The sequence below is a fragment of the Methylotenera mobilis JLW8 genome (assembly GCF_000023705.1).
Taxonomy (GTDB): Bacteria; Pseudomonadota; Gammaproteobacteria; order Burkholderiales; family Methylophilaceae; genus Methylotenera; species Methylotenera mobilis.
Genome location: NC_012968.1, coordinates 403,701 through 461,371, shown reverse-complemented (window position 1 = coordinate 461,371; position 57,671 = coordinate 403,701). Strand labels below are relative to the sequence as shown.

Here is a 57,671-nt window from a genome sequence, read left to right as displayed (position 1 = left end):
AGTGCACGTGTATCGTTGTAAACACTTTTGGAATTTCATCCGCACGTGCCGCATCGATTTCGGCAACGCAATCAATAATAGGCTGGCGCGCTTTTTTTAGAATAGCCACCACATCAAATGAGGTGCAAGCACCCATACCGATGAGCAACATTTCCATCGGGCGCATGCCGATGTTACGACCACCATTCTCCGGTGCGCCGTCCAACACTACCGCGTGACCAGTTTCTGATTCGCCGACAAAACTGACGCCGTCTATCCACTTAATTGTAACCTTCACTTAACTTCTCCCAAAAATGTAATTTTCTAGCCACAAAGGCCATCAACATCAATCTAATTAGCTAAAGCTAAAAGATTGATGCGATAACGTCAGACGAGGCGAGCGCAAAACATAAAGCCAAAGTATGCATATAGTATGCAAGGTATTATTTTTTTATAAGCAACGCCGTATGCTGACGAAGAATACATTTTTATTTAACGCCTAATAACTCCACGTCAAAAATCAAATCTGCATTAGGTGGAATCACGCCACCTGCACCACGCGCACCGTAGCCCATTTCTGATGGGATAATCAACGTACGTTTACCACCAATTTTCATGCCAGCAAAGCCTTCGTCCCACCCCTGAATCACTTGGCCACCACCTAAGAAAAATACAAAAGGTTGCTTGCGATCTACGCTGCTATCAAACTTTTTACCTTTGCCATCTTTAGCAGCTGCGTCGTACAGCCAACCAGTGTAATGCACGGTAACATTAAAACCAGGCTCGGCCTCACGACCCTCTCCTACTAAAGTATCAATCTTTTGTAACTCTTTAACTTGCTCTGACATCGCTTTTGCTTCCTTTACTGTTGACTTATCTGATGTTGATTTATTCGACTCGGCTTGACATGCACCTAAGCTTAACAAGCAGACGATTGCGAGTAATGATCCTAATAATTTCATTGTGTGTCCTGTGGCATTGTATTTAAATGTTGTATCTAAATAATGAAGAAACTTAATCCGTCATCATACTTTAAAATCTGCATAGCCGTTAGCTCACGGTAGGCGATGTACCCACTCCACCAAGGCATCCTGCGCATCGCGGCTGGCACCCGCATTAGGGTGATTCACCAGCATCACCATCACATAGCGGTGCCCGCTAGCGCTCAGCACATAGCCGGCAATACTGCTTACCCCGTTGATAGAGCCGGTTTTAAGATGAGCCCGACCATTCACTGCACTCTCTTCCAACCTATGTTTCACCGTACCATCTAATGACAATATCGGCATAGACGCCATGTATTCAGGCATCACTGGGCTTAAGTAAGCGCGTACTAACATTTTACCCAAATGCTCTGCGCTAATGCGCTCCACGCGTGATAAGCCTGAGCCGTTCTCTATCACCAGCCCTTTAAAACTTAAGCCGTTGGTGGACAACCAATCCTGAATGGCAGCAGCACCCTTTTGCATAGTAGCTGGTGCCCCCGATTTTTCTGCACCCAGCGTGAGCAGCAGTTGCCGTGCCATCAGGTTATTGCTCCACTTATTGATATCACGCACTACCGTACCTAAAGGCTCAGACGCTTGCTCAAGCAGCTTTTTGGCATTAGCTGGCACTGGCTGCAGCTTTAATTTTCCGTCAAAGCTACCCCCTAATTCGCGCCATAGTTTTTTAAAGGTAAAGAAAGCGTACTGCGTATCGTCAAACAAACTAAGCTCGATATAACGTTCGCCACAATCAGCAGCATATATTCCCTTAAAACTTACCACAGCTTTCGCTGCCTTATTTTGGGTGCCGACTGATTGGCTACCATAAGGCTGGATGTCATAGCTCATTCTGCCGCGCCAATTGCCACAGTCTCCGTCCACCCGCTTCATGTGATTAACTATCGCCACCTCAGGTAACTCAAACTCCTGATTGACGCTCACCCCAATTTCATTGGCAAGAAAACGAAAGCTGGTGCTGCGACCATTCACAGAAAACGCGCTAGGCTTTGCATTGTAAGCACGCCATTTTTCATCATCAAAGCTAACACCATTATCAACATCATCAGCAAAGTAGCTTTTATCTATCAGCAAATCGCCGTTGATTTTTTCCACCCCAGCCTGCTTTAGGCTCATCAATAGGCGCCAAAAATCCTGCACTTTAAAGCTAGGGTCGCCATAGCCTTTGATGATTAAATTGCCGTTTAATACGCCATCTTTGATAAGGCCGTCTTGATACAGCTCGGTTTTCCAGCGGTAAGCTGGTGTGAGCAAATCCAGGGCGGCATTGGTCGTGACCATTTTCATCACTGATGCAGGGTTCATGCTTTTGTCTGCATAGTGACTTAAGATTGGCACACGGCTATCTACCGCCTGCACGTAAATAGATACATCACTGGCAGGCACCCCGGACTGTGCCAATTCAGCCGCAACTGTTTTAGGCAGCTCGGCATGCGCCAGTCCGCTCAGCAGCATGAGGCTTACGATGAATGTGAATTTTTTCATAGAATTTGCTTAATCACCTGATGCGTGTTGCGCACCATAAAGGCAATTTCGTCCCGACTCATGATGTACGGCGGCATGAAATAGACGGTGTTGCCAATCGGGCGTAACAGCAGACCGTGCTGCATGGCAAGCTGGTAGCACTGCCTAGAAAACTGCTGGTTATTGGTGACCACATCAAACGCGAATATCATGCCTTGATGCCGTAAATGCTGAATCGGCAAGTCAGTGAGCACTTGCATTTCACGCACAATTGCGTCTGATCGTACCGGATTATTTTGCACCACATGGTCTGCTTTAAAGATAGCCAACGTAGCCAATGCGGCGCTGCATGCTAATGGGTTACCCGTATAACTATGGCTATGTAAAAAGCCGCGCACGGTACTTGGGTCATAAAATGCCTGATAGACATTATCGGTTGTCAGCACCGCAGACAGTGGCAAATAGCCGCCGGTAATGCCTTTAGACAGGCAGACAAAATCTGCGATATCACTTACCTTACAGCGCTCACTCGTTGCTTGCTCAGTGGCAAACATAGTGCCAGTGCGACCGAACCCAACCGCAATTTCATCGGCAATCAAATGTACTTGGTATTTACTGCAAATTTCGCGCGCTTTAGCCAAATACACTGGATGGTACATTGCCATGCCAGCGGCACACTGCACCAAAGGCTCAATAATAAAGGCCGCCAGTTCAGTGTGATGCTGCGCTACATACTGCTCTAATTGCGCTGCGCAACGTAAAGCATAATCTGCCGCACTCTCACCCACTTCTGCCAACCTAAAATCAGGGCTAGGCATTTGCGCAGATTGCATTAACAATGGTGCATAGGTATCTTTAAAAATCGCAACATCCGTCACCCCCAGCGCGCCTAGTGTCTCTCCGTGGTAACTATTTTGCAGGCTGATAAATTTGGTTTTAGTGGGCTGGCCAATATTACGCCAATAATGAAAGCTCATTTTGAGCGCAATTTCAGTAGCGCTAGCACCGTCACTCGCGTAAAACGCATGGCCTAGCCCAGTCAGCTCTGCCAACTGTTCAGACAGTGCAACTACAGGCTCATGGGTAAAGCCCGCTAACATGACGTGTTCTAAAGTATCCAATTGCTGCTTGATGGCGTCTTTGATGCGTGGGTTGTTATGCCCAAACAAATTCACCCACCAGGAACTAACGGTGTCTAAATATTTTTTGCCGTCTGCATCGTAAAGCCAGACGCCATCGCCGCGTTGTATCGGCGTTAATGGAAAGGACTCATGTTGCTGCATCTGCGTACACGGATGCCACACAGATTGCATACTGCGGTTTAATAGGTTTTGATTACTCATGGCTGAATTGTACGATAATTGTACGAAGTTTTTCACCTGCCAAGAAATCAAATATCGTCAATCAAATGTCGTCATAAGCTGTTGTTTAGTCTAAAATTCAACCTTGATCATCTCTCGCTAAGCTCCAAGTAAAAGTCCCATGCAAAAAACTCGCCGCCATTTAGAACTACTCGCCCCTGCCAGAAATGCCGATTTTGGCATTGAAGCCATTAATCATGGCGCAGACGCGGTATATATCGGCGGCCCAGCTTTTGGCGCACGCGCCAAGGCACCCAACACCATTGCTGACATTGCACGCCTAGTGAAACACGCACATCGCTACCACGCAGAAGTATTTGTAGCACTGAACACCATTTTTCATGATAACGAGCTGGAAGGTGCACGCCAATTAGTAGAACAGCTGTATGAATCTGAAGTAGACGCACTGATCGTGCAGGACATGGGGCTGTTGGAAATGGATTTACCGCCAATCCAGCTACACGCCAGCACACAAACCGATATCCGCACCGTAGAAAAAGCGGTATTTTTAGACCAAGTTGGCTTTTCACAGATTGTATTAGCGCGCGAGCTGGATTTAAAAAGAATCAAACAGATTGCTGACGCCACCACCTGTAATTTAGAGTTCTTTATTCACGGTGCGCTATGCGTCGCATTTAGCGGCCAGTGCTTTATCAGCCATGCCCATACTGGCCGCAGTGCCAACCGTGGCGAATGCTCACAAGAGTGCCGCCTGCCGTTTACGCTAGAAGACCAAAAAGGCCGCATTATTGGCAAGGATAAACACTTTTTATCCATGAAAGATAACGACCAAAGCGCAAACTTACGCGCGTTGATAGACGCTGGTGTCAGCTCCTTTAAAATTGAAGGCCGCTACAAAGACTTACCTTATGTCAAAAATGCCACCGCGCATTACCGTGAATTGATTGATGAAATCTTAAATGACAGACCTGAGCTGGCAAAATCATCATCTGGCCACGCCACCTATACTTTTACACCACAGCCGGAAAAAACCTTTAACCGCAGCGCCACTGATTATTTCGTCAACGGTCGCCAATCCGATATTGGCGCGTTTGATACGCCTAAATTCTCCGGCGAAGCACTAGGTAAAGTCACCAAGGTAGGTAACGATTACTTTGAGGTGGAAACCAATATTGAGCTACACAACGGCGACGGTGTATGCTTTTTCGATATTCATAAAGAGCTGGTCGGCTTACGTGTCAACACGGTAGAAGGCAAACGACTCTACCCGAACGAAATGCCAACTGGTCTAACGCGCAACATGACCGTTTACCGCAACCGCGACCACGCTTTTATGCGCCTGCTGGAGAAGGACTCCGCACAGCGCAAAATACCGGTTGCCATGGATTTTTACGAAACCGCCAATGGCTTTGCGTTAAGCGTTACCGACGAAAGTGGCTTTAGCGCCACTGCCACTTGCGAAGCAGAAAAGCAAAACGCACAAAATGTGGAAAAAGCAGAAAACAGCCTGCGCGATAACCTAGGCAAACTAGGCGGCACCGATTTCAGCGCGCAAAGCATAGCAATCAACACCGCACAAACATGGTTTATCCCAGCTTCTATCGTTAACAATTTACGCCGCGACGCGATTGAGCAATTGCAACAAACCCGTGACCTAGGCTACCAACGCCCACCACGCCGTGAAGCTGCGCAACCGCCTGCGATTTTCCCTGAAGACACGCTGAGCTATCTGGCCAATGTCTACAACAAGAAAGCACGTCAGTTTTACGAGAAGCACGGCGTAAAAATGATTGCAGCCGCCTATGAAGCCAACAAAGAGCTGGATGAAGTTCCGCTCATGATTACCAAGCATTGTCTGCGCTTTAGCCACGGCTTATGCCCGAAAGAAGCCAAAGGGGTGATTGGCGTGCAAGGTACCGTCACCGCAGAACCGATGACGCTGATTAACGGCAATGACCGCTACACACTGAAATTTGATTGCAAACCATGCGAGATGCATGTGATGGGTAAAATCCGTAAAAACATTTTGCAGCTACAAGAACCACAGCCGGTCAACTTTTTCCCTAAGGCGTTTCCGCGCTAATAAAACTGCTCATTCTGCGCCCGCTTATGGGCGCGCTTGTTCTCATACATACGCAGATCAGCTATATGCATCACCACGCTGCAGTTATCTAACTCCTCATAGATAAATGCGGTACCTGCACTCACGCCCACCAAGTCAAAACCGTTGGAGCGCAAATGTGCTACGGTTTCATCCAGCAACGCTTGAATCAGCGCCTCATCTGCATTATGTGCAGTAATTGCAAACTCATCACCACCTAAACGATGCAGTGTCGCAACTCCATCTAATTTAGCCTGTAGATAGCGGCTAAAATCGCACAGCAGTTTATCACCGTAGGCATGTCCGAAATTATCGTTATAGTATTTGAGTCGATCTAAATCCAGTATTGTAATACTGCCGTTCCTAGGCAACTCCTGAATGGTGGCTTCCAGTGCCATGCGATTAGGTAACCCGGTTAATTTATCGGTTTTAACTCGAGCCTCACTGAGACCCAGCGCTGTCAGCACTTGCTCTTTCTCTCTAAATAATTCACTAAACTGGTAGCTGAGAACAAACGACAGCAACAATGCCTCTACCGTTACCGCCACCAAACCCAAATGCTCAATATAAAGCGTATAACCGGTGAAGTTTTGAGCAGTAATGGTTAAAACACCTAAAACAAAAAAGGTCAGAATCGCAATCAAGTAGTAACGCGCTGTCATGTTCTTTTTACTACTTAGGTAAATACCACATGCCAATCCAAGACTCAGAAAAACGCCAACCCCATAACGCGCCATCTCCATCATCCAGTGCGGAGAATAAATACCCCACGCTGCAAACAACACTAATATCGCCACTGCATATTGAACACATCGATATAGCTTAGGGTTGTGTTGCTGACGGATGTTCAGCAAGCCTTTAACAAAGAAAACATAAGCGATATTTGAAAACAATATAGGCAGCGCACTCAAGTAAAAGTAATGGATGCCAAAGGTATCAGAGAACACTAGTAGCGATGTTCCCTGCAAAAATAGATTGCCCAAAATAAACAGCGCGTACATGCCATGCACCATTTGTACACGAATAAAACCCAGCACGATGTAATACGCCATCAATCCAGCTAGCACACCCAAACAAAGTAGCGAGATAAAATTACCAAGCTTAATCGCCTGCTGGTAATGTGTTTTTGAGTCTAAATATGGCTGAGGCTGTGCAATCAAGTAAGGGGTTTTAAGCGAAGTCACTAACGTGTATTGACCTGCTTCCAAATACAAAAGTCGCGCATGCCTTAGCGTAAAGGGGTTGCTTTCGGTGCTGCTTATTCCGCCCTCTAACTCAGCAACCACTACATTGCGGCTATCTAACACCTTATGTCTAAAGATCGCAAACGTACTGGTGTTTTTGAAATCAATCACATAATCACCAGCAGCGGGAATATGCAGAGTGCCATTAAATACAAAATCACCGCCAGTTAATGGCAGGGCTTTAATCGGTATAGTAGGCTGTTGCACAGCATACCAATTACCCTCAATCAAACTGGGCGTCAGATTAGGGCTAGCATAGACTGGCGCGATAACGAAAAGGCTGAGCAACACGCCTACACAAGAAGCTAGACAAGCAAAGCACGTACGTAATTGTTGTGGGCTAAACCATGACATCATTAACTGTCAAACTTGGTGTGATTAATGTATGTCTCACAATATACAGATTAATGCCTTTTTGTTGAAGTGCTAGTTAGAGTGAGATGAAGCACGTACTCTTAGCGCACCACCATCTCTAGCTCTAAACAAGCTTAAATAAAGGCTACGCAGTACGGCTAAAACAGCAAGCTTTATACCAAGCTTTTATTACGCTTTTTTTACAAACTCGGATTTTAGCTTCATGGCGCCTATGCCATCGATTTTGCAGTCGATGTCATGATCACCATCTACCAGGCGTATATTTTTAACCTTAGTGCCTACTTTCACTACTAGAGAAGAGCCTTTTACTTTCAAGTCCTTAATCACGGTAATGGTGTCTCCATCTTGCAGCACATTGCCATTGGCATCTCTAATCACGCGCAATTCATCCGCATGATTATCTGCGTCACCAGCAATCAACCACTCATGTGCACACTCTGGGCAAACATAGCGATCACCATCCTCATAGGTATATTCAGATTGGCATTGCGGACATGATGGAAGCTGCGACATACATTACTTTCTAAGCGATTAAATGAGGCTTGTTAAAACAATACTATGATTGTAATGCAGACAGCACCGCAAGATAAAGACATTATTTAGATTATGGTTATATTAAATACCATATCTAATCAGCTTGCACGATGGCAAGCGGGGCAAACTAGCCCCGCCACTAAGGCGCCGGATTCATCATGGTTAAATGCAGCTGTTCAATCTCTTGCAGTACCTCTGCTGAGAGCTTGGTATCCCAAGCATCAATATTCTCTGTAAGTTGCGGCATGGTGGTGGCGCCAATAATGGTGCTGCTCACAAACCAGCGGTGATACACAAAGCTCAATGCCAATTGCGTAGGGGTCAGACCATACGCCCGCGCCAATTTGGCATAGGCAGCACTGGCTGGCACCACACCTGGTTTTTTGTAACGCTGTGCGTAGCCTAAAAACATAGTGACACGCCCTTTTGCCTCTGGGTTATCAATATATTTGGCAGTTAGGTGGCCAAATGCCAGCGGCGAATACGCCAGCAAGCCGACATTCTCCCGATACAAGACCTCGCTCATACCAAACTCCATGCCGCGGTTAATCAGGTTGTAGCAGTTTTGTACGCTGGCAATATGTGGCAGATTGTAAGCTTGCGCGATACGCACAAACTCCATCACGCCCCATGGCTGCTCGTTAGATAAACCGATATAGCGCACCTTACCCTCTTGCACTAACTCAGCCAGTGTTTCCAACTGGTTCTGTATCGACACCCAAGCCTTTTCTTCGCCTTGCTGATACACCCCAGACTCAAACTCACCGGCAGGGTCAAACTGATACTGCCCAAACATAGGCACATTGCGCTCAGGCCAATGCAACTGGTACAAATCAATGTAATCAGTCTGCAAGCGCTGCAGCGAGCCCTCAATAGCCGCACGGATATTGGCACGGTCTAGCGATGGCGGTCCGCCGCGAATCCAATCCAATCCACGACGCGGCCCCGAAACTTTACCTGCCAGTATGATTTGGTCACGCGGTTGCTTTTTTAACCACGTACCCACCATAGATTCGGTACGCGTATAAGTGTCAGCTTTGGGTGGTACCGGGTACATTTCAGCCGTATCAATAAAATTGATACCTCGCGCCAACGCATAGTCCAGTTGCGCATGCGCCTCGGCCTCTGTGTTTTGGTCGCCATAAGTCATGGTGCCTAAACAAACTTTAGACACATTAAGCGCTGAGCTACCTAACTGAGTAAATTCCACCGTATAACCTCATCTATTTAAAACGAATTTATTTAAAAATTATCATCGCCAGCACTTGAAATTAATTTTTAGCACCCCAAATTAGCAATCGAGGTGCGCGAGTGCTAAAATGCCGCGTTACTTATGCAATTCCATATTTAGATTCATATTTTAAGACTTAATCAGGAGAAACCCTATGAAAATTCGTCCTTTACACGATCGCGTAATTGTTAAACGCTCAGAAGAAGAGCGCACAACCGCATCTGGCATTGTGATTCCAGATTCTGCCACAGAAAAACCAGACCAAGGCGTGATTCAAGCTGTGGGTTCAGGCAAACGTGATGAAAGCGGCAAAGTGATTGCCCTTGACGTTAAAGTAGGTGACAAAGTGTTGTTCGGCAAATACGCTGGCCAAACCGTTAAAGTTGACGGTGAAGAGCTATTGGTAATGCGTGAAGAAGACATCATGGCAATCGTAGAATAATCTGACGGCTTGCAACGGTTTATCGCGTTGTTGCTCACAATTTTTTGGCTTGTCGTACTTGATGTACTGTTTTCGCAAAAAAACTTGTTCGCGCCTAGCGCTAAGTCCGTTTCACCTCGTCATATTTCATGACGGTAAGAATTTTTCAGATTGTGATTAGTTAAATTAATCTCGCAGACATTCAAAGAATGTTTTGCTAAATTTTAGGAGTTAAAAATGGCAGCTAAAGATGTAAGATTCGGCGATGACGTTCGCCAAAAAATGGTAGCAGGTGTAAACGTACTGGCTAACGCAGTGCGCGTAACTTTAGGCCCTAAAGGCCGTAACGTAGTGTTAGAGCGTTCTTTCGGCGCACCTACTATCACTAAAGATGGTGTTTCAGTAGCTAAAGAAATCGAATTAAAAGACAAATTCGAAAACATGGGCGCACAAATGGTGAAAGAAGTTGCTTCTAAAACCAATGACATCGCTGGTGACGGTACAACAACTGCAACAGTATTAGCACAAGCCATCATCCGTGAAGGTATGAAGTCTGTTGCTGCTGGTATGAACCCAATGGATTTAAAACGTGGTATCGACAAAGCAGTTGAAGCAGCTGTTGCTGATTTAAAAGCACAATCAAAACCATGTACAACCAGCAAAGAAATCGCGCAAGTTGGCTCTATCTCAGCTAACTCAGATAACTCAGTTGGCCAAATCATTGCTGATGCAATGGACAAAGTAGGTAAAGAAGGCGTGATCACTGTTGAAGATGGTTCAGGCCTAAGCAACGAGTTAGACGTAGTGGAAGGTATGCAATTTGACCGTGGCTACCTATCACCATACTTCATCAACAACCAAGAGCGTCAAATCGCTTTAATGGACAATCCATTTGTGTTGTTGCACGACAAAAAAATCTCAAACATCCGTGACTTGTTACCAACATTGGAGCAAGTAGCTAAAGCTGGTCGTCCATTATTAATCATCGCTGAAGATGTTGATGGCGAAGCATTGGCAACATTGGTAGTGAACAACATCCGCGGCATCTTGAAAACTGTTGCTGTTAAGGCACCTGGTTTCGGTGACCGTCGTAAAGCTATGTTAGAAGATATCGCTATCTTAACTGGCGGCACAGTGATTGCTGAAGAAGTTGGCTTGAAACTTGAAAACGTAACGCTAGAAGACCTAGGTCAAGCTAAACGTATTGAAGTAGGTAAAGAAAACACCATCATCATTGACGGCGCTGGCGTTGAAGATACAATCAAAGCACGTATCACACAAATCAAAACACAAATCGAAGAAGCAACAAGCGACTACGACCGTGAAAAACTACAAGAGCGCGTAGCTAAATTAGCTGGCGGTGTTGCAGTGATCAAGGTTGGCGCGACAACTGAAATCGAGATGAAAGAGAAAAAAGCACGCGTTGAAGATGCATTGCACGCAACACGCGCAGCAGTTGAAGAAGGTATCGTAGCTGGTGGTGGCGTAGCGTTGATTCGTGCACGTGATGCTATCTCTAAAGTTAAAGGTGACAACCTTGACCAAGAAGCGGGTATCAAAATCGTATTGCGCGCTGTTGAAGAGCCATTACGCCAAATCACACAAAACGCAGGTGTTGAGCCATCAGTAGTGGTGAACAACGTTGCAGCTGGTAAAGGTAACTACGGTTACAACGCTGCTAACGAAACCTACGGCGATATGGTTGAGATGGGCGTGCTAGACCCAACTAAAGTAACCCGTTCAGCATTGCAAAATGCGGCTTCAGTAGCTGGCTTGATGCTAACAACTGACTGCATGGTTGCAGAATTACCTAAAGACGACGCACCAGCGATGGGCGGCGATATGGGTGGGATGGGCGGCATGGGCGGTATGATGTAATTCCACTCTTCACTTCTTTGGTGATGCGTTGTTGGTTTCACCGTTTGCGCCTAGTCGTACTAAACGTACTGCCTTCGTTGCAAACGGCTTACCGCCTAGCCTCACCTTCGAATTGAAGCTGGAATGCAGATGTAGCCAACTGCAAGATAAATAAAAAGCCTCGCATTGCGAGGCTTTTTTATAGTTGATAATGTTAATGTAATGATGCTCCCCAAGTTGCGAACTTGGGCACTGAGATGAGGTTGTTTTAGTTACATAATCTACTTACACATTCAGACAAAAAGTCAGAATTGGGCTATTGGATTTATATTATTTATTTAGTTAGTTTCAGAATGAAATCAGTCTATAAGCTGATGTAAACCTCAATGTTATCTTTTAAATGTTCTGTAAATGGTTTACTTTTTGCCATGTTTATTAAGTTGACATTTGGGTTGGCAGTTACATATGAATTAATGCTTGAGACTAGTAAGTCCAAAGATATTTTGAAGCTTTCTTTAGTGTAATTGTTTAGGTCGATAATAGCTAAGTCTTCAAAGTTATATTCTGTTTTATTTAGTACAATAGAAGTGGCTATTCTTGCTAGATGTAGTTTCAAGTTTGTAGTAGCTTTTTTCAAATGAGCTTCTTCAATCAAACCCCAATACTCGTTTGTTTTTTTAAGTATCAAGCAACAATTTAAATATGATTTGAATTGCTTACTAGAGTCAAAAATCCTGTTGTATGCTTTATCGTCTTTTATTAGCGATGTTGGTTTTGATCTTGCTGTGTGAGGGCCATCAAAACCTATAGTTTCTATAGCTTGAGCAGTAAATTGGATGCTAAATATTTTTGATGCTGGTTTACCTTGGTTCTTGTAGTAATTTTTACGCCTGTCATAAAAATACCCCTCGTTCAGAAAAAATATCTCGATTTTCCTTTGAGTATTTTCTGTCGCTCTTAAAGCAGTTGATGACACTGCATTTTGGCTATTTGTTGACTCGATAATTTTATCGATAGTTTCTTTATCTTTATTTATGATGACTTTAACGAGAACAGATCTTTCATCACTCGTTGATCCATCATGCGCATTGAATATTGTATAAGATGATTGCAGTCCATTAACAATCTGAACATTATCCACTGACAAAAGTTTACTTGCCTGATTTGGGTTTTCTGCAATGATTGTTATTCCGTTATTAAGCCACCAAAAGTCATTTTGGCTATTTTCAGTAATCGTTTTTGCAATTTTTTTATTTACATCAACTGCCGAACCTTGGAAGTGGCGTATATTGCTTTCAAACATATAATCTTTAATCGAACCGTCATCATCAGTTAAAAACTTTTTATAGTCACCCAATTTAACTGTACCTACATAGCCAATACCAGCTTCACCAAACGATGTTGAAAGTGGATTGTCTTTAAATGTAAGGGTAAATCTAGAGGGTTTCCTAGCTTGATAAAACTTTAAGAGCTCTTCACTGCTATAGCAGATGAATTTCACTTCAGGAGTCGAGCATTTATCACTTATCAATTTTTCTAACTGAGTTCGCTTTGATGTAAATGAACTGCTTATTTCTATTTTGGGTGCTACACAACAATAGTTTAGCTCTATTGATAAGCTTCCACCTTTAATTGAAGTTTTAATCCAAGCAGCACGTAAGATTAGTATTTTTTCTAAAAGATCGGCGTTGAATCTAGCCGTCAAATAAGCTTCATCTTTTTCAAGATCAAAAATCATTGAACACGATGATATTAATTTATCTATAGTTAACTCTTTAAAAGAGTTTTCTTTCTTACATTGACTAATATAAAACCTTGTTTTGCTTGAGCTGGATAAATTTAACTCATCTAGCTCATCTATCGACTCGACAACTTCATCATCAACAATTATTAAAATTGAATCAATTCCTCCGTCATTACCACCATCAACTATTGAGTTATAGATGTTTTCATATGTGATATTCATATGTTTAGTAATCTGAGAAATAGTGAAGAGTTCAAAAATCTCACTTTCAACTGATAGCAGTTGATTCTCATGCTGATATTGAGAAATACAGCCCTCTAAAATTATTTTGTTATTGTTGTTTGCGCTCATTTTATTCCCGTTATGGTTTAACCTCGTTTATGAAATACGAGGGAGATATAATCAAGTATTAAATCACAAAATCAGCCAACTCACCCTGAGTGATTTTGTTTTCTCCACCATTCTCCGTCATAATTACGGTTTACGCCGCTTGCGTCACTCGCATTAAAAGCACCCCCTTCAAACAACGAAAGAACACAATGACAATTGCATTAGAAACTTTAACCCAACGCTTGAGCTATATTGTTGGTGAAAACATGGCACATCAGCTTAAAAATGACGGCCTAGCCTTAGACGCAGACGTAGTTGCACTGGCAGTTAAAGATGTAATGGCGGACACGCCATCACGTTTAACTGATGCAGAAAAACGCAGCACAGTTGAGCAAGTGCAAAAAGAGAGCCAAGAAAGACAAATGGCAGCACAGGCTGAGCAATCAGCAAAAAACCAGGCTGAAGGTGCGGCTTACTTGGCTGAAAACGCGAAAAAAGAAGGCGTGATTACCACAGATAGTGGCCTGCAATATAAATCACTAGTTGCTGGCGATGGTGCAAAACCTAGCAAAAGTAACAAAGTAAGAGTGCATTACAGAGGTACTTTGATTGACGGTACAGTATTTGACAGCTCTTACGACCGTGGCGAGCCTATCGTTTTCCCAGTGACTGGCGTGATTGCGGGTTGGATTGAAGGTTTGCAGTTGATGAACGTGGGTAGCAAATTTGAGTTAACCATTCCATCAAATCTAGCTTATGGCGCAAACGGTAGCGGCGGTGCTATTGGCCCAGATGCAACGTTGATTTTTGAAGTTGAGTTATTGGCAATTGAGTAACCATTAAGCTCGTTAAGGCCTGCAATTAGTGCTTTGCAGGCCTGCTCTACACTCCCCTCCTGAAAACGTGCAGTGGTTGATATAAATCAACCATCAATCGCCCGCTTTGACTGTACTATTAAACCTAATTAATTAGGTTTAGCTAACTTGCTGATGAGTTTTCACTCATCTTAATGACCTAGTCTTAATCACCTAAATAACTAGAAAAAATAGGGATTTCAATCAATTGCACAAATGTTTCTATTATCTGGCACTGATAGGAGTTAGCCCTATTGCACTTGCTCAAAGTGACGCTGAGCCATGGTCAGATGATCTATTATCAATGCCATTTGAGCAATTAGCTAACATGGAAGTCACTAGCGCTTCTAAAATAGCTAGCCAGATGAGTGCCGCGTCGTCTGCAGTTAGTATCGTGACGTCAAAAGATATTAAAGATCAAGGTTATCGCACGCTTGCTGAAATACTGGCTAGCATGCGCGGCTTAAATATTACTGAGGACCGTGCTTATTCATTTCTGGGAGGGCGTGGCTTTGGACGGCCTGGCGACTTTACTGGGCGCATCATGTTGTTGCTTGATGGCAATCAGGTGAATAACAATATCTACAATAGTGCTGGGCTTGGCTATACAGGCATTATTGATGTATCACTGATTGAGCGTGTTGAGTATGTGTCGGGCCCAGGCTCTGCAATCTATGGCAATAATGCTTTTTTTGGCATTATTAATATCATCACTAAACAAGGTCACGATATTAACGGTGTACAAGTGATTGGTGAGGCTGCAAGCTACGGCAGTAAAGAGTTTAAAGTTAACTATGGTAAGCGGCTAGATAATGATGCAGAAGTTCTTTTATCCGCATCTGGCTTTAATAGTGTCGGTCAGAACTACTATTATGCAGATGCTGTTTCTAGCTCAAGTGATGGAGTTGCCCGCAACCTAGACGACCAAAGCAGTCATCATTTTTTGGGAAAAGTAGAATATGACGGCTGGTCTGGTGAGTTAGCCTATAGTAATCGTAAAAAAGATGTTCCCACAGCACCCTACAAGGTAGATTTCAATACTCCTTACAACTACGAAGACACTTCATTACAAGGCAGCATCCGCCACGACCGCCAGTTCAGCAAATATGTGCAGATGTCATTACGAGCTTATTACGGTAATTACAAATACGATGGCCTAAGCACATACACAACACCTTGGGTAGAGCAATCGACAGGTCAATGGTGGGGACTTAATACACAATTCATTGGCACTTGGTTCGATAATCACCGCATCCTATTGGGTGTAGAGTATCGCGATGACTTTGAGCAGGAACTATCAATCCGGTATCAGGGCATGTCAGGGCTGAATGCCAGCAATAGTGAGAAAACTCTTAGTTTGTACGCACAGGATGAGATTAAACTCAATCAGCAGTGGATGGCGAACATTGGTGCACGTTATGATATAAATAGAGACTCTAATGACCGCACCCTGGGCAACATTAGCCCAAGGCTAGCCTTGACCTACAAACCAGTAGAATCCACGGTAATGAAGCTCTCCTGGAGCAGTGCTTTCCGCCGCGCGAATCCATTTGAGAAATACTACGCTGATGAAATATATAACTCTCAAAGAGCAAACCCAAACCTAGACCCTGAAAAAATCCAGGCAACGGAATTGGTGCTAGAGCACCACCCAGATAAAAGCACACGCGTTCTCTCAACGTTCTATCATCAATCCACTGAAGATTATCTAAGAAACGAAACGTTACCTGGCTCTAGCGATAAGCAATTTCAAAACACTTCTGGTGCAAGCACGAATGGTATCGAAGTAGAGTTTGAAAAACACTGGAGTAACGATATTCGTCTACGCACCAGTGTCGCTTACCAGAACGCTAAGGCAGACAACGGCGAGCCCATGATTAACATCCCTCGCCAAATTGGTAAAATGAATCTATCCACTCCACTATTAAGCCCTAACTGGCGGTTAGCATTTGAGTTGCAGGCCTATAGCAAACGCTACACGGAAGATAAGATTGGCGGTCATTATATTGATACGGGGGGGTATAGCTTAGCCAATCTGACTATTTCAACCAATAACTTACTACCTAATACAGACCTTGCTTTTGGTATTCGCAATTTACTCAATCGCGACTACGACCATGTTGCACCTAAAAGCAATGAGCTTCAAACCACTATCAGACAAAATGACCGCAACTATTGGTTGCGCGTGATTTATAACTTCAGATGACTAACGTGTTTATAAACTTGCGTTTTATCATCGCTTTTTGTTTAGCGACGCTACCGCTTACCGCAATACCAGCGCCGATTCCTGAGTATGATATGAAAGCAGCCTATTTATATAACTTAGCAATGTTCACGGAGTGGCCAGAAAACGCAATCAACACACCGACAAACAACACTGTAAGACTATGTATTCTTGGAAATGACAGCTTTGGCTCCTCGTTAAGCACCTTATCACGCTCAAGAAATACCGGCATGAGAATTCAATTAAGCTATTTGACTGATGTTAAGCGAGCAGATTTCTGCCAAGTTTTGTTTATTGATAAATCTGAATTAAAAAATACAGAATCCGTGCTGAAGCTACTTGAGAATAAATCAATATTAACCGTGACAGATAATGAAGAGATTTTCCGTATGGGCCTAATGGTTGGCCTATTTTTAGATAAGAATAAACTTATTTTTGATATTAATTACACGCTTGCTAACAGCTCAAAAATAAATATCAGCTCCAAATTGCTTAAAATGGCGCGCTATGTGATTTGATATCTAAATTCACTACACAGTCAAAATATAACTAGATGAGCAAGCTTGAGAATGAACACATACCCAACCAATGAAATGGATACAACACCGCGGCTTCAGCCAAAAAAATCCATACGTGGCGAGATTCGCCATTTGGTGCTGATTACTGTTTTAACCTCACTGAGCCTCACTTTTATATTCGGGGCTATTTACAAAATTAATAATGAAAAACAAGCTGTACATTCCGAACTTGAAACTCTAGCTAAAATTACTGCGTTAAATAGTCAATCATCTCTTGTTTTTAATGATGCGCGTGCAGCTCAAGAAATATTGCAATCACTTTCTGCAAGAGCTGACGTATTAGACGCTCAAGTGTTAAGAGTGGATGGCACGGTACTAGCCAAGAAAAAATTTGAAAAACAGACACTTAGCAATGATTATCTGTTTGTGCCTAACGATGCTTTATTAAGCCAGCTAGGAAATTTTCTAGGTATAAGCCCTAGTACGTATGTCACCGAACACGTGACATTAAAAAATACGCCTTTAGGTAACATAAGTATTCGCTTTGACACCTCCATTGTATTACATGAGATTTTAATCACACTTGGAATCTCACTGATCATCACTGTCGTTGCATTGCTACTGAGCTTACTACTAATGCGACGACTCATTGATCATATGATGACGCCTATTAATTTGCTGATTAACAGTGCAAAAGATATCGCAAAAAAAGGGATGTATGGGCTACGCGTCAAAAAAATTGGGGATGACGAACTTGGTATATTTACTGATCAATTTAATCGCATGTTGGAGGAAATTGAGAAAAGAGACCAAGCACTTCTATCAAAAAACGAGCAATTAGAAGAAGAAGTTGCGAGACGCACGCAAGCACTCAAAGAAAATATTGAAGAGTTGAAAAATAGCGAGTTCCGTTGGAAATTTGCCATTGAAGGCGCAGGGGATGGCGTGTGGGATTGGAACATTGCTACGGATGAAGCTCAATACTCTAAACGCTGGAAAGAAATGCTAGGTTATGATGAAAATGAGCTTTTACCTACCAATCAAGAGTGGGCAGATCGCGTGCATCATGACGATGTTGCTTATGTGAAACAAACGATGCAAGATTATCTTGAAGGAAAAACAGCACTTTACGTTGTAGAGTATAGACTCAAATGCAAAGATAATCGTTACAAATGGATTTTAGGTCGGGGTATGATTGTTTCAAGAGACGATCAAGGTAATCCATTACGGATGATCGGTACACATACAGATATTACTGAGAGAAAAAAAATTGAACAGCAGTTGCGTATCGCTGCAACGGCATTTGAGTCACAGGAAGGAATTGTAGTCACTAACGAAAACTTCAATATTCTACGTGTCAATCAAGCCTTTATTGATATTACTGGATACGAAGCCGAAGAAGCCACAGGGAAAAAACCAAATATTCTGAAATCTGGCCGACAAAGTGGTGAGTTTTATCGCAATATCTATACAAGCCTAAGAGAAACAGGGAGCTGGAGTGGCGAAATCATCAATAGACGCAAAAACGGCGAGATTTACCCAGAACATCTGACGATCACCGCAGTGAAAGACGCAGACGGCCAAACCACTAATTACGTTGGGATGTTTACAGACATTTCCGTTGCTAAAGCAGCCTCGGAAAGAATTGAAAACTTAGCTTTCTTCGATCCACTAACCAATCTGCCAAATCGCAGACTGTTCTCTGACAGACTTACACAAGCATTAGTCAACAGCACACGCAGTGGTAATTATGGTGCATTGGTCTTTCTGGATTTAGATCATTTTAAATCATTAAACGACACACTTGGGCACGACTATGGAGACATGCTACTCAAGCAAGTAGCGTTGCGTTTGAGCAACTGCGTACGCGAAGGTGACAGCGTAGCAAGGCTTGGTGGCGATGAGTTTGTTTTGCTTGTTGAAAATCTGAGCGCAAACGACGTCGAAGCTGCCCATCAAATCGAAGCCATCGGTGATAAAATCCTGATGTCTCTAAACCAACCTTATCAACTGCAAAGCCATGAGTATTTGAGTACGCCAAGTATCGGCATTTCACTATTTAATGGCCATCAGGAGTCATCAGAAGATCTGTTAAAACATGCAGACATTGCAATGTATCAGGCAAAAAAAGCAGGTCGTAACACCTTAAGATTCTTCGACCCACTGATGCAAGAAACGATTAACATGCGTGTTGATCTTGAACGTGAACTTAAAAAAGCAATCGAGCAAAAACAATTTGAGTTGTACTATCAAGTTCAAATGAACAGTGCAGGACAACCATCTGGGGCTGAAGCATTGATTCGCTGGAGGCACCCAGAGCGCGGAATCATTTCACCGATTCAATTTATTCCAGTAGCTGAAGAAACAGGCCTCATCACTCAGATTGGGGAATGGGTGTTGAATCAAGCATGCCTACAATTACAAGCGTGGCAACTAGACCAAGCATCTAAAGATTTCTCTTTGGCTATTAATGTCAGTGCAAAACAATTTCTACAGCCTGATTTTGCTAATCAAGTGAAAAATAGCATTCGATCTTTCCATATAGACAATACCAAACTAAAACTAGAACTCACAGAAAGTATGTTGATTGATAATATTGAATATGTTATTCACACGATGAACACGTTAGGTGAAATAGGTATTCAATTCTCACTAGACGATTTTGGTACAGGTTACTCATCTTTGCAGTATCTTAAAATGTTACCACTGAGCCAACTAAAAATTGATCAATCTTTCGTACGAGACTTGGCTACAGACAATAGCAACAAAACGATTGTACTCACCATTATCACAATGGCTCACAGCTTGGGACTGAACGTTATTGCAGAGGGAGTAGAGACTGATGAGCAACTTCAATTACTCAACGCTCATGGGTGTGGAAACTACCAAGGATATTACTTCAGCGAACCCTTATCAATCAATGAGTTCAATCATCAATATATGCAGTTTAAAAATAACCCACACAGCACGTTTTTACACTAGGCAAAACATTTAGCAGTTTAAAAATGCAACTACATTATCGAATCTTCGGCTCACCAACCTCAGGCAATCCTCATCCGCTAGTTTTGCTACACGGTTTATTTGGCTCTGGCGATAACTGGGGCGCCGTTGCTAAGCACTTTGCGCAGCAATACCAAGTGATTAGTGTAGATTTACGTAACCATGGCAGATCCCCACATAATGAATCGCAAACCTATGCCGATATGGCGAATGATTTGCTTGAGCTATGTGATGCGCTTAACTTAGACCGCATCCATTTATTGGGGCATTCTCTAGGCGGCAAAACGGCCATGCAATTTGCCACGCACCACCCTGACAGGTTAGAAAAATTGATTGTGGTGGACATGGCAATACGCGCTTACGCCGATGCCTATACACATATGATTGATGCAATGCTGGCAGTTGACCTAAACGCCATGCAAAGCCGTGGTGATGCAGATAAAGCATTGGTTAGCGCTATCCCACACACAACAGTGCGCCAATTTTTACTGATGAATTTAATCAAGATTGAAAACAAGCTAGCTTGGCGCATTAATCTAGCCGCGCTTAGAAACAACTACCCTCACATGATAAAAGCCATATGTGAAAACACACACTATGAGAAGCCCAGTCTATTTATCCGCGGCGAACGCAGTGATTACGTGCGTGATGCAGACATTCAACACATTAAAACCCATTTCACCAACGCACAGTTTGCCAGCTTAGCAACAAACCACTGGGTACATGCAGAACAACCGCAAGCGTTTATCGCCTTGGTAGATAACTTTTTGGCAGATCAATAAACCGCATCACATTAGGCTGCCGCTACCAGATCAACATATCCAGCAGGCTCGCCTTAGCTAGGCCACTACCCTCCCAATTTAGTTGTATTGCAAAAGAATGTAACTAAAATACCCCCCGCCCCTATAGAATAAAAAAATATTGTCGTAACAGATTAAATATACACTGTACTGATTGCATAATAAAAAGCATTATAAAAACACCAGTGAAGTAATAGTCACCAGTGAAGTAATTGCAAGTACAGTGATATAAAACCAAACACTCATCGTCTTAATACAAGCAAAGAAATAACAAAAAATGAAACGCAATCACATTTTTGCAATGGCTGTTTGTGGGCTAGCCATTAGCACGTCTAGCCATGCGACCAATGGCATCAACTTAATTGGCTACGGCGCAGAATCAACCCTCATGGGCGGTGCAGATACTGCAGTGGCACGCGACACCAGCGCATTGAACACCAACCCTGCGGGTTTAGCGCAAGTTAAAGGCAAGCTGATGGATGCTTACGGCTCGATGCTGCGCACTACAGATTTATCACACCAAGACGCACGCAATGACCAGCATGCAGATAATCGTTACGTCATGCTAGCTGGCGGCGGCTATGCACAACAGCTGGAAAATTCTCCTTGCACGGCAGGTATTGGCTTTTTCTCACAAGGTGGCGCAGGCGCAGTGTTTAAACACATCAATACGCCATTTGGCACCGATGATGAAATGAGCTCACTATTCGGCATTGCTAAAATAACACCAGGGATTGGCTGCCAAGTGTCAGACAACCTTGCAATCGGTGGCTCTATTAGCATGATTTATGCAAGTATTGAGCAAAAGTTTTTTTACCACACACCGCCGACCTCTAGTTTTGCTGGCTTCAAAAATAAAGGGGTAGATACACTACGCTTCGGCTTTAAGCTAGGCGCGCAATACAAATTAAACGAGCAATGGACACTGGGCGCAAGCTACACAGAAAAAACTGAATTACCACTCACCGGCGGCACAGCTAAATTTAACTATGGCTCGGCTGGTGTTGCCAAATATGACAATCTCAGTATTAAAGGATTTGCCCTACCGCGTGAAGTAGCCATTGGCGCGGCCTTTAAACCTAACGCTGATTTATTGCTTTCCGCCAAAATCAATTGGCTTAACTGGGCCGATGCCATTAACGATGTCACTACAACATGGAGTGACACTTCAAGCTCGTTTGCGCCCGCCTCAGTCGTGAATGTCAGCCAACAGGATTGGCGCAATCAGTTAGTATATGCGTTGGGTGCCGCCTACACTTACAATGACAAAACTACTTTATACGCAGGCTACAACTATGGCAAAAATCCGGTGCCAAGAAATAACTCTAATGCGTTGCTCGCCGCAATTTTAGAAGAACACATTACACTGGGCTTTGCTCGCAAGCTGGATGAAACTTGGAAGCTCACCAGTGGTATTGAGTTTTTATTACCTAAGAAAGTGACTTACGACAGCCAATTATTTGGCAATAATACCGAAGTGCGTAATGAAGGCTTTTTCCTACATATGATGCTGAGTAAGCAGTGGTAAAACCTGCTATGCGATGAAAATATGCGCCTCTACTTATGCGAGGCGCATCTAAAACCACGTACGAGTAATCTAGTGCTATCTACAGCCAGTCCTAATGTTGATCGCTATCAATGATTTTTGTATCAAAACCGAATACATTACCTGCCCATATCCACATCACCAAAGCTAACACACCAAATGGCATGTAGCCCATATAGCCTAACAACGGCATTTCTGAAAATATGTGTATCACATTCACGTAAGGGATATCGTACACCCAGTAGTTAGGGTTAGTAATCGGCATTTGTGGATGTGCGCTGCCATAGTTCCAGCACTCCCAAACAAAGCCATTCAACATGGTTGCCAGTGCAACTAGCAGTGCAGAGGTCCAGTTGCCTTTAGCCATGTCAGCAAACGGCGTCCAAATATTCAGCTTGATAAGCAAGCCGGAAAACACCATCAATACGCCAATCCACAGCACCCAAAATAAAGGATATGGCCAAAACACCATCAGAAATAACAAGGCATAGCCTGCGTACAACAACACATTACCATTGATATTAACTTTGGGGCCTTGAGAGTACCTGCTGGTTAAACTCGGGCAAGTGTTTAGCAACATATACCATTGAAAAATAGCAGGCCAAACAGTGGTGTAAGCGAGCAAAAATATCACTACTACAGCTTCATGTGACAGTGAAGGAATACTTTCGGTTTGCGGGTAGTACCAATTGCCTAGCGCAAAGTAATTGTAATACTCAAACATACGCCAACCAACCAAAGAAACCAATGCGCTGATCACTAGTGTTTTAGCTTTGGATGAGAGCAAAGACTGGCCATTGTTATAACGATAAACCATGGCGTCCAGAGTAAAAATAAAGCTCCACCATAGCGGTGTAAAGGCGTAATAAACCAAGCCGCCAAAGATAGTCACGCGCGTCCACATCAGCCACAAAAAGAATGAAGTGGACACCAACCCCACCCAAAACCAAACAGGCAAAGGTAACGGTTTATTAGGTGCTGCGGGAGCGACTTTTTTAAACCCAAATAGCGTGGGAGAAATATACAGCGCCAGTATAACCAACTCTACAAACGCCAACGCGCTAAATACAATTAGATTAAAACCAGGAGCTGCTGCTACAAACTGTGGAGGAAACACACCAAAACCGGGCGGTAAATGTGTATCGGGGTAAGCAAACCAACTGGCAATTAAAGGGACTAGCGAAGCTAGCATGATAGGTATGATTAGTTTTTTCTTCATTTGCAATCTCGTTGTTAATAAAAAGTATCGCTACACTTATCTACAATCTGAATTTACAAATGTACTTACAAATAATTCGGGCGCGTTTATTTTTACGCCCCTGCTAATCTGTCATTTTTTAGCATGCTGAGATTAAATGTTTTATCGCCGCACAGGATAGTAAGCTCGCTTGCATGCATGCATGTAAATTCAAACCAAGCAAAACACTATCAGCCAACAATCTTAGAAACAACCACCCATACAGAACAGGTGGTTAAACACAAAAACCAACCTAATACTCAGCACTCATCCTTCCTAACCAAAGCTTTTCTGCCATATGCTGAGATCTGACTCTATCAATCCACCATTTCAAGCCGGCACCAGTATCACCGCTACGCCAAGCCATATAGATGGATTCTGGTTGGCGCGTCTCCTCAACTTGTTTTTCTACCAGCAAGCCTTTTGCAATGGCATCACGCGCTAATGGCTCAGGTAAAAAGCCAAAGCCAAGCCCAGCTAGCTGAAACTCATATTTTGTGCGCATATTAGGCACGGCTAGTGTTTCCTGACCAAACAGCAAACCCACGGTACGCGGCGGCATTTTGCGCACAGAATCGCTTACCGTAATGGCTCTATGCTGATATAACTCAGCTTTACCTAGCGGTTGGTTCAAGCTCGCTAAGGGGTGATTAGGCGCAACGGCAAACACAAACTGTATGGTATCAATCACCTCTGCGTGATAGCCGCCACCAGATGGCCCCTCACCGGCAGCACCTATCAGCAAATCCACTCGCCTATCCATTAGCGCTTCCCAGCTGCCGGACAATGCCTCTTGCGCAAAGCGCAACCTGGTCAGATTAGCCACTTTGTAAAACTCAGCGACATCCTCCACTAGCGCGGTGGGCGAAAACACGGAGTCCATGCCGATGGATAACTCTGTTTCCCAGCCAGAAGCCACACGCCGCACTCTATGCTCAAGGTCTTCTGCTGCCTTCAGCAGATAGCGACCTTCTTTTAATAGCTCTTTACCCGCGCTGGTTAAGCTCACTTTAGGGCCTTGCCGCTCAAACACCTGCACGCCTAAGTCCTGCTCCAACTTACTCACCGTATAGGAAATGGTAGACGGTACTTTATGTAGCTCATTACCCGCTGCTGCGAACGATCCGCCGCGGTCAATAGCATCAAGAATTAATAAAGAATCTAGGCTTATTCTGAACATTCGATTTTTTCGATGATAGGTTGATAATTTTTCCGTTTTTCATCATGGAAATAACGGCTCATAATGCTTCTCACATTAACCGGCAGTCATTTATTAACGAATACGATGTTTCAAATTATCGCATATAGATAAATGACAATGTTGCCAATACAGCACAAATAAGGAGATTGATTATGTTACAGGTTCTTAAAAATAGCCAACGCGGTGCAGCTGACCATGGCTGGTTGCAATCAAACCATTCATTCTCATTCGGTCACTATTACAACCCAGAGCAAATGGGCTTTGGGCCACTACTAGTGATTAACGAAGACCGCGTACAACCTGCCCGCGGGTTTGGCACACACAGCCATGAAAACATGGAGATCATTAGCTATGTGTTAAGCGGCGCACTGGAGCACAAAGACAGCATGGGCAATGGCTCTGTGATTCGTTACGGTGATGTGCAAAGAATGAGTGCCGGTACTGGTGTAAGCCATAGTGAATTTAATCACTCCAGCACTGAACGCGTGCACTTTTTACAAATTTGGATTAACCCTAACGTAACAGGCATTGCACCAAGCTACGAGGAAAAACATTTTGATAGCGCATCAAAAACAGGACAACTGCGTTTGATTGCTTCACAAGATGGAAAAGATGGCTCAGTGCTGATTCACCAAAATGCCAGCATCTATGCAGCGATATTGAATGAAGAACACAGATTAACTCATCAATTAGCATCTAATAGAACCGGTTACGTGCATTTGATTAAAGGCCAAGTGGAAATCAACGGCATTAAATTGACCACGGGTGACGCCTTAAAAATTCAGGACGAAACATCGATTGAATTTAGCAATGCTGTAGATGCAGAGCTACTGATGTTCGACCTACCTTACTAACTTTTTATTTATTTTTAATTATTAAACATATTTTAGGAGCAATACCATGACACAGGAAACCATTTTAATCGTAGGTGCAGCAGGTAATAACGGCGTAGCAGCCATTGAAGCACTGGTAAACAAAAAAGACAGCAACATCAAAGTTGTGGCTGGTGTAAGAAGCGCAAGTAAAGCCGCTCAACTTAAAGAAAAGTTTCCAACGATAGAAACCGCTATTTTTGATCTAGACCAACCTGCCACATTAACTGCTGCGTTTGCCGGCGTGACCAAGGTATACATCATTCCGGGTAATGTAGAAAACAGAGCGCAACATGCCAAACACACCGTAGATGCGGCAGTTGCGTCAGGCACTGTGAATCAAATCGTGCTGTTATCTGTAGTGGGTGCCGAATGGGAAGCGATTTTATTTGCCAAACAGTTCCGTGAGGCAGAGAAATACCTAGAAGCATCAGGCTTGCCATGGACACACCTGCGCACTATCTGGTTCCAGGATAACTTCTTTGGCTGGGCAGACGGTGTAAAAAGCGGCAAATTATACTTTAGTATCAGAGACGGCAAACTTGCACCACTCAATGTACAGGACATTGGCGAGGCAGCAGCGGTTATCCTCACCACGGAAGGCCACGCTAACAAAGCGTACAACCTAACTGGTCCAGAGTTGCTGTCAGGCAGCGACATTGCAGCAGTGTTTGCTCGCGTGACCGGACATAGCGTTGACTACGTATCACCAGACGAAGAGACGACCTATGCATCATTAACTGGTTCAGGCTGGCCAGAGTGGCAAGCCAAAGGCGTGCTGGAGCTGTTTGAGGTATTTGCCTCCAACCAAGCAGCAGTAGTCACTGCTGATGGCGAAACATTACTCGGCCGCCCACTAACCAGATTTGAAGATTTTATTACTGCCAACAAAACAGCATTTATTTAAACAACCTTACAACATGCACACCACTCTCAGGCTTAGGCTGGAGAGTGGCAATACCCAACTTGAATACTATAAATTAATACTGAAAAAGAGAACCATCATGACCTTAGCAAACATCTACTACTGGAGAAACTCAACCAGCCTGAACAATACAAAACTTAGCATTAGCGCTGAGCGTAACGCCAACAGCACAGACTTAGCGCAAGTTGATTTAGAAGCAAAACTTAGAGAAGAGGCCACATGGTTGGGGATAGGATGACGGCACAGGCTAGGCGATGAACCCATTACCTAGCCAACTTACACCTTGAGCACTATTCAGCACTACCTCCCAACTCTCTACTAGCCAAAGCGGTAAGAAGCCATTACCACCCCAAACACGGTATCCGTAAAAATACGCTCACCCACACTATCCCCTGCCGCACCCGCCACCACCATTAAAGGAATCAAGTGATCCTCACGCGGATGCACTAAACGCGCACTCGGCGCCTGCTCCCAATCCACCAGCGCCTGATTACGCTGCTGCGAGCTAGAGTTAACAATTGCTTCGTATAAATATTGCTCAAACTGCACCGATGGTTCAAATGATGTCGGCCGCCCAAAGCCGCGCATATTGTGATAAGTAAGCCCACTGCCCACAATCAGCACCCCTTCATCTCGCAGCGGGGCTAAAGCCTCACCCAGCTTGATATGCTCCAGTGGGTCATAGTTAGACTTCATTGACAGCAACACCACAGGTACATCGGCATGCGGATACATCAGCATCAAAGGCACAAAAGTACCGTGATCAAAACCGCGCTGCGCATCCTCCAACACAGGTACACCGCTTAACGCCAACAACTCACCAACACGCTTAGCCAAAGCCGGGCTGCCCGCAGCTGGGTACTGCACATGATAAGTATGCTCTGGAAAGCCGGAATAGTCATACACCATAGGCGGCTGCTGTGCGGTAGACACCGTAAACTGCGGCTCTTCCCAGTGACCGGTAATCACCAATATCGCTTTTGGCTTTGCCGGCAGGCTGGTAGGCAGCTTAGCCAACTCAGCCTCGGTAACGGCAAACAGCCGCCGCATGTCCTCTACATAAGGCCAGGGGCCGCCGCCATGGGAAATAAACAAGGTAGGGAATCTAGTATTTGATGTCATGACATTAATATTCGGGTTGATTCCAGCAGGCTACTCCCAAACACTGCTGCTTTAAACTGCTAGCGCATTAAGTTACAAATAATTTACAAGTTATTTACAATTGGCAATATTTAAGTTTATACTATCACCCATAAATAAGCCTTTGCATAAATAGCAGGCAAAAAAAGACCCCAACCAAGGGGATGAAATCGGGGTCCAAAAAATGCCTCATCGTCTAAGGCTTCCGCTCAGGGAGGATTGGAGCGGAAAGGCAACTAGCGTTACCTGTAAGCTCTGACTAAGCCTTTTCACAATAAGTTCCGAACTCTTTTATTTTTTACGCATTCGCGCCACACACCACGCTTGCATGTCCCACAAATCTCGCCGCAACTGGCATCAGCTCGCACATCCGGCACATGCTAAGTTGCCGTTATAGATGAAATATTCGCACTAAATATTCACTCTAAGTAGTCATGCTAAAATAGCAGCTATGAATACGCAAACCACCATGCAAGATCCGCTTTTAGCCGGCTTAAACAATAAACAACTGGAAGCCGTCACTCTCCCCCAACAATCTGCGCTGATTTTAGCAGGTGCTGGTAGCGGAAAAACGCGCGTGCTCACCGCACGGATTGCATGGCTAATCCAAACCGAGCAAGTTTCACCTACTGGCTTATTGGCAGTGACGTTTACCAACAAAGCGGCAAAAGAGATGCTCACCCGCATCACCGCATCATTACCCATCAACACCCGTGGCATGTGGGTTGGTACTTTCCATGGACTGTGCAACCGCTTACTACGTGCACATCACCGTGAGGCAGGCTTACCTGCCAGCTTCCAGATTCTGGATATTGCCGACCAGCTTTCCATGATTAAACGCCTGATGAAGCTGATGAACGTGGATGACGAGAAGTTTCCGCCCAAACAGGTGCAAAACTACATTAACGGTTGCAAAGACGAAGGCCTGAGAGCACATGCAGTGGATGCTTATGACCCACACTCACAAAAACTACGCGAAATCTTTGAAGAATACGATAAACAATGCCAGCGTGATGGCGTAGCCGACTTTGCTGAGCTGCTATTACGTTGTTACGAACTACTGGAGCGCGACACCAATATTCGCCAGCACTATCAAAGCCGTTTCCGCTACATATTAGTGGATGAGTTTCAAGATACCAACCGCCTGCAATATCAATGGTTAAAACTCTTAGCAGGTAAAGACAACTGCATGTTTGCCGTAGGTGATGACGACCAATCTATTTATGGCTTCCGCGGTGCGCGTGTCGGCAATATGCGCGACTTTGAAACCGACTTTAACGTACAGAGCATAGTAAAGCTAGAGGAAAACTACCGTTCGCACAGCAATATCCTAGATGCCGCCAATGCCATTATTTCGCACAACAAAAACCGCTTAGGTAAAAACCTATGGACCAGTGCTGGTGCCGGCGAACCGGTACGTGTGTACCAAGCTTACAACGACAATGACGAAGCGCAGTTTATTGTGGATGAAATTAAAATGCTGCATGCCGAAGGCACGGAGCTAGGCGAAATGGCCATGCTCTACCGCTCTAACGCACAATCACGCGTATTGGAGCATGCACTATTCTCGGCCAACCTACCGTACCGGGTATATGGCGGCCTGCGCTTCTTTGAACGTGCCGAAATTAAACACGCGCTCGCTTATATGCGCCTGATTGCTAACGCCAATGACGATACTGCATTACTGCGTGTGATTAACTTTCCAGCACGCGGCATCGGCGCACGTAGTTTAGAGCAACTGCAAGAAGCAGCACGCGCCGGAAACTGTAGCCTCTGGCAAGCTGCTATCAACAAAGTAGGCAACGGCAAAGTGGGCGGCAAAGGCATAGATGGCTTTGTTGCCCTAATTAGGCAAATGGTAGATGAAGCCTATGGCATCAGCCTAGCCGAACTGGCCGAACTGGCCACCACACTCTCTGGCCTCAAGGCGCACTACCAAAATGAAAAAGAAGGTGAAGACCGCATCGCCAACTTAGAAGAACTGGTGACCGCAGCGGTGGCGTTTACCAATCAGGATTTTGGTAACCACAGCAATGCAGATGGCGAAACCGAACAAGATTTACTCACCCAATTTTTAAGCCATGCCAGTTTAGAGGCCGGTGAACACCAGGCCGACGTAGGGCGTGAAGCACTGCAACTTATGACGGTGCACGCCTCTAAAGGCCTAGAGTTCAAAGTTGTATTTATTAGCGGCTTAGAAGAAGGTTTATGCCCGCATGAGCAAAGCACCTACGAAGCCAATGGCCTAGAAGAAGAACGCAGGCTCATGTATGTAGCGGTCACACGTGCGCGCCAACGCTTGTATTTAAGTCATGCCCAAAGCCGCATGCTACATGGGCAGGTACGTTACGGCATTCCATCGCGCTTTTTAGATGAAATTCCGGATAAACTGCTCAAACATTTAAATAGCAAACCGGTGGCTAAATCAGGCTACGGCAGAGATTACAACGAACTGCCGGCAGTGATGAGCAAGCAACAAAGTAGTACGCAAAAAAATGCCATGCCGTGGAAAGTGGGCCAACAAGTTGCACACAATAAATTTGGTAATGGCGTGGTAGTGAGTTATGAAGGCAACGCCAACGATATGCGTGTACAAGTAAATTTTGGACGAGAAGGCCTGAAGTGGCTGGCGCTGGAGTTTGCCAAACTAACGGCAATCTAGGTTCCTATTGGCGCCAGTTCACTCTAGCGCAAATTCTGATGATTTGCGCTAAACGGAGTAAGAATCCGGCAAGTCTAAAAGCCAAGCCTGAGCATAAAACCTGACAGTAAAGCCGGAACGCAAGCCCCCGCTGCCTATACCACTCAGTTAGCGCTAGCTAACCTGATCAGGTTGATCAACTTGGTTAGTGTCTTCTACCCCAAAGATGTCAGCGTAGCTGGTGTAAAGGCTAGTCATCATCACTGGGATGATGGCGACAAACACCACAGAAAATATCACGTGGACGCTGACTACCAGCCACATGGCAGCCATTAAAACCGCCATAAACATCAAGCCATACAGTAGGAACGGCAGCATATTCTTTAAGCATGCGACAAAGCTTAACTTCATTGCATCTACGGCTTTAAGTTGATTAAGCCCCGCCAATACTGGTGCAAACCAGTAACCCATCAGCACCGGCATCAACAAAAACATCGCAATAAACAATGGCAAGATCACCGTGCTTGCCTGCTCAGGGCTGAGATCTTTGCCTTGCGCAATCAACTCTACCGCATTTCGATCCAGCATCAGCACAACCAACACCGCTATCACCAGCAGGCTCATCATATAAAAACCACCCACCGCTACCAACTGTGAGGTGTTTTGCTTAAAGCCTTGAAACAGGTGATTGATTTCCAACTCTTGGTCACGCGTAAGCGCTTGGCAGCCCCACATCATGCCTGCTGCGAACACCGGAGCTAACAAAGTGCTGACCACAGAACCCAATATCGGCACCAGCGAAATAGGAATCATAATAGCCAAATAAATCAGCAGTAAAATTACCCACATCACAGGGTTAGCTCTAAACAAATTAATGCCGTTTACTATCCAAAGCCACGCGTTTGCCGCTGGCACTTGTTTAATTGCCGGAGATTGCGTATTTAGATTTTCTGCCATGATGCTTTCACCTCTAGTTTTAAATCAGCCTACTCTTAACTACCTGCTTAGGCGTGCGCAGCACGTAGCTCATGTGCGGTGCGCAATCTAAGTATATTTTTAAAATGATTGGGGTCTTTCGCATGCGTTAACTCACCCGCTTGCGGATAAATCTGGTCATACAAGCGTGACAGCCAAAAACGCAATGCCGCAATCCGCAGCAAGCCATTCCATGCCGCAAGCTCAGCCTCTGCAAACGGACGCACCGCTTGATAAGCTTGCAATAACGCCTCCACTTTAGCAGCATCCAACTGCCCGTCTGCCTGCACGCACCAGTCATTGGCCACAATAGCCAAGTCGTAGGCCAGCACATCATGGCATGCGTAGTAGAAATCGATCAAACCACCGACTTTATCGCCATCGAACAGTACGTTATCGCGGAACAAATCTGCATGGATAATGCCTTTAGGCAAGGCTGAGGTGTCTAGCTCGGCTTGGAACGCCAGTGTTTCAGTCAGCAGTTGCTGGTCTTCTGCTGACAAGTGCGCCATCACTTTTTGTGCGGTTTGGTTACGCCAATCCGCGCCACGCGGGTTTTGATGTGCCTGCTCAGAATACTGTGAAGCAAAAGACTCTCCAGCCAAATGCATTTGCGCCAGCACTCGACCCACCTCTGCGCAGTGCACGCTGGTAGGTGCCGTAATATCCTGACCACTTAGGCAACTGATTAAGACGGCAGGCTTGCCATTGAGCATATGTAAGTTGACGCCAGCTTTATTGCTGATTGGGTCTGGGCAAGGTACACCGTGCGTAGATAAATGATGCATTAAATCAATAAAGTAAGGCAGTTCATCTATCGTGTTGTGCTCAAACAAGGTCAGCACGTATCTATCTTGCGTAGTAGTCACAAAATAATTGGTATTGGTAATGCCTGAGGAAATACCTTTCAACTCAACCAGCTCACCAATGGAGTAATCCTGAAGCCAAGCTTGTAGTTGTTGGTTGCTAACTGAGGTAAAAACAGACATAGATATAATTTAAAAACTGGAAATAATTAAAGGCAGGGCATTATATCAAGCATGTAGATGAAAACGCTGCTCGCATCCACATGCCTGATTTAGTTAATTTTGGTTTGGTTAATTTTGGCTTGGTCAATGAATGATTAGAATCTAAAGATAGTCCATTTAGGAACAGATAATGGCGGATTAGGCCCTACGTTTACCCAAGCGCCATCTTGGTCTTCCCTATGTAAATAATAAGGCACACCGTGCTTAGGCGTTACCTTCATCATGTAGAGCTGGCCACCAATACGGTATTCCTCAATGGTTTCGCCATTCTTTTTGACAATAGTCACTTCAGGCTCATCCGGTGTATCTTCCGAACTAATGCTAGGTGGTGGAATGTCCTCTAGCGGCTGCAGATTGGATGGCAGCTCTCTAGCTTGCAATAGCGTTGGTACCAGCATTGCTGCGAGCAATAAAGCACTTAGATTTTTATAACTTTTATGCATCATCATTACCACCCTTTACGGCATGAACATCATCAACTAAACAAGCCCTATTCTATCAAAAACCACCCAACATAAGGCCATATGATTACAAATAAAGCTGGATGCGCTCTTCTTCTGCTGAAAGCTTGAAACCACGGGTTTCGTAATGTTTGAAAATAGCCTGCACGATCTCTTCCGGGTCATCAATCATCTGGATTAAATCCAGGTCACTGGTGGAAATCATATCTTCATTCACCAGCGTGGTTTTCACCCAATCCACCAACCCGCGCCAAAATGGCTCGCAGACCAAGATAATTGGAATCCTAAGCGTTTTACCGGTTTGCACTAAGGTAATCGCCTCCATCAATTCATCTAGAGTACCAAAGCCACCGGGCATCACCACATAAGCGCTCGCATACTTTACAAACATGACTTTACGCATAAAAAAGTGCTTAAAATTCTGGCTGATATCTTGATATGGATTAGCATTCTGCTCATGCGGCAGCTCAATATTTAGACCAATGCTGGGCGACTTGCCAGCAAATGCACCTTTATTGGCAGCCTCCATAATGCCAGGGCCGCCGCCTGAAATCACCGCAAAACCGGCATCAGAAAGACGTCTGGCAATATCCACCGTCAGCTCGTAATAAGGGCTGTCTGGCTTGGTACGCGCACTGCCAAAAATAGAAACAGCAGGCGTAATTTCTTTCAGGCGCTCAGTGGCATCCACAAACTCGGACATGATCTTAAACGCATGCCAGGACTCAAGGCCGGTGTGATGCATCCCCTGCACATCAGGGTCAGTAATTTTTGGAATTTTTTTAACTATGGTCATGACGATTAATCCTTGATGAATGAAATACTAAAATTGAAATACCAAAGCTGAACTATCAAAACTTTGGCCAACTAAATGCAGCGCACTAAATTAAAAATCTGCACACAAACAATTTTTAAGCATGTCATATATGTTTTATTATGTAGGCGATTAAAGACCGTTGGCAACAACCTATTGCAATTATTTGCCGCAAACTTGCGGCTATTTAACGTAACGGCCGCTCGCAATTTTTGGATTGATATATGAAAACTTTACTACTGGTGGATGGCTCGTCTTATTTGTATCGTGCGTTCCACGCCATGCCTGATCTGCGCAACTCTGCCAACGAGCCGGTAGGCGCGATTCAGGGCGTACTTAACATGTTGCGCCGCCTGCATAAAGACTACCCTGCCGAATACAGTGCCTGTGTGTTTGACGCTAAGGGCAAAACCTTCCGCGATGACATTTATCCAGAATACAAAGCTAACCGCGCCAGCATGCCTGATGATTTGCGCTCACAAATTGAGCCGCTATTTGAAACCATACGCGCCATGGGCTGGCCACTCATCATTGAAGATGGCGTAGAAGCGGACGACGTGATTGGCGCACTGGCAAAACAAGCGGAGCAACAAGGCATTAAAACCATTATCTCTACCGGCGATAAAGACATTTCACAGCTGGTGAACGAGCAAATTACCGTGGTCAACACCATGCGCGATGCTTTCCGTAAGACTGATGACGTGCTAGATGTCGCAGGTGTGGAAAATAAATTCGGCATCCCGCCCAGCTTGATTATTGATTATCTGGTACTGATTGGTGACACCTCGGACAACGTACCCGGCGTGGAAAAAGTGGGCCCAAAAACCGCAGTGAAATGGCTAAAAGAATACGGCACGCTAGATAATATTGTCGCCAATGCCGACAGCATTAAAGGCGTGGTTGGAGAGAATCTGCGCAAAGCATTACCGTGGCTCCCCACCGCACGCGAGCTGATTACTATCCGCTGTGACGTGGGTATCCGCGAACACTTTGACGAACTAGTACAACAGGCACCCGACAAAGCCAAACTGGCTGCATTATTTGACCACTTTGAATTTAGAAGCTGGAAGCGCGAGCTAGACAACATGCCAGATGCGGTCAGCCAACCCAGCGTCGAACTCGCACCGGCAGGTACGTCAGGTGATTTATTCGGCTCACCCGCAACAGCACCGCAAACCAATGCCGGAGCTGTATCAACACCCAAAGCCGAGCCAAAAACCACAAATCACCATTACACCCCTAACATCAGCCGCCAGTATGAAACCATACTTAGCGAGGCTGTTTTAGACACATGGCTTGCTAAACTCAATCAAGCAGAACTAATCTGCTTTGATACCGAAACCACCTCACTAGACCCGCTCACCGCTCAAATTGTCGGCATGTCGTTTAGTGTAGCCGCAGGCACTGGCGCCTACTTACCACTCACGCACGATTATTTTGATGCGCCTTCACAACTGCCTTTGGCAGAGGTTTTAGCCAAATTCAAGCCTTTGCTGGAGAACCCAACTATCAAAAAAGTAGGGCAAAACCTAAAATACGATAAACACGTATTAGCAAACCACGGCATTGCACTGAACGGCATTGCACACGACACCTTGCTGCAGTCTTACGTGCTGGAAAGCCACCGCGGCCACGGGATGGATGAACTGAGCGCACGACACTTAGGCATTGAGCCCATCAGCTTTGAGCAAGTGGCGGGCAAAGGTGCCAAGCAAGTCGGCTTTAATCAGGTAACCATAGAAGTTGCCGCCGAGTACGCCGCTGAAGATGCCGACATTACCTTGCAACTGCATGAAGCGCTATCGCCACAAGTGCTGCAAGATGACAAACTCAATTTCATTTATAGCCAGGTGGAAATGCCATCAATGGAATGCCTGTTTACCATCGAGCGCAACGGCGTGCTGATTGATGCCAACATGCTCAATCGCCAAAGTAACGAAATTGGCATGAAGCTAATGGAGCTAGAAGCAAAGGCTTTTGAGCTGGCTGGGCAACCATTTAACTTAGGCTCACCTAAGCAACTACAAGAGATTTTATTTGGCAAACTAGGCATCAAACCGATTAAGAAAACCCCTTCTGGCGCGCCATCTACAGATGAAGACGTACTACAGGAACTAGCGCTGGATTACCCACTGCCGAAAGTGCTGCTGGAATACCGTGGTTTAGCCAAATTAAAATCTACCTATACCGACAAGCTGCCGAAAATGATTAACGCGCACACTGGGCGCGTACATACCAACTACAATCAGGCAGTGGCAATCACCGGGCGTTTGGCCAGTAGCGATCCTAACTTGCAAAACATTCCGGTGCGCACCGCGGAAGGCCGCCGCATCCGCGAAGCTTTTATCGCACCGCCCGGCAGTCATATCGTTTCTGCAGATTACTCGCAAATTGAGCTGCGTATCATGGCGCATCTATCTAAAGATGCCGGCATGCTGCAAGCTTTTGCCAACAATGAAGATATTCACCGCGCCACCGCTGCCGAAATCTTTGGTGTGGAACGTAGCGCCGTGGATAACGAACAGCGCCGTTACGCCAAAGTGATTAACTTTGGCCTGATTTACGGCATGAGCGCATTTGGCTTGGCGCAAAACCTCAATATCGAGCGTAGCGCCGCACAAAACTATATAGAACGCTACTTTGCACGCTACCCGGGCGTACGCCAGTACATGCAGGACACGCGCGAACTCGCCAAAGAAAAAGGCTATGTAGAAACTTACTTCGGCCGCAGGCTGTGGGTACCGGAAATCAACAGCGCCAATGGCATGCGTAGAGCAGGTGCCGAACGTGCCGCCATCAACGCGCCTATGCAAGGCACTGCGGCAGACTTAATCAAACTCGCCATGATTGCAGTAGATAAATGGCTGAAAGATGAACAGCTAAACACCAAACTGATCATGCAAGTACACGATGAGCTGGTGCTAGAAGTAGCAGATAGCGAGCTTGAATTGGTGAAACAGAAACTGCCAGAGTTGATGCAAAGTGTAGCGAAACTAGATGTGCCGCTACTCGCCGAAGTAGGCGTGGGCAGCAACTGGGAAAGCGCGCATTAACTTAACAAACAATCAAGACACTTCGAACATGCAAAACTTTGGCATCTACATCATCGGCGATGAAATTCTATCTGGAAAGCGGCAAGACGCGCATCTGAACTTTGTCATACAGGCATTAAAGTCACGTGGGTTACAGCTGGCATGGGCGCATTATCTGGGTGATATTCCGGCGCAGATTACCAGGCTGCTGCAGGCTAGTATGCAGCATGGCGATATCGTGTTCAGTTTTGGCGGCATTGGCGCTACACCAGACGATTACACACGCCAGTGCGCGGCAGACGCAGCCGGAGTGACGCTGACACGTCACGCAGGGGCGGTTGCCGAGATTGAGGCGCAATATGGTGAAGGCGCTTATCCTAAGCGAGTATTGATGGCAGATTTGCCTTCTGGTGCAGCGCTAATTCCCAACCCAGTTAATCGCGTAGCTGGCTTTGCCATCAACCAGCATTACTTTGTGCCGGGTTTTCCACAAATGGCGCATCCTATGGTGGAGTGGGTGCTAGACACCCACTACCAGCACCTATTTCACCAACAGGATTACACTGAGCTATCGATCCTAGTGATGGAGGCCGGCGAAAGCCAACTCATTGATTTAATGAATCATATTGTAGCGAAATACCCAGAACTCAAGCTGTTTAGCCTGCCTAAACTGGATAACCGCCGCACCACAGAGGTGGGGGTCAAAGGCCCTACGGCAACGGCAAACGCAGCATTGGAAGAAATCAAGCTCGCAGTCACCGCACTGAATTTCCCGTGGACAGAATGTTAAGCGCTGCAGAGCACTAAGGCTGATCAATACTCCATGAAATGTAGAGACCATTGCGGCGCATGCTGCATCGCACCTTCCATCAACAGCCCTATTCCCGGTATGCCCAATGGCAAGCCTGCCGGGGTGCGCTGCGTTCAGCTAGATGAGCACAATATGTGTAAAATTTTTGGTCAGCCGGAGCGCCCTGCGTTTTGTGGTGGCCTGCAACCTAGTGCAGAAATGTGTGGCGATACACGCGAGCAAGCCATCACATGGCTGACGCACCTAGAGCAAGTCACTACCCCTGCGCTCCCCCAGCAATAACACCGCAATAAAACTCACGGCAGCGGCAATAGACACATAAGCCCCTACCCAGGCTAAGCCACCGGCCGTCACCAGCACTTGTGAAATATAGGGTGCCATTGAAGCACCTAAAATACCACCAAGCTGATAAGCCAAACCCGCGCCGGTATAACGTACCGCCACTGGAAACTGCTCAGGCAGGTATGCCCCCATCGGCGCAAAAGTAGCGCCCATCAGGAACAAGGCTAAAGATAAAAACAAAGTCACTTGCACTACCGAGCCACTTTCGAGCAAAGGGCTTAACGCAAAGCCTGCCAGCACCGCCAGTGCACCGCTAAATAACAGCACAGGCTTGCGCCCGTAGATGTCACTCAACTTTGCTGAAATAGGCGTAGCAAGCGTCATAAACAAAATAGCAACACACAACATGCCTAAAAAGTCGCTACGCGTAAACCCCAAATTAGCGGTACCGTAACTCAAGCAAAACACCGTGGCGGTATAAAATAAGTTGTAGCACACCACCATCGCCAGTGCGCCTAACAGCACCGGCCGTAAATGTTGGCTTAATAACGGCTTGATGGGCATCGCATGTGTTTTATGCTGCGCCAGCGCGCTAGCAAAAGCTGGCGTTTCAGCTAGTTTAAAACGCACATACAAACCCACGCCCACCAGTAGAGCGCTGGCAATAAAAGGCAGACGCCAGCCCCACGCTTTAAATTGCGCATCAGTTAGCCATAGCGACAAAGCGAGATAGCTCAAAGTGGCCATTAAAAAACCAACCGATGGCCCCAACTGCGGAAACATGCCAAACCAAGCGCGCTTGCCTGCCGGCGCATGCTCAGTAGCCAGCAATGCTGCGCCGCCCCACTCACCACCTAAGCCCAACCCCTGACCAAAGCGCAAGATACATAAGGCAATTGGCGCCCAGATACCTAACGTGTCGTAGCCCGGTAATAGCCCAATCAGCAAAGTAGAAATACCCATCAACAGCAAAGATGCCGCCAGCGTGGCCTTACGCCCGACTTTATCGCCAAAATGGCCAAACACGATGGCACCCACTGGCCGTGCAATAAACGCAATGCCAAACGTTAAAAATGCATTCAGAGACTGAGTGGCTGGGTCACTAGCAGGAAAAAATACTTGCCCGATCACCAAAGCTGCTGCCATGGCGTAAATATAAAAATCGTAAAACTCAATCGCGGTGCCAATAAAGCTGGCAAAGGCAATGTGGGTGGTAGATGGCTTCTGCATAATCAGACTCAATAAAAAACTATTGCCAATTGTATGCTGAAAATTGTTTTCTCAAACTGAGATTGCGTATAAAATAGGCAGCTTTCGCGTACGAGAAATACACTAGTGCAAATCGGTAATCACATCTTAAAAAACAACCTAGTTGTCGCACCCATGGCGGGCGTGACCGACAGGCCTTTCCGCCAGCTTTGCAAAAAGATGGGCGCGGGCTTGGCTGTATCTGAGATGGTGACCTCGAACTCACTACTGTACGGTAGCGAAAAAACCAAACGCCGTGCCAACCACGAAGGCGAAGTTAACCCGATTTCTGTGCAAATTGCTGGTGCTGACCCCAAAATGATGGCCGAGGCCGCTAAACACAATGTGGACAATGGCGCGCAAATCATTGACATCAACATGGGCTGCCCGGCTAAAAAAATCTGTAACGTGATGGCAGGCTCGGCATTGCTGAAAGACGAACCGCTAGTTGCGCAAATTCTGCGCGCAGTTGTAGGCGCAGTCGATGTACCGGTCACACTAAAAATCCGTACCGGTTGGGACAAACAAAACCGCAACGCGATTCAAATCGCGAAAATGGCTGAAGACTTAGGCGTGCAGGCGTTAGCCATGCATGGCCGCACCCGCGCCTGTGCTTATATGGGCGACGCAGAATACGATACCATCGCGGCAGTAAAGCAAGCGATTAAGATTCCGCTGATTGCTAATGGCGACATCACCACCCCAGAAAAAGCAAAGTTTGTGCTGGATTACACCGGTGCAGATGCCGTGATGATAGGCCGCGCCGCACAAGGTCGCCCTTGGATATTCCGCGAAATTGAGCATTACCTCACTACCGGCACCCATTTATTGCCACCTACCGTGGATGAAATCCACGCCGTGATGCTAGAACATCTTCATGATTTATATGAGTTCTATGGTGACCTTACCGGCATGCGTATGGCACGTAAGCACATTTCATGGTACACCAAAGGTTTAGCTGGTTCGGCACAGTTCCGCCACACCATGAACACTCTGCAAACCATAGAATTACAACTACAAGCAATTAATGACTTTTTTGTAGAACTAAAAACAAAAAATGAGCGCTTGGTTTACATTGAAAATGACGCTGACGATTCCGAAACAGATGCGTCTTCAGCATTAGCAGCCTAGGAACTTCTATGTCAGAAAATTGTAAGCTCAGCCAAGCAGTGCAAGAGTCTTTAGATGATTACTTTATGCATCTGGAGGGTGAGCCGCCACATGCCGTTTACGATATGGTGTTAGGTTGCGTAGAAAAACCACTGCTTAACTACATCATGCACAAAGTGGGTGGCAACCAGAGCAAAGCTGCCGAGATTCTGGACATCAATCGCAACACCCTGCGTAAAAAACTTCAGCAGTACAAGATCGAATAAAACAAGCACGCAATACGCATTGTTTTATTCGATCTTGCATTTTGGACAATTCATTTTGGTAGCAATTTAATAAACCAAATTTGATTGTCAGGAAACAACCGCAGCAAAAATTTAACGTGTATTGGCAAATAGCGAATACAGCTTATCATTTGTATTATGGAATCATTTTATGGCAACTACTAAACGTGCGCTAATTAGCGTTTCTGATAAAACCGGCATTATTGATTTTGCAAAAGGCTTGCAAGCTTTAGGGGTTGAGATTTTATCAACTGGCGGCACCGCTAAACTATTCCGCGACAACAACATTCCAGTGATTGAAGTAAGTGATTACACTGGCTTCCCTGAAATGTTAGACGGCCGCGTAAAAACCCTGCATCCAAAAGTGCATGGCGGTATTTTAGGTCGCCGTGATTTGCCAGAGCACGTATCAGCCATGCAAGCACAAGACATTCCAAACATTGACATGGTGGTGGTGAACTTATATCCGTTTGAAGCAACAGTTGCTAACCCAAATTGCAGCCTGGAAGATGCGATTGAAAACATCGATATCGGCGGCCCGGCCATGGTGCGTTCAGCAGCAAAAAACTGGAAAGATGTTGCGGTAGTGACTGATGCCAGCCAATATGCAGACGTATTGCGCGAGCTACAAAGCACAGGCGGCGCTACCAGCCAAGCCACAAAATTTGCGCTATCTGTTGCTGCGTTCAACCGCATCAGCAACTACGATGGTGCAATCAGCGACTACTTATCTAGCTTCAATGCAGATGGTTCACGCAACCCTTACCCTGCGCAAGTAAATAGCCGTTTTGTGAAACTGCAAGACTTACGCTATGGCGAAAACCCACATCAAAGTGCAGCGTTCTACCGCGACACAAACCCAGCACCTGGTTCTTTGGTAACGGCGGTACAACTGCAAGGTAAAGAATTAAGCTACAACAACATTGCCGATGCTGATGCAGCGTGGGAAGCAGTCAAGAGCTTTGACTCAACCGCATGCGTGATTGTTAAGCATGCTAACCCATGCGGCGTAGCACTTGGTAAAGACGCACTAGAGGCTTACAGCAAAGCGTTCCAAACTGACCCAACCTCAGCATTTGGTGGCATTATCGCTTTCAACACCACTTTAGATAAAGCGGCAGCCGAAGCGGTAAGCAAGCAGTTCGTAGAAGTGTTAATCGCACCGGACTACACCGCTGAAGCATTGGCGATATTCAGTGCCAAAGCTAACGTGCGCGTACTTAAAATTGCGCTGCCAGCAGGCGGCGATAACGCTTGGGCACAAGGTCGCAACTCACACGACACCAAACGTATTGGTTCTGGCTTGCTGATTCAAACTGCAGACAACCACGAAATCAGCGTCAATGATTTAAAAATCGTCAGCAAAAAACAACCAACCCCAGAACAGTTACAAGACATGCTATTTGCATGGCGCGTGGCTAAATACGTTAAATCAAACGCGATTGTATTCTGCGGTAACAGCATGACACTGGGCGTAGGCGCAGGCCAAATGAGCCGTGTAGACAGCACCAAGATTGCCGCGATTAAGGCACAAAACGCTGGCCTCACTCTGAAAAACTCAGTGGTCGCTTCTGATGCGTTCTTCCCGTTCCGTGATGGCATTGATGTACTGGCAGAAGCTGGTGCAGCTTGTGTGATCCATCCAGGTGGCAGCATGCGTGATGAAGAAGTGATTGCCGCAGCTGACGAGCACGGCTTGGTGATGGTGGTCACTGGTATTCGCCACTTTAGGCACTAAGTTATTAAAACCAAGTAATTATTAAAATAATAACGTTCGTTCTTCTTTTTGCCACAGCCAGCCTAAAAACTAGCTGTGGCGAAAGATTTTTAAGGGTTTCAAATACATGAAAATTTTAGTCATCGGTGGTGGTGGTCGTGAACATGCCCTCGCCTGGAAAGTTACTCACAACAAAGAGGTTAGCCGTGTTTATGTAGCGCCAGGCAACGCAGGCACCGCATTAAACCCGGACATGATGAACGTACCGCTTACCGCAGTGGATGATTTAGTAAAATTCGCGCAAGACGAGCAAATTTACCTCACGATTGTTGGTCCAGAAGCACCACTATCGCAAGGTGTGGTTGATGCGTTCCGCGTCGCAGGCTTAAAAATCTTTGGCCCAACCAAAGCAGCTGCTCAGCTAGAGTCTTCTAAAGACTACGCTAAAGCTTTCATGATGCGCCACAACATCCCAACCGCCGCTTACGGCACATTCACTGATGCAAAACTTGCACATGATTACGTGAAACAGCAAGGTGCGCCTATCGTGATTAAAGCCGATGGCTTAGCCGCGGGCAAAGGCGTAGTAGTTGCCATGAGCGAAGACGAAGCCCATGCTGCAATTGACGCCATGCTGGAAGACAACAAGCTAGGCGCTGCCGGCGCACGTGTGGTGATTGAAGAGTTTTTGGAAGGCGAAGAAGCCAGTTTCATGGTCATGGTAGATGGCAAAAACATCTTAGCATTGGCAACCAGTCAAGACCACAAACGCCTACTGGATGCAGACCAAGGCCCTAACACTGGTGGCATGGGTGCTTACTCACCGGCACCGGTAGTCACTCCGGCTATCCACGCCAAAGTAATGCGTGAAATTATCAAGCCTACCGTAGAAGGCATGGCGAAAGATGGCATCCCATACACTGGCTTTTTATACGCAGGCTTAATGATCAGTCCAAATGGTGATGTGAAAACTTTAGAGTTTAACTGCCGCATGGGCGACCCAGAAACTCAGCCTATCATGATGCGCTTGAAGAGCGATTTAGTAGGCTTGATGGAACACGCCGTGAACGGTACGTTAGACCGTGCCGAAGCTGAGTGGGACAGACGCGTAGCGCTAGGCGTGGTGATGGCATCAGCCAACTACCCAGAAACGCCACGACTAGGCGATGAAATTACTGGCCTGACAAATCAAGTGGCAGATACGCATATTTTCCATGCCGGCACTGCACAAAAAGACGGCAAAGTAGTTACCAGCGGTGGTCGCGTATTATGCGTGACAGCATTGGGCGAGACCGTAAAATTCGCGCAACAGCAAGCATACCAAGCCATGAAAGAAATCAAATTTGATGGCGCACAATTCCGTAGCGATATCGGCTACCGTGCCATTAAAAGTTAAGAAATAAGAGCTTAGATAATGAACACTCAAGACGTTTTTAGCTACTTACAAAACCTACAAGCCAAAATTGTAGAAGCCATTGAACTGGTAGATGGTAAGAACTTTCTGCAAGATAGCTGGCAACGTCCTGAAGGTGGTGGCGGCACCTCCTGCCTACTCGAAGAAGGCAACGTATTTGAACGCGCCGGCGTAGGTTTCTCTCACGTATTAGGCACTAAGCTGCCACCCGCTGCGAGCGTGGCGCACCCGGAGGCAGCTGGCCGCCCTTGGGAGGCGATGGGGGTCTCGTTGGTATTTCACCCGCGTAACCCTTACGTGCCTACCGTACATATGAACGTACGCTTTTTTGTCGCCAAAGCGCAAAATGCAAACGAGCAAGATATCTGGTGGTTTGGCGGTGGCATGGATTTAACGCCTTACTATGGCTTTGATGAAGATGCTGAACATTTCCACCGCACCAATAAAACGGTGTTAGATGCGTTTGATAGCAGCTACTACCCCAGATTTAAAAAAGAGTGTGATGAATACTTCTTCTTAAAACACCGCCAAGAGCCTCGCGGCATAGGCGGTATTTTTTACGATGACTTTAGCGAACTCGGTTTTGAGCGCAGCTTTGATTTCCACCGCGCCGTAGGCGATGCATTCTTACAAGCCTACTTACCTATCGTGCAGCGCCGTAAAGACACCCCATATGGTGAACGTGAGCGTGACTTCCAAGCTTACCGCCGCGGACGCTACGTAGAGTTCAACCTGATTTATGACCGTGGTACGATTTTCGGCCTGCAATCCAACGGTCGCACTGAGTCTATCCTACTTTCCATGCCGCCAATTGTGAAATGGCGCTACGACTGGAAGCCAGAAGCAGGTAGCCCAGAAGCGAAACTCTATACCGACTTTCTGATTGCGAAAGACTGGCTCTCCATTAACCAGTAGGCATTTATGAACACTCCAACCCCAGCCAACATTTCTGCTCAGGCACGCACGCTAGCCAAAGATTTACTCAACTTTATTGATCTCAGCCCTAGTCCCTGGCATGCGGTTGAGCAGATTGAACAGCAGTTACTCGGTGCGGGGTTCACCCAGCTAGACGAAACCCAAGCTTGGCAACTTGCTGCGGGCAAGCGCTATTTTGTAGTGCGTGGCGGCGCCTCTATTATTGCCTTTACGCTTGGCAACCAGCCGTTAGCCGACACCGGCTTTCGCATGGTGGGCGCACATACCGACTCTCCCAGTCTCAGACTCAAGCCCAAAGCTGCGTATGAAACAGACGGCTTACTGCGCATAGGCGTAGAAGTATATGGTGGGCCGATACTGGCCACATTTACCGACCGAGATTTAAGCATTGCCGGGCGCGTAACCGTGCGCACAGCAAGCGGACACGCCATTAAACTACTCAAGTTTGACGATGCGCTGATGCGCCTGCCTAACCTTGCGATTCATATGAACCGCGAAGTCAATGAAAAAGGCCTGAAGCTCAACAAGCAAACTGAACTGCCGCTATTGTTTGGCGAAAGTGCGGCTGGCATTGAGGCGGAACAACAGTTTTTAGCATACGTAGCCACAGCCCTGAATATTGCCCCGCAAGACATACTCACCTTTGAATTTAACGTGTTTGATACGCAAAAAGGCAAGTTCTGGGGTGCCAATCAGGAGTTCATCACCAATAGCCAACTCGATAACCTAGCCTCTTGCCACGCGGCTATCACCGCCCTGCTCAATAGCAGCAATCAAGATGGCAGCAATATCTGCGCATTATTTGATCATGAAGAAGTCGGCAGCGAGAGTGCAACGGGTGCCAGCGGTAGCTTTTTAGCTGATGTGATCACACGCATCACTAGCAACATGGGCATGAACGAAGAAGAACGCTTGCGTGCATTAGCGCAAAGCTTTTTTGTGAGCGCAGATATGGCGCATGCCTACCACCCTAACCACGCTAGTGCATACGAGCCTTGCCACCATGTAATGGTGAACCAAGGCCCAGTGATTAAAACCAACGCCAATCAGCGCTACGCAAGCAATGCAGATACTGCCGCGCGCTTTATCGCGCTGTGTGAGCGTGCGCAGGTACCATTTCAGCAGTATTCCCACCGTACCGACTTAGGCTGCGGCAGCACCATTGGGCCGATTCTTGCTTCTGGTTTAGGCGTAGCCAGCGTGGATGTTGGCTCACCCATGTGGGCAATGCACAGCATTAGAGAAAGCGCAGGCGTGCTGGATCACCATTACATGATAGCAGCACTTGGCGCCCTATTTACTAGCTAGCAACATCGCCCATAAGAACTAGCAAAATAAGAATAGCCATTAAAAATATGGCCATAAGATTTAATCATTATAATAATTAGCGGTGATTGACCATCACCCATGAAATGTTTAGCATCAACCAACGGTGCATAGCCAATTTATCGTCATCGTTTATCACCATTGGCCCACGCATCAAGTCATACACTAAAAGGGATACCCGTTATGCTCAAGCAGCTACTTAGAACTAAAGTAATCAGCGCTCACGCAGATAGCGAGCTTAAAAAATGCCTATCCGCATTTGATCTGGCACTATTAGGCATAGGCTGCGCCATCGGCACTGGTATCTTTGTGTTAACCGGTATTGCCGCCGCCACGCAGTCCGGCCCAGCTGTGGTGCTCTCATTCATTATTGCCGGTGTAGCATCCGGTTTTGCCGCGCTGGCTTATGCCGAGCTGGCTGCCTCAGTAGGTGGCTCAGGCAGCGCTTATGGCTATAGCTATGTCGCTTTTGGCGAGTTTATTGCCTGGGTGATGGGCTGGATACTATTATTGGAATACGGTGTAGGCGCAGCCGCCGTGGCTAACGGCTGGGCTGGCTACTTTGTAAACACGTTGTCTAATTTTAATGTGCACCTGCCAGATGCAGTAACCAAAGCGCCGATGATGGGCGGCCTGATCAACCTGCCAGCTTTTGCCATTATCTGGGTACTCACAATTTTACTGGTGATAGGTGTAAAAGAAAGCGCACGCTTTAACAACATTATCGTCATCATCAAGCTCTCCACCATTGCCATCTTTATTGCATTAGCCTCAGCTCACCTAAACACCGATAACTGGCAGCCATTCATGCCATTTGGTTGGTTTAGCACATTGGAAGATGGTAGAAACATAGGCGTATTAGCTGGTGCTTCCCTCGTATTTTTCGCCTACTTTGGTTTTGATGCGGTATCTACCGCGGCAGAAGAAGCAAAAAATCCGCAGCGTGATTTACCAATTGGTCTACTCAGCTCACTCGTGTTTTGCACCATCGTGTATATCGTGGTGTCAGGTTTGCTTACCGGTATCGTGCCTTACAGCGAGTTGAATGTATCATCCCCAGTGGCCTATGCGCTAAGTAGGCTGGGCCACACTTGGTCATCTACCCTAGTGGCAACTGGCGTGTTGGCTGGCTTGATTACCGTGCTTTTGGTACTGCTTTATGGCTTAACACGTATTTTGTTCTCCATGAGTCGCGATGGCCTGATTTCTCCTATCTTTTCCAAGGTAAATCCAGACCGTAAAACTCCAACCAGAATCATTTTCATGTGCGGTGCCATTGTGTCTTTAGTGGCAGGGTTTATTCCCTTAGGGCAGCTCGCAGAAACCGTGAACATTGGTACGCTGGCAAGCTTTGTGATGGTGTGCGTGGGCGTAATTGTATTGCGCATTCGCCAGCCTAACCTGCCCCGCCCATTCAAAAATCCATGGAATCCGCTGATTCCGGTACTGGGCATTATTTCATGCGGCGCATTGATGTCATTCTTGCCGGCCAGCACCTGGATTAGGTTCGGCAGCTGGATATTAGTGGGTATCGTGTTTTACTTTGCTTACTCTATGCACCATAGTAAATTGAATTTACTGCACAAACACAAGGGATAAGCTTAGTCATAAAGCGCTACTGCGAGCGCACAACAAAAAAGCCAGCTTTAAAGCTGGCTTTTTCATGTGACTGACGCTTAAATCTGATTCAAGCGCTTAACAATCGACTAGAGTGACAAGATCCACTCAACAACTGTTTTGATGTCAGCATCTTTAACTTGCGGGCTGTTAGCTGGCATAGGCATAGGACCCCAAACACCGCTACCGCCTTTTTTAACTTTCTCAACCAATTTTGCTTCAGCAGTTTTATCGCCTTTGTATTTAGCCGCAACATCTTTGTAAGCGGGACCTAATACTTTTTTATCTACTGAGTGACATGCTAGACAGCCACTTTTTTGTGCCAAAGCTTCAGCAGCTTTTGCATCCACAGCAGCACCTGCTTGCGCAGCTAGCAACATAGAACCAGCAGTAGCGATTGTTAATAATAAAGCTTTCATGCTATCTCCTTGAATTAACACTTAATAATAGTAGTTATAAATTTTACAACCCGCATATCATACTCATAATTTAACTTATGACAAGTGAGTTAAATCAAATCTACCTCAACCAATTAAAATATATACAGTTTTAAGTAATTAAAATAAATTTGCAGTACCTAGGGTACACTCAACGTGCCTACAATGACACGGGTTGACAGTATCATAAAATAAAAAATATCACCCTGATTACAGCGCCTCTACACTGTATTCAACCGACATGGTATGCGTTCTGTTCGGGCTAATCACCACCGAGTTTTCCAGTGCATTTGCGGTTTCTACACATACGGTTTTACGCCACTCATCTGCATCACCCATATCCCCCATGGCATGTGCTTTCTCGGCACCCGGGCTCCATACCACGGTAGTATCACTGCCGGATTTACCCACACGCACTACTCGGTTATAAACCGGATCATGGATTAAACAGTCTGAATTGTGATCAAGATAGACACGATCAAACTCACCATCAAACTTCAATACATTATGCTCAACATAACGGCGGTACTGACGTAACTTATCTGCATACAGACAATCCTGCAGGCCGGTTACCCGGATATTGCCAACATCACTCACGTTCAAATAAGTGTGGAATGCCTCGCCAATCAGGAACGGATGGTCAGATTTATTAGTAGTAGCTAGGTCAATTTTCAAGCGCTTACCGATAGTCACCATCATCGTGAGTACGTATGAGTAAGAAAGCTGTCTTTTCGCTTCTGGCGTTTCTATCATTTGCAGTACGATACGTGTTGCGCCAGTATCGGTAGCATCTACATCTACCAATTGCCATGGAATCACTCTGGCAAAGCCATGAGGACATAATGTGCTATCAGTTGGGTGCGCGCCAAACCAAGGCCAGCAGATGGGCACACCACCGCGGATAGAACGGCCTTTTACGTAACGCGCATGGTCAGAAAGCCAAAGTACTGGCTGTTTTTCTGTCTTAGGCTGCCATTGCATGACGTGACCACCTTGCAACGCAATCTTTGCAGTCGCTAACGGATTGTCTATTTCTAAATATTGCAGACCATTTTCGTCTTCAGTCACCGTCACATGCGGATGCAATGTTGAGCAGCCTTGGCCGTCTTTCTTTCTAAAGATATGGTCTTCTAGTGAATCTAATGTCATACATTACCTTATCAATTCTTCACTTTCGGTGTTACTTAAAAAGTGAGTTTTAATCTGAACAAATTATTTCTCGATTTGAGAAACATCGCGCACTGCACCGCGTGCAGCACTGGTGCTCATTGCTGCGTATGCACGCAATGCCGGTGACACGGCTCTTTCACGGTTAACCGGTTTCCAGGCGTCTTTGCCTTTATCTTCCATTTTGGCGCGACGGTGCGCCATCTCTTCATCACTAATCACTAAATGAATCGTACGGTTAGGAATATCAATTTCAATTGTGTCGTTTTCTTGCACAAGGCCAATCGCACCGCCTTCAGCGGCCTCTGGTGAGGCATGACCGATACTCAAACCAGAAGTACCGCCAGAGAAGCGTCCATCAGTCAGCAGTGCACATGCTTTGCCCAAACCTTTAGATTTGAGGTATGAAGTTGGATACAGCATCTCTTGCATACCAGGGCCACCGCGTGGGCCTTCGTAGCGAATCACCACAACATCACCTGCCACGATTTCATCGGCAAGAATCGCTTCTACTGCCGCGTCTTGGCTTTCAAAAATACGTGCACGGCCATTAAATTTTAGAATGCTGTCATCTACACCCGCTGTTTTTACAATACAGCCATCTAGCGCGATATTGCCGTAGAGCACTGCCAAGCCACCATCTTGTGAGTAAGCATGCGCTTTATCACGGATACAGCCTTCGCTGCGGTCATCATCTAGCGTTGGGTACAGCATGCTTTGTGAGAACGCGATGGTGGTTGCAATGCCACCAGGTGCCGCGCGGAAGAATTTTTTCACATCCTCATTTTGAGTAACTTTAATGTCCCACTCATTAAGCGCCTCACCCAAGCTAGGGCTGTGTACCATTGGTGTATCGCGGTGAATCACGCCAGCGCGGTCAAGCTCACCTAAAATACCCATCACGCCACCCGCGCGGTGTACGTCTTCCATATGGTATTTAGCCGTAGCTGGCGCCACTTTACTTACACACGGCACTTTACGTGAAATACGGTCAATATCACTCATGGTGAAATCTAAACCAGCTTCATGCGCTGCTGCCAGCAAGTGCAATACGGTATTGGTAGAGCCACCCATGGCTACGTCCAAGCTCATTGCGTTTTCAAACGCTTTCATGTTGGCAATGCTGCGTGGCAATACGGTGTAATCGTCTTGCTCGTAATGGCGTTTTGCAAGGTCTACAATCAAACGACCAGCTTTTAAAAATAATTCTTTACGTGCCGCATGCGTTGCCAAGGTTGAACCATTGCCCGGCAAGCTCAAGCCTAAAGCTTCAGTGAGGCAGTTCATGGAGTTGGCAGTAAACATACCAGAACATGAACCGCAAGTTGGGCATGCAGAACGCTCAATAGCATCAGCCTCTGCGTCACTTACGTTGCTGTCCGCGGCGGCTACCATCGCATCTACTAAGTCTAGTTTATGTGTGTTGCCACCCCAGTTTACCTTACCGGCTTCCATTGGGCCGCCAGATACAAACACTACTGGGATATTCAAACGCAAGGCCGCCATCAGCATGCCCGGTGTGATTTTGTCACAGTTGGAGATACATACCAGCGCATCGGCACAGTGTGCATTCACCATGTACTCAACGCTGTCGGCAATTAAATCGCGGCTAGGTAAGCTATACAGCATGCCGCCATGCCCCATGGCAATACCATCATCCACCGCAATGGTATTGAACTCTTTAGCCACGCCACCTGCTTTTTCAATTTCACGTGCCACCAACTGGCCCATGTCTTTTAAATGCACGTGACCCGGCACAAACTGGGTAAACGAGTTAGCAACGGCAATAATTGGTTTATCAAAGTCACCGTCTTTCATGCCAGTGGCACGCCATAATGCGCGCGCACCCGCCATATTGCGACCGTGAGTAGTGGTATGGGAACGATAAACTGGCATGATAAAAATCCGTAAAAAAGTAAATTAACAATAAAGTGTAATTTTAGACTAGCTAGCGCCAACTAGCCAAAGAAATGTGAAAGAAACGTATGATTTCATTACGCAAAAGTAGTGAAACCTCTCTTAAAAGGCTATAAAGTATCCAATGGGCTGCTCACACCACGCCCGCCTTTATTCAGCACATGGGTATAGATCATGGTTGTGCTTACATCAGAATGCCCCAACAGCTCTTGCACAGTGCGAATATCGTAGCCGCTTTCGAGTAAATGCGTTGCAAAGCTATGGCGAAAGGTATGCGGTGTTGCCAGCTTATCAATGCCAGCCAGCCCCACAGCCTTTTTAACCGCACGCTGCACCAACTTTTCATCTAAATGATGCCTGCGCTCACGCCCACTGCGAGGGTCAACCGAATAACTACCTGAACAAAACACATACTGCCAAGCCCAACTGGTTGCTGCATTCACATATTTACGCTCCAAGGCATCTGGCAAATACACCTCGGCTTTACCTTTTGCCTCATCTGCATGAAATAATGCTTTTCGCCAAACCAAATGAGCCTTTAAAGGCTCAATTAAAGACTTAGGCAACATCGTCACTCTATCTTTTGCGCCTTTGCCATTGCGAATCAAAAGCTCACCACGATCAAAATCAATATCCTGCACCCGTAAACGGCAACATTCCATGATGCGAATCCCCGTGCCATATAACAAACGTGCGATCAAACCATGCGTCGCCTGCATATGATCCAAGATTTTCGCAACCTCCTGCTTAGAAAGCACCACGGGCAAGCGCTGCGGCTTCTTTGCACGGACCACATCGTCCATCCACGGCAAACTCAAGCCCAATACCTCACGGTACAAAAACAATAAGGCCGACAACGCCTGATTTTGTGTACTAGACGACACATTGCCATGCGTAGCCAAATGCGACAAGAAAGCTTCAACCTCAGCGCCACCCATCTCACGAGGATGCTTTTTATCATGAAATAAAACAAAACGCTTTACCCACTGCAAGTATTGCGTTTCGGTACGAATACTGTAATGCTTAACGCGTATCTTTTGCTGAACCACCTCAAGCAATGTTGGTTGTTTAGTCATTTGGGTGTACTCTGTTAATTGCAAAATCAAGCAGATTAAAGATTAAACTATATAATAATTAATAACTTAATAAAAACCATGACTAAAATTATACACTCAATCATTCCAAGTTATACACCTAAATTGGTGTCTACTTCACGTTAGGCATCATGAGCCGCCGTGGAGCAAAGAATGCCGAATCTTTGGACACTCAATGAGTTTGATGCGCACGATTCGGAACGAGCGCTTCGTCTTCGCCATGCCCCTTCCTGGCCTCAATTGCTTGGAGCTGTGCGCGGCGCGCTCCGTGCAGACCTCGTAGGGCGTACCCGCTTGCGGTACGCCGAATGAAAATTTGGCATTCGTAGCATAACTGATAAAGTAATATCATGATAAGGTTAGACATACGGCGGACTGTATACGAGTCCGCCCTACGAGCTGGACTACAACTTGCTCAATTCATTTAGGCAGCTGGGATTTTGTAGGTGTGTTTGTCATTTTAATTTATCAGAATTTAGGTGTGATAAAAACAACTTAGTAATTGATTATATGAGAATAATTCAATTTATAAACTATATAGACCCCTGTCCTAATAAATTTTAGAGACGGATTTGGTGTCTACTTTACGTTGGGCATAGAGAAAATGGATAAGCAAGCACTCCAAATCCTTTTTAATACCTATTGGTCTTCCTCCGGTTGGAAGCCAGAGAAAGACCGGCACAATTTATCTCCAGAAGATTTTGCATTCGCAAAATCTAAGGAACTCATGTTCGATCCTATAAAGTTGGATCACGCTGAAGCATTGAATAAATTATCAACATCTATCAGGAGACTTAACAAACGAATTGTCGCGGATGGATTTCTTTCAAGTCTTTCTACACGAAGACTTGATTGGCGCTCAGCATTAGGAAGCTATGCCGTTTTTCAAAACCTTCCTGCTCACATCCCTAACAAAGATGGACGACGTTGTAATATCTGTGGATTCTACTTAAATGATTCTGAACATGATCTCAATGTACTTAATTTCGAGCGGTTTAAGTGGGGCGGTGTGCGACATGACGATGTAGTCTATGCAGCAATGGATCTAGATTTGTTCCTAAAAAACATACCACCACCTCCAACCGTTGAAGACATTCAAATATTTCGTAACATAATCTCTGAAATTGCCAATTCACCAAAAGTTGGTAGCGCAGCATTGCACGCACATTTTGCCAAAGCTCTAAAATCGAATAAATCCGAACGTGATATTCTAATCGCAATATTTGGTTTTTGTGGAATTCTTGGAACACCTGAGCATCCTGGATTTACCGATAGTTTTGTTCCCTTCAATCGGCGCGAACTTCCAGACCGTCACTTCGTAGATATGCCATACCCAGCATGCTGGTGGCGAAGTGATATTGGCATCAACCAATCGCGGCTTAAAGAGTATTTTGGTCATGTGCTATAAAAAGTTGCCCAACCCATCATTCAAGCGGGACTGGCTAAAGCCAGCCCCTTAATTCAAACGTTAGGCGTCATGAAAGCGGACAACCTCTTGGCACAGTTTGACGGTCAGTTCATAGATGGCCTGCAATTTTGTGCGCGAGTATACGAGCTGTTTGACTCCATCGTCATGGAGGAAGGTGGCCGAGAAGAAATCAGAATGCGTAGCACGAAGGTGGCAAAGGTTTTGGTCGGGGAGTTACTTCCGATCAGCCGCTACATACAGACTTGCTATCGCTTGGGCAGATATATCTCCGTTAAGTGGGTCGATGGCAGCCAGTCATACGACGCGGAACTATTACAAAAAGGCCGACTTATTGATCTTGGCTACTACCCTGGCCGGGCATTCTTAGAGGCCACCTGTGCGATGCATGAGAATGAGCATTGGGTACGGTATCTTCTATCAAACGGCGGTGGTGCATTTGCCCCCGAAGGAATCACAAAAGTTCGTGGCAAGGAGCCTGAGTCAAAACCGGTGGTATTTACAAACCATGAGCACATAGAAAACTTTGTGCCGGTGGTAGTCCAGCTTATTCAGAAAAAAGCAGCCATTGCATACCCAGAGAACACATCCTTAGTCGTTCAGTGCTATCTAAATTCGCTATATACCGCAGAGGACTGGAAGGTTCTGGTTAGCACCGTCGAGTCGCAGTTAATCGATCTACCGTTCTCGGAGGTAGTTCTGTTTGACAGCGCGCTTGAGCGCACCGCGCAGCTGACATATCGGAGAAATCATGCCTCCTAACCTCTCTGTCAAGTGGGGCCGTCTTCCGACGTGCCGCCTCCAGCCGGACCCTTACCTCCAACGTTAGGCTGAATGTGAAAACTTCAAAAGAACAAAGAATTCCTGTGCTTGTTCTATCAGTTTTAGTAGCTACACTGTTTTTGATTTTTGCATTTCTTGATGCAAGCTCTCAAACAGTCTGCCTCACAAACGGACGTGGGTGCGCATTAGCAGAAATAATTGCAAAAATTTTAGGGGTGGGAATTAATACTGGCAAGGCATTGTATGATGTTGGTATCGCTGTTGTGTTTATGTACATGGGCTTATGGCATTATCAAATTACAGCCTAATTCAAACGTTAGGTTGATCTGTTGTGGCTCGCTCCAGCTCTTCAAAATCAGATAGGTCTAAGGTCCCCAGCACTCCTAATCCCTATCTGTTGGCGGTCATAACCGCAGTACTTGCGGGCATTTTTTCTGTTATCGGTGGCTACTACACTGCTAGGTTTCAGGCGCAAGAAGCAATAGCTCAAAAACAATTTGAATATCGTGTTCTTGCGTATACGACATTCCTCGATAAAACCGAACATTCTAAGGCACCAGCCATAAATCAAATTCTAACTATTGGCTCAATGGCAGATCATTTAGCTACCGACGTAGAAATTCAAGAATTTGAAGATCGAATTTCTGCTCTTTTGAAGAAGCACAGTTTGCAGGATATTTACCAGCAGTTAAACTCTGATCTGAACACTCTTCGTTTACATGGCACCCCTAAAGTAGCCGCCATGTGTGATGACATTTTGAAGTCGCTGCTATTGAGAGACCACGCAATAGATTGGGGTAAATACCCTTCAGATATTGCCTCATCACATGAGGCTTGGAAGGAGAATCAAGAAAATGGTCGAGCATACGGATGGGAAGAGCTTGTGTCATCTGATGAACGATTAATGCTGGTAACAATCTCAAAGATTTTTTACATGCTCATTGCTCAGCTTAGGTTGGAAATGCATGAGCGGGATTGACTAATACGTAACCCTTAACTCAAACGTTAGGCCTTAAATATGGCAACCTCTCAAGCCACGATCGATTTTCTGCTAGACCAGCTCTCGTGTTTAGCCGATGTGAGTACAAAGAAAATGTTTGGGGAGTATTGCCTTTACTTAGCAGGCAAACCCGTTGGGTTCGTCTGCGATGACCAGTTGTATCTCAAACCAACAAATGCTGGCCGTAGCATGGTGCAGCACGCAATTGAAGGGATGCCATACCCAGGCGCAAAACCCTATCTACTCATTACCGCTGACCTCTGGGAAGAGAGAGATTGGCTCTGTCAGTTAATTCAGGCAACAGGTAATGAACTACCATTACCAAAACCAAAAAAGAAAAATGCCTAGCCCGCCTATCAGGCCGCAAGGAGCTTCAGCGTTGACTTGGTTGCCAAAGCAACTCGGTTCACCGCAAATACCGAATAATTTACACGACCCCTTAGACTCTAGTGTTAGGAAACAATAAAGATGAAACAAATGCAGTTATTAATTGCCAGCTTACTATTCTCAGCCTTTGCCACTGCGGCTCATGCCTCTGAAGCGTACATAGGGCAGTTTCTTTATCAATATGAAGGCGGGAATATTTACCGTGTTACTGTGCATGATGCTAAGTCAATGTCATGGGTATGCATAGAGGGGGCTGAAAAAGGTGCGAATGGCATGGAGACACCTGAACGCTTTAAGGTCTCGAACAAAGTTTATTTTGCTACATGGGTTGAGAAAACAGGCATCAATGTTTCTCAGGTGATTGACTTAAAAAACATGAAAGTATACTCAACCATCATCGATGGAAAAGAACGTTATGTGCTCAAAGGCAAGATTCTCCGCGAAAAATAACCGTGCGGCCTAAGCTTCCTATCAAGCGGAGTCGCGCTAGACGGTAAAAGTTGTCATCAATCAACCAATCAGCTAAAGCAGCAAGTTGGCTGAGAAAAGCGCACCATTATGCCAAACATTAACTACGTTAAAGGAAATCTTCTATGAAAAGACAAAAACTTCTTCCTCTTATAACAATCATTTTTATCTTGATACTTGCCGCTGTACTGAACCCTTCCCCAGAGCGCCACAGAGAGAAAATAAGGCAGGTCATATCAGAGCGTAGCGAACTAGAAAGCTTTTTTGGTATTGGCAAGCTGACGGCGTTTGTATCTCAATATAAATCCCTTGGTATAGCCTCATACACCACTGCTAATGGTCAAGTCATTTCCATTGGTGTTTTAGGAATGATTTTTGTCATCGCATAATGGCTTTAAATTTCATCAGCAGTGACGGCTGAAAGCTACCTGTCTAAGCTACTACTTTAAACATCAAAAGGCAGCCATGACTCCAAAGCAACGACAGTACAAGAAGTGGTCGCTTCCGACAACAAGAGCACCATACATTGCTGGCTAATTTAGGGATAGAATGAACGAATGGATGAGCGTGATTAAAATTTTGTTTTAGCTCATTACTCAAGTCTTACCTTAAATCATTCATAAAAACGACATCAATAAAAAGGAATGCAATATGGCAACAAAAGTAATCATTCAGCACCCGGTAAATGGTCTCACCAGAAATGGCTACTTTGGATATAGCTGGACCTATCTGTTCTTTGGCTGGCTAGTGCCTCTATTCAGGGGTGAGCTAGGCGTTGCTGCCTTGCATATGCTGTTTACGCTGTTCACTTTTGGGTTGTGGCAATTGATTGTTTCTTTTTTATACAATAAGCAGTACATGACGAGAATGTTAGAAAAAGGCTACGTGTTAAAAGATTCTGAGCAAGTGATGGCCGAAGCCAGGGCGAGCCTGAATATTGCGCAAGTCTAACTTTTATCACCAGCCCCACCAAGAGAGCATTCTGCTTCTCTTGGTTTAGGTAAAGCAACATAAGTGCAACTAAGCCAGTGTTGTGCACTCTTAGTGGGAACACAAAACTTAGGTGAAGTCACGAAACTTAGGTAAAATCTCACTTCTATTCAATTGATGTAAATTCACATGTTTGTTCACCCCCAGTTTGACCCTATTGCGATTCACCTTGGTACTTTTGGTATCCATTGGTATGGCTTAATGTATTTGCTTGGATTCTTGGCATTTTTGGCCCTAGGTAAATACCAGATCACCCATAGAAGATGGCATGGCTGGACCATGCAAATGCTTGATGACGCACTATTTTTTGGTGCATTAGGTGTGATTATCGGCGGGCGCTTGGGCTATGTAATGTTTTATCAATTAAGCTACTTTACTAGCCA

The 57,671-nt window shown here is 45.7% G+C and carries 52 protein-coding genes (2 of these 52 cut by a window edge); 32 read left to right on the top strand and 20 right to left on the bottom strand.

Annotation, left to right across the window (positions count from 1 at the left end; translation table 11 throughout):
• From MMOL_RS02220 to bioA, 4 genes are all read right to left on the bottom strand, one after another.
• A protein-coding gene (locus MMOL_RS02220) for an OsmC family protein (protein WP_015831385.1) crosses the window boundary here: on the bottom strand, nt 1-277 show its 5' portion. The gene continues 155 nt to the left of window position 1, outside the view; 277 of the gene's 432 nt are visible here — the first part of the coding sequence; it begins with the start codon at nt 275-277; its stop codon lies beyond the left edge, outside the window.
• Between the two features lie 190 nt (nt 278-467).
• A complete protein-coding gene (locus MMOL_RS02215; RefSeq protein ID WP_015831384.1) occupies nt 468-941 on the bottom strand; it encodes an FKBP-type peptidyl-prolyl cis-trans isomerase in 474 nt (157 codons plus the stop codon).
• Between the two features lie 93 nt (nt 942-1,034).
• Complete coding sequence (gene dacB, locus MMOL_RS02210) at nt 1,035-2,468, bottom strand: D-alanyl-D-alanine carboxypeptidase/D-alanyl-D-alanine endopeptidase (protein ID WP_015831383.1); 1,434 nt, start codon at nt 2,466-2,468, stop codon at nt 1,035-1,037.
• Nucleotides 2,465-3,790 carry an adenosylmethionine--8-amino-7-oxononanoate transaminase gene (gene bioA, locus MMOL_RS02205; RefSeq protein ID WP_015831382.1) on the bottom strand — a complete coding sequence of 442 codons (1,326 nt, stop codon included), beginning with the start codon at nt 3,788-3,790 and terminating at the stop codon, nt 2,465-2,467. Before bioA ends, dacB begins: the two co-directional genes overlap by 4 nt.
• 139 nt (nt 3,791-3,929) lie before the next feature.
• Here bioA and MMOL_RS02200 point away from each other — a divergent pair, with 139 nt between their 5' ends.
• Nucleotides 3,930-5,852 (top strand): peptidase U32 family protein, encoded by a 1,923-nt coding sequence (locus MMOL_RS02200; RefSeq protein ID WP_015831381.1) that lies wholly within the window; start codon nt 3,930-3,932, stop codon nt 5,850-5,852.
• Here MMOL_RS02200 and MMOL_RS02195 read toward each other — a convergent pair.
• The 3 genes from MMOL_RS02195 to MMOL_RS02185 all read right to left on the bottom strand — a co-directional run bounded on the left by MMOL_RS02195 (nt 5,849) and on the right by MMOL_RS02185 (nt 9,233).
• A complete protein-coding gene (locus tag MMOL_RS02195) occupies nt 5,849-7,471 on the bottom strand; it encodes a diguanylate cyclase (RefSeq protein ID WP_015831380.1) in 1,623 nt (540 codons plus the stop codon). The two genes, MMOL_RS02200 and MMOL_RS02195, sit on opposite strands and share 4 nt — an antisense overlap.
• Nucleotides 7,472-7,657: 186 nt before the next feature.
• Entirely contained in the window at nt 7,658-8,002 is a 345-nt protein-coding gene (locus MMOL_RS02190; protein ID WP_015831379.1) for a zinc ribbon domain-containing protein YjdM, read from the bottom strand.
• A gap of 160 nt (nt 8,003-8,162) precedes the next feature.
• Entirely contained in the window at nt 8,163-9,233 is a 1,071-nt protein-coding gene (locus MMOL_RS02185; RefSeq protein ID WP_015831378.1) for an aldo/keto reductase, read from the bottom strand.
• 175 nt (nt 9,234-9,408) lie between these two features.
• On the opposite strand from MMOL_RS02185, the gene MMOL_RS02180 reads away from it, so the two are divergent.
• Together MMOL_RS02180 and groL are read left to right on the top strand one after the other, a co-directional pair.
• Nucleotides 9,409-9,696: a co-chaperone GroES gene (locus MMOL_RS02180; RefSeq protein WP_015831377.1), complete on the top strand. Its 288-nt coding sequence runs from the start codon at nt 9,409-9,411 to the stop codon at nt 9,694-9,696.
• Nucleotides 9,697-9,912: 216 nt separating this feature from the next.
• Nucleotides 9,913-11,553, top strand: coding sequence for a chaperonin GroEL (gene groL / locus MMOL_RS02175; RefSeq protein WP_015831376.1), 1,641 nt, complete (start codon nt 9,913-9,915; stop codon nt 11,551-11,553).
• A 343-nt stretch (nt 11,554-11,896) separates the two neighbouring features.
• Here groL and MMOL_RS02170 read toward each other — a convergent pair whose 3' ends face one another.
• On the bottom strand, nt 11,897-13,627 hold the full coding sequence (locus MMOL_RS02170) for an AIPR family protein (RefSeq protein WP_015831375.1): 1,731 nt from the start codon (nt 13,625-13,627) through the stop codon (nt 11,897-11,899).
• 188 nt (nt 13,628-13,815) lie between these two features.
• Here MMOL_RS02170 and MMOL_RS02165 point away from each other — a divergent pair, with 188 nt between their 5' ends.
• The 6 genes from MMOL_RS02165 (at nt 13,816) to MMOL_RS02140 (ending at nt 22,530) form a co-directional block, all read left to right on the top strand.
• A complete protein-coding gene (locus MMOL_RS02165) occupies nt 13,816-14,442 on the top strand; it encodes a BamJ family beta-barrel-assembly machinery protein (protein WP_041928517.1) in 627 nt (208 codons plus the stop codon).
• A gap of 382 nt (nt 14,443-14,824) precedes the next feature.
• On the top strand, nt 14,825-16,666 hold the full coding sequence (locus MMOL_RS02160) for a TonB-dependent receptor plug domain-containing protein (RefSeq protein WP_187287226.1): 1,842 nt from the start codon (nt 14,825-14,827) through the stop codon (nt 16,664-16,666).
• A 17-nt stretch (nt 16,667-16,683) separates the two neighbouring features.
• Complete coding sequence (locus MMOL_RS02155; RefSeq protein ID WP_187287225.1) at nt 16,684-17,202, top strand: YfiR family protein; 519 nt, start codon at nt 16,684-16,686, stop codon at nt 17,200-17,202.
• A 51-nt stretch (nt 17,203-17,253) separates the two neighbouring features.
• On the top strand, nt 17,254-20,184 hold the full coding sequence (locus tag MMOL_RS11880; RefSeq protein WP_015831371.1) for an EAL domain-containing protein: 2,931 nt from the start codon (nt 17,254-17,256) through the stop codon (nt 20,182-20,184).
• A 23-nt stretch (nt 20,185-20,207) separates the two neighbouring features.
• A complete protein-coding gene (locus tag MMOL_RS02145) occupies nt 20,208-20,984 on the top strand; it encodes an alpha/beta fold hydrolase (protein ID WP_015831370.1) in 777 nt (258 codons plus the stop codon).
• Between the two features lie 295 nt (nt 20,985-21,279).
• On the top strand, nt 21,280-22,530 hold the full coding sequence (locus MMOL_RS02140) for an OmpP1/FadL family transporter (protein WP_015831369.1): 1,251 nt from the start codon (nt 21,280-21,282) through the stop codon (nt 22,528-22,530).
• A gap of 91 nt (nt 22,531-22,621) precedes the next feature.
• Here MMOL_RS02140 and MMOL_RS02135 read toward each other — a convergent pair whose 3' ends face one another.
• Both MMOL_RS02135 and MMOL_RS02130 read right to left on the bottom strand, forming a co-directional pair.
• Nucleotides 22,622-23,767 (bottom strand): hypothetical protein, encoded by a 1,146-nt coding sequence (locus MMOL_RS02135; RefSeq protein WP_015831368.1) that lies wholly within the window; start codon nt 23,765-23,767, stop codon nt 22,622-22,624.
• 271 nt (nt 23,768-24,038) lie between these two features.
• A complete protein-coding gene (locus MMOL_RS02130) occupies nt 24,039-24,965 on the bottom strand; it encodes a LysR family transcriptional regulator (RefSeq protein ID WP_015831367.1) in 927 nt (308 codons plus the stop codon).
• A 173-nt stretch (nt 24,966-25,138) separates the two neighbouring features.
• Here MMOL_RS02130 and MMOL_RS02125 point away from each other — a divergent pair, with 173 nt between their 5' ends.
• From MMOL_RS02125 to MMOL_RS12165, 3 genes are all read left to right on the top strand, one after another.
• The gene (locus tag MMOL_RS02125; RefSeq protein ID WP_015831366.1) at nt 25,139-25,840 is read left to right on the top strand and encodes a pirin family protein; all 702 of its coding nucleotides are present in this window, start codon (nt 25,139-25,141) and stop codon (nt 25,838-25,840) included.
• A gap of 46 nt (nt 25,841-25,886) precedes the next feature.
• Nucleotides 25,887-26,765, top strand: a complete 879-nt coding sequence (locus tag MMOL_RS02120) for an SDR family oxidoreductase (RefSeq protein WP_015831365.1) — start codon at nt 25,887-25,889, stop codon at nt 26,763-26,765.
• A gap of 97 nt (nt 26,766-26,862) precedes the next feature.
• The gene (locus MMOL_RS12165; protein WP_015831364.1) at nt 26,863-27,021 is read left to right on the top strand and encodes a hypothetical protein; all 159 of its coding nucleotides are present in this window, start codon (nt 26,863-26,865) and stop codon (nt 27,019-27,021) included.
• 80 nt (nt 27,022-27,101) lie between these two features.
• Here MMOL_RS12165 and MMOL_RS02115 read toward each other — a convergent pair whose 3' ends face one another.
• On the bottom strand, nt 27,102-27,905 hold the full coding sequence (locus tag MMOL_RS02115; RefSeq protein ID WP_015831363.1) for a DODA-type extradiol aromatic ring-opening family dioxygenase: 804 nt from the start codon (nt 27,903-27,905) through the stop codon (nt 27,102-27,104).
• A gap of 469 nt (nt 27,906-28,374) precedes the next feature.
• On the opposite strand from MMOL_RS02115, the gene MMOL_RS02110 reads away from it, so the two are divergent.
• Nucleotides 28,375-30,585, top strand: a complete 2,211-nt coding sequence (locus MMOL_RS02110; protein ID WP_015831362.1) for a UvrD-helicase domain-containing protein — start codon at nt 28,375-28,377, stop codon at nt 30,583-30,585.
• A 153-nt stretch (nt 30,586-30,738) separates the two neighbouring features.
• On the opposite strand, the gene MMOL_RS02105 is transcribed toward MMOL_RS02110, so the two are convergent.
• From MMOL_RS02105 to MMOL_RS02090, 4 genes are all read right to left on the bottom strand, one after another.
• Entirely contained in the window at nt 30,739-31,521 is a 783-nt protein-coding gene (locus tag MMOL_RS02105; RefSeq protein WP_015831361.1) for a BPSS1780 family membrane protein, read from the bottom strand.
• A 47-nt stretch (nt 31,522-31,568) separates the two neighbouring features.
• Entirely contained in the window at nt 31,569-32,528 is a 960-nt protein-coding gene (gene thrB, locus MMOL_RS02100) for a homoserine kinase (RefSeq protein WP_015831360.1), read from the bottom strand.
• 134 nt (nt 32,529-32,662) lie between these two features.
• Nucleotides 32,663-33,016 (bottom strand): DUF2782 domain-containing protein, encoded by a 354-nt coding sequence (locus MMOL_RS02095; RefSeq protein ID WP_015831359.1) that lies wholly within the window; start codon nt 33,014-33,016, stop codon nt 32,663-32,665.
• A gap of 79 nt (nt 33,017-33,095) precedes the next feature.
• Nucleotides 33,096-33,824, bottom strand: coding sequence for an LOG family protein (locus MMOL_RS02090; RefSeq protein ID WP_015831358.1), 729 nt, complete (start codon nt 33,822-33,824; stop codon nt 33,096-33,098).
• Nucleotides 33,825-34,066: 242 nt separating this feature from the next.
• Here MMOL_RS02090 and polA point away from each other — a divergent pair, with 242 nt between their 5' ends.
• The 3 genes from polA to MMOL_RS12005 are packed head-to-tail and all read left to right on the top strand — an operon-like array spanning nt 34,067 to nt 37,967.
• Nucleotides 34,067-36,895, top strand: a complete 2,829-nt coding sequence (gene polA, locus MMOL_RS02085) for a DNA polymerase I (protein WP_015831357.1) — start codon at nt 34,067-34,069, stop codon at nt 36,893-36,895.
• A 28-nt stretch (nt 36,896-36,923) separates the two neighbouring features.
• Complete coding sequence (locus MMOL_RS02080) at nt 36,924-37,664, top strand: competence/damage-inducible protein A (protein WP_015831356.1); 741 nt, start codon at nt 36,924-36,926, stop codon at nt 37,662-37,664.
• A gap of 33 nt (nt 37,665-37,697) precedes the next feature.
• Nucleotides 37,698-37,967: a YkgJ family cysteine cluster protein gene (locus tag MMOL_RS12005; protein WP_015831355.1), complete on the top strand. Its 270-nt coding sequence runs from the start codon at nt 37,698-37,700 to the stop codon at nt 37,965-37,967.
• Here the strand turns inward: MMOL_RS12005 and MMOL_RS02075 are convergent.
• Nucleotides 37,929-39,197 carry an MFS transporter gene (locus tag MMOL_RS02075; protein ID WP_015831354.1) on the bottom strand — a complete coding sequence of 423 codons (1,269 nt, stop codon included), beginning with the start codon at nt 39,195-39,197 and terminating at the stop codon, nt 37,929-37,931. The genes MMOL_RS12005 and MMOL_RS02075 overlap by 39 nt on opposite strands.
• 105 nt (nt 39,198-39,302) lie before the next feature.
• On the opposite strand from MMOL_RS02075, the gene dusB reads away from it, so the two are divergent.
• The 7 genes from dusB (at nt 39,303) to MMOL_RS02040 (ending at nt 47,601) form a co-directional block, all read left to right on the top strand.
• Entirely contained in the window at nt 39,303-40,346 is a 1,044-nt protein-coding gene (dusB, locus tag MMOL_RS02070; protein WP_015831353.1) for a tRNA dihydrouridine synthase DusB, read from the top strand.
• 8 nt (nt 40,347-40,354) lie between these two features.
• The gene (locus MMOL_RS02065) at nt 40,355-40,591 is read left to right on the top strand and encodes a helix-turn-helix domain-containing protein (RefSeq protein WP_015831352.1); all 237 of its coding nucleotides are present in this window, start codon (nt 40,355-40,357) and stop codon (nt 40,589-40,591) included.
• A 169-nt stretch (nt 40,592-40,760) separates the two neighbouring features.
• Nucleotides 40,761-42,347 carry a bifunctional phosphoribosylaminoimidazolecarboxamide formyltransferase/IMP cyclohydrolase gene (gene purH / locus MMOL_RS02060; protein WP_015831351.1) on the top strand — a complete coding sequence of 529 codons (1,587 nt, stop codon included), beginning with the start codon at nt 40,761-40,763 and terminating at the stop codon, nt 42,345-42,347.
• A gap of 106 nt (nt 42,348-42,453) precedes the next feature.
• The gene (gene purD, locus MMOL_RS02055) at nt 42,454-43,722 is read left to right on the top strand and encodes a phosphoribosylamine--glycine ligase (RefSeq protein ID WP_015831350.1); all 1,269 of its coding nucleotides are present in this window, start codon (nt 42,454-42,456) and stop codon (nt 43,720-43,722) included.
• Between the two features lie 18 nt (nt 43,723-43,740).
• Entirely contained in the window at nt 43,741-44,655 is a 915-nt protein-coding gene (gene hemF, locus MMOL_RS02050) for an oxygen-dependent coproporphyrinogen oxidase (RefSeq protein ID WP_015831349.1), read from the top strand.
• A 6-nt stretch (nt 44,656-44,661) separates the two neighbouring features.
• Nucleotides 44,662-45,984, top strand: coding sequence for a M18 family aminopeptidase (locus MMOL_RS02045; RefSeq protein ID WP_015831348.1), 1,323 nt, complete (start codon nt 44,662-44,664; stop codon nt 45,982-45,984).
• Nucleotides 45,985-46,185: 201 nt separating this feature from the next.
• On the top strand, nt 46,186-47,601 hold the full coding sequence (locus MMOL_RS02040; protein WP_015831347.1) for an APC family permease: 1,416 nt from the start codon (nt 46,186-46,188) through the stop codon (nt 47,599-47,601).
• Nucleotides 47,602-47,708: 107 nt separating this feature from the next.
• On the opposite strand, the gene MMOL_RS02035 is transcribed toward MMOL_RS02040, so the two are convergent.
• From MMOL_RS02035 to MMOL_RS02020, 4 genes are all read right to left on the bottom strand, one after another.
• A complete protein-coding gene (locus tag MMOL_RS02035; protein ID WP_015831346.1) occupies nt 47,709-48,038 on the bottom strand; it encodes a c-type cytochrome in 330 nt (109 codons plus the stop codon).
• 228 nt (nt 48,039-48,266) lie between these two features.
• A complete protein-coding gene (locus MMOL_RS02030) occupies nt 48,267-49,205 on the bottom strand; it encodes a D-hexose-6-phosphate mutarotase (protein ID WP_015831345.1) in 939 nt (312 codons plus the stop codon).
• A gap of 63 nt (nt 49,206-49,268) precedes the next feature.
• Nucleotides 49,269-51,119, bottom strand: a complete 1,851-nt coding sequence (ilvD, locus tag MMOL_RS02025) for a dihydroxy-acid dehydratase (RefSeq protein WP_015831344.1) — start codon at nt 51,117-51,119, stop codon at nt 49,269-49,271.
• Nucleotides 51,120-51,250: 131 nt separating this feature from the next.
• A complete protein-coding gene (locus MMOL_RS02020; protein ID WP_015831343.1) occupies nt 51,251-52,216 on the bottom strand; it encodes an integron integrase in 966 nt (321 codons plus the stop codon).
• Between the two features lie 622 nt (nt 52,217-52,838).
• On the opposite strand from MMOL_RS02020, the gene MMOL_RS02015 reads away from it, so the two are divergent.
• The 9 genes from MMOL_RS02015 to lgt form a co-directional block, all read left to right on the top strand.
• Nucleotides 52,839-53,642, top strand: a complete 804-nt coding sequence (locus tag MMOL_RS02015; protein WP_015831342.1) for a hypothetical protein — start codon at nt 52,839-52,841, stop codon at nt 53,640-53,642.
• A gap of 69 nt (nt 53,643-53,711) precedes the next feature.
• On the top strand, nt 53,712-54,422 hold the full coding sequence (locus MMOL_RS02010) for a hypothetical protein (RefSeq protein WP_015831341.1): 711 nt from the start codon (nt 53,712-53,714) through the stop codon (nt 54,420-54,422).
• 74 nt (nt 54,423-54,496) lie between these two features.
• Complete coding sequence (locus tag MMOL_RS02005; RefSeq protein WP_015831340.1) at nt 54,497-54,751, top strand: hypothetical protein; 255 nt, start codon at nt 54,497-54,499, stop codon at nt 54,749-54,751.
• Between the two features lie 23 nt (nt 54,752-54,774).
• Nucleotides 54,775-55,422, top strand: coding sequence for a hypothetical protein (locus MMOL_RS02000; protein WP_015831339.1), 648 nt, complete (start codon nt 54,775-54,777; stop codon nt 55,420-55,422).
• A gap of 39 nt (nt 55,423-55,461) precedes the next feature.
• Nucleotides 55,462-55,791, top strand: a complete 330-nt coding sequence (locus MMOL_RS01995; RefSeq protein ID WP_015831338.1) for a TfoX/Sxy family protein — start codon at nt 55,462-55,464, stop codon at nt 55,789-55,791.
• Between the two features lie 120 nt (nt 55,792-55,911).
• Nucleotides 55,912-56,280, top strand: a complete 369-nt coding sequence (locus MMOL_RS01990) for a MoaF-related domain-containing protein (RefSeq protein WP_015831337.1) — start codon at nt 55,912-55,914, stop codon at nt 56,278-56,280.
• Nucleotides 56,281-56,423: 143 nt separating this feature from the next.
• On the top strand, nt 56,424-56,687 hold the full coding sequence (locus MMOL_RS01985; protein WP_015831336.1) for a hypothetical protein: 264 nt from the start codon (nt 56,424-56,426) through the stop codon (nt 56,685-56,687).
• Between the two features lie 262 nt (nt 56,688-56,949).
• Entirely contained in the window at nt 56,950-57,249 is a 300-nt protein-coding gene (locus MMOL_RS01980; RefSeq protein WP_015831335.1) for a hypothetical protein, read from the top strand.
• Nucleotides 57,250-57,417: 168 nt separating this feature from the next.
• On the top strand, nt 57,418-57,671 hold the beginning of the coding sequence (lgt, locus tag MMOL_RS01975) for a prolipoprotein diacylglyceryl transferase (RefSeq protein WP_015831334.1). 532 nt of this gene lie beyond the right edge of the window; only the first 254 of its 786 coding nucleotides appear in the window; it begins with the start codon at nt 57,418-57,420; its stop codon lies beyond the right edge, outside the window.

What these genes read in the sequence shown, in the direction of transcription:
- MMOL_RS02215 (WP_015831384.1), bottom strand. Translation starts at nt 941, where the DNA reads ATGAAATTATTAGGATCATTACTCGCAATCGTCTGCTTGTTAAGCTTA.
- dacB (WP_015831383.1), bottom strand. Translation starts at nt 2,468, where the DNA reads ATGAAAAAATTCACATTCATCGTAAGCCTCATGCTGCTGAGCGGACTG.
- bioA (WP_015831382.1), bottom strand. Translation starts at nt 3,790, where the DNA reads ATGAGTAATCAAAACCTATTAAACCGCAGTATGCAATCTGTGTGGCAT.
- MMOL_RS02200 (WP_015831381.1), top strand. Translation starts at nt 3,930, where the DNA reads ATGCAAAAAACTCGCCGCCATTTAGAACTACTCGCCCCTGCCAGAAAT.
- MMOL_RS02195 (WP_015831380.1), bottom strand. Translation starts at nt 7,471, where the DNA reads ATGATGTCATGGTTTAGCCCACAACAATTACGTACGTGCTTTGCTTGT.
- MMOL_RS02190 (WP_015831379.1), bottom strand. Translation starts at nt 8,002, where the DNA reads ATGTCGCAGCTTCCATCATGTCCGCAATGCCAATCTGAATATACCTAT.
- MMOL_RS02180 (WP_015831377.1), top strand. Translation starts at nt 9,409, where the DNA reads ATGAAAATTCGTCCTTTACACGATCGCGTAATTGTTAAACGCTCAGAA.
- groL (WP_015831376.1), top strand. Translation starts at nt 9,913, where the DNA reads ATGGCAGCTAAAGATGTAAGATTCGGCGATGACGTTCGCCAAAAAATG.
- MMOL_RS02170 (WP_015831375.1), bottom strand. Translation starts at nt 13,627, where the DNA reads ATGAGCGCAAACAACAATAACAAAATAATTTTAGAGGGCTGTATTTCT.
- MMOL_RS02165 (WP_041928517.1), top strand. Translation starts at nt 13,816, where the DNA reads ATGACAATTGCATTAGAAACTTTAACCCAACGCTTGAGCTATATTGTT.
- MMOL_RS02160 (WP_187287226.1), top strand. Translation starts at nt 14,825, where the DNA reads ATGAGTGCCGCGTCGTCTGCAGTTAGTATCGTGACGTCAAAAGATATT.
- MMOL_RS11880 (WP_015831371.1), top strand. Translation starts at nt 17,254, where the DNA reads ATGAACACATACCCAACCAATGAAATGGATACAACACCGCGGCTTCAG.
- MMOL_RS02145 (WP_015831370.1), top strand. Translation starts at nt 20,208, where the DNA reads ATGCAACTACATTATCGAATCTTCGGCTCACCAACCTCAGGCAATCCT.
- MMOL_RS02140 (WP_015831369.1), top strand. Translation starts at nt 21,280, where the DNA reads ATGAAACGCAATCACATTTTTGCAATGGCTGTTTGTGGGCTAGCCATT.
- MMOL_RS02135 (WP_015831368.1), bottom strand. Translation starts at nt 23,767, where the DNA reads ATGAAGAAAAAACTAATCATACCTATCATGCTAGCTTCGCTAGTCCCT.
- MMOL_RS02130 (WP_015831367.1), bottom strand. Translation starts at nt 24,965, where the DNA reads ATGTTCAGAATAAGCCTAGATTCTTTATTAATTCTTGATGCTATTGAC.
- MMOL_RS02125 (WP_015831366.1), top strand. Translation starts at nt 25,139, where the DNA reads ATGTTACAGGTTCTTAAAAATAGCCAACGCGGTGCAGCTGACCATGGC.
- MMOL_RS02120 (WP_015831365.1), top strand. Translation starts at nt 25,887, where the DNA reads ATGACACAGGAAACCATTTTAATCGTAGGTGCAGCAGGTAATAACGGC.
- MMOL_RS12165 (WP_015831364.1), top strand. Translation starts at nt 26,863, where the DNA reads ATGACCTTAGCAAACATCTACTACTGGAGAAACTCAACCAGCCTGAAC.
- MMOL_RS02115 (WP_015831363.1), bottom strand. Translation starts at nt 27,905, where the DNA reads ATGACATCAAATACTAGATTCCCTACCTTGTTTATTTCCCATGGCGGC.
- MMOL_RS02110 (WP_015831362.1), top strand. Translation starts at nt 28,375, where the DNA reads ATGAATACGCAAACCACCATGCAAGATCCGCTTTTAGCCGGCTTAAAC.
- MMOL_RS02105 (WP_015831361.1), bottom strand. Translation starts at nt 31,521, where the DNA reads ATGGCAGAAAATCTAAATACGCAATCTCCGGCAATTAAACAAGTGCCA.
- thrB (WP_015831360.1), bottom strand. Translation starts at nt 32,528, where the DNA reads ATGTCTGTTTTTACCTCAGTTAGCAACCAACAACTACAAGCTTGGCTT.
- MMOL_RS02095 (WP_015831359.1), bottom strand. Translation starts at nt 33,016, where the DNA reads ATGATGATGCATAAAAGTTATAAAAATCTAAGTGCTTTATTGCTCGCA.
- MMOL_RS02090 (WP_015831358.1), bottom strand. Translation starts at nt 33,824, where the DNA reads ATGACCATAGTTAAAAAAATTCCAAAAATTACTGACCCTGATGTGCAG.
- polA (WP_015831357.1), top strand. Translation starts at nt 34,067, where the DNA reads ATGAAAACTTTACTACTGGTGGATGGCTCGTCTTATTTGTATCGTGCG.
- MMOL_RS02080 (WP_015831356.1), top strand. Translation starts at nt 36,924, where the DNA reads ATGCAAAACTTTGGCATCTACATCATCGGCGATGAAATTCTATCTGGA.
- MMOL_RS12005 (WP_015831355.1), top strand. Translation starts at nt 37,698, where the DNA reads ATGAAATGTAGAGACCATTGCGGCGCATGCTGCATCGCACCTTCCATC.
- MMOL_RS02075 (WP_015831354.1), bottom strand. Translation starts at nt 39,197, where the DNA reads ATGCAGAAGCCATCTACCACCCACATTGCCTTTGCCAGCTTTATTGGC.
- MMOL_RS02065 (WP_015831352.1), top strand. Translation starts at nt 40,355, where the DNA reads ATGTCAGAAAATTGTAAGCTCAGCCAAGCAGTGCAAGAGTCTTTAGAT.
- purH (WP_015831351.1), top strand. Translation starts at nt 40,761, where the DNA reads ATGGCAACTACTAAACGTGCGCTAATTAGCGTTTCTGATAAAACCGGC.
- purD (WP_015831350.1), top strand. Translation starts at nt 42,454, where the DNA reads ATGAAAATTTTAGTCATCGGTGGTGGTGGTCGTGAACATGCCCTCGCC.
- hemF (WP_015831349.1), top strand. Translation starts at nt 43,741, where the DNA reads ATGAACACTCAAGACGTTTTTAGCTACTTACAAAACCTACAAGCCAAA.
- MMOL_RS02045 (WP_015831348.1), top strand. Translation starts at nt 44,662, where the DNA reads ATGAACACTCCAACCCCAGCCAACATTTCTGCTCAGGCACGCACGCTA.
- MMOL_RS02040 (WP_015831347.1), top strand. Translation starts at nt 46,186, where the DNA reads ATGCTCAAGCAGCTACTTAGAACTAAAGTAATCAGCGCTCACGCAGAT.
- MMOL_RS02035 (WP_015831346.1), bottom strand. Translation starts at nt 48,038, where the DNA reads ATGAAAGCTTTATTATTAACAATCGCTACTGCTGGTTCTATGTTGCTA.
- MMOL_RS02030 (WP_015831345.1), bottom strand. Translation starts at nt 49,205, where the DNA reads ATGACATTAGATTCACTAGAAGACCATATCTTTAGAAAGAAAGACGGC.
- ilvD (WP_015831344.1), bottom strand. Translation starts at nt 51,119, where the DNA reads ATGCCAGTTTATCGTTCCCATACCACTACTCACGGTCGCAATATGGCG.
- MMOL_RS02020 (WP_015831343.1), bottom strand. Translation starts at nt 52,216, where the DNA reads ATGACTAAACAACCAACATTGCTTGAGGTGGTTCAGCAAAAGATACGC.
- MMOL_RS02015 (WP_015831342.1), top strand. Translation starts at nt 52,839, where the DNA reads ATGGATAAGCAAGCACTCCAAATCCTTTTTAATACCTATTGGTCTTCC.
- MMOL_RS02010 (WP_015831341.1), top strand. Translation starts at nt 53,712, where the DNA reads ATGAAAGCGGACAACCTCTTGGCACAGTTTGACGGTCAGTTCATAGAT.
- MMOL_RS01995 (WP_015831338.1), top strand. Translation starts at nt 55,462, where the DNA reads ATGGCAACCTCTCAAGCCACGATCGATTTTCTGCTAGACCAGCTCTCG.
- MMOL_RS01990 (WP_015831337.1), top strand. Translation starts at nt 55,912, where the DNA reads ATGAAACAAATGCAGTTATTAATTGCCAGCTTACTATTCTCAGCCTTT.
- MMOL_RS01985 (WP_015831336.1), top strand. Translation starts at nt 56,424, where the DNA reads ATGAAAAGACAAAAACTTCTTCCTCTTATAACAATCATTTTTATCTTG.
- MMOL_RS01980 (WP_015831335.1), top strand. Translation starts at nt 56,950, where the DNA reads ATGGCAACAAAAGTAATCATTCAGCACCCGGTAAATGGTCTCACCAGA.